This window comes from Gordoniibacillus kamchatkensis (genome assembly GCF_000829455.1).
Lineage (GTDB): Bacteria > Bacillota > Bacilli > Paenibacillales > NBRC-103111 > Gordoniibacillus > Gordoniibacillus kamchatkensis.
Genome location: NZ_JXAK01000056.1, coordinates 1 through 45,851, shown reverse-complemented (window position 1 = coordinate 45,851; position 45,851 = coordinate 1). Strand labels below are relative to the sequence as shown.

The 45,851-nt window shown below is 57.5% G+C and carries 44 protein-coding genes, 1 rRNA gene, 1 other RNA gene and 2 pseudogenes; 39 read left to right on the top strand and 9 right to left on the bottom strand.

All coding sequences use genetic code 11. The features are described from left to right. The first annotated feature begins 221 nt into the window (after positions 1 to 221). The 4 genes from SD70_RS33965 to SD70_RS25405 all read left to right on the top strand — a co-directional run bounded on the left by SD70_RS33965 (position 222) and on the right by SD70_RS25405 (position 3,733). Positions 222 to 1,001 (top strand): GNAT family N-acetyltransferase, encoded by a 780-nt coding sequence (locus tag SD70_RS33965; RefSeq protein WP_052487872.1) that lies wholly within the window; start codon positions 222 to 224, stop codon positions 999 to 1,001. Between the two features lie 423 nt (positions 1,002 to 1,424). Beyond that, positions 1,425 to 2,657, top strand: coding sequence for a DUF2157 domain-containing protein (locus tag SD70_RS25415; protein WP_041050844.1), 1,233 nt, complete (start codon positions 1,425 to 1,427; stop codon positions 2,655 to 2,657). Beyond that, positions 2,647 to 3,174: a GDYXXLXY domain-containing protein gene (locus SD70_RS25410; RefSeq protein ID WP_052487871.1), complete on the top strand. Its 528-nt coding sequence runs from the start codon at positions 2,647 to 2,649 to the stop codon at positions 3,172 to 3,174. Before SD70_RS25415 ends, SD70_RS25410 begins: the two co-directional genes overlap by 11 nt. 64 nt (positions 3,175 to 3,238) lie before the next feature. After that, positions 3,239 to 3,733, top strand: a complete 495-nt coding sequence (locus SD70_RS25405) for a YwhD family protein (protein ID WP_041050840.1) — start codon at positions 3,239 to 3,241, stop codon at positions 3,731 to 3,733. Positions 3,734 to 3,913: 180 nt separating this feature from the next. Here SD70_RS25405 and SD70_RS25400 read toward each other — a convergent pair whose 3' ends face one another. The 3 genes from SD70_RS25400 to SD70_RS25390 form a co-directional block, all read right to left on the bottom strand. After that, positions 3,914 to 4,411, bottom strand: coding sequence for a DinB family protein (locus SD70_RS25400; RefSeq protein ID WP_041050838.1), 498 nt, complete (start codon positions 4,409 to 4,411; stop codon positions 3,914 to 3,916). Positions 4,412 to 4,434: 23 nt separating this feature from the next. Continuing rightward, complete coding sequence (locus SD70_RS25395) at positions 4,435 to 5,256, bottom strand: dienelactone hydrolase family protein (protein WP_231571528.1); 822 nt, start codon at positions 5,254 to 5,256, stop codon at positions 4,435 to 4,437. Between the two features lie 137 nt (positions 5,257 to 5,393). After that, on the bottom strand, positions 5,394 to 7,481 hold the full coding sequence (locus SD70_RS25390) for a transglycosylase domain-containing protein (protein ID WP_082053654.1): 2,088 nt from the start codon (positions 7,479 to 7,481) through the stop codon (positions 5,394 to 5,396). 261 nt (positions 7,482 to 7,742) lie between these two features. Between SD70_RS25390 and speE the strand changes: the two genes are divergently transcribed. From speE to SD70_RS33955, 16 genes are all read left to right on the top strand, one after another. Continuing rightward, entirely contained in the window at positions 7,743 to 8,570 is an 828-nt protein-coding gene (gene speE / locus SD70_RS25385; protein ID WP_041050834.1) for a polyamine aminopropyltransferase, read from the top strand. A 232-nt stretch (positions 8,571 to 8,802) separates the two neighbouring features. After that, positions 8,803 to 9,657, top strand: coding sequence for a class II fructose-bisphosphate aldolase (locus SD70_RS25380; RefSeq protein ID WP_041050832.1), 855 nt, complete (start codon positions 8,803 to 8,805; stop codon positions 9,655 to 9,657). A gap of 37 nt (positions 9,658 to 9,694) precedes the next feature. Beyond that, positions 9,695 to 11,014 (top strand): ABC transporter substrate-binding protein, encoded by a 1,320-nt coding sequence (locus tag SD70_RS33960; RefSeq protein ID WP_052487870.1) that lies wholly within the window; start codon positions 9,695 to 9,697, stop codon positions 11,012 to 11,014. 100 nt (positions 11,015 to 11,114) lie between these two features. Next, positions 11,115 to 11,879 (top strand): carbohydrate ABC transporter permease, encoded by a 765-nt coding sequence (locus SD70_RS25370; RefSeq protein WP_197081175.1) that lies wholly within the window; start codon positions 11,115 to 11,117, stop codon positions 11,877 to 11,879. Position 11,880: 1 nt separating this feature from the next. Then, positions 11,881 to 12,711: a carbohydrate ABC transporter permease gene (locus SD70_RS25365; protein WP_041050830.1), complete on the top strand. Its 831-nt coding sequence runs from the start codon at positions 11,881 to 11,883 to the stop codon at positions 12,709 to 12,711. Between the two features lie 9 nt (positions 12,712 to 12,720). Then, on the top strand, positions 12,721 to 13,632 hold the full coding sequence (locus tag SD70_RS25360) for a carbohydrate kinase family protein (protein ID WP_197081174.1): 912 nt from the start codon (positions 12,721 to 12,723) through the stop codon (positions 13,630 to 13,632). Between the two features lie 18 nt (positions 13,633 to 13,650). After that, positions 13,651 to 14,862 carry an ROK family transcriptional regulator gene (locus tag SD70_RS25355; RefSeq protein WP_041050826.1) on the top strand — a complete coding sequence of 404 codons (1,212 nt, stop codon included), beginning with the start codon at positions 13,651 to 13,653 and terminating at the stop codon, positions 14,860 to 14,862. Between the two features lie 5 nt (positions 14,863 to 14,867). Next, positions 14,868 to 15,977 (top strand): M24 family metallopeptidase, encoded by a 1,110-nt coding sequence (locus SD70_RS25350; RefSeq protein WP_156158185.1) that lies wholly within the window; start codon positions 14,868 to 14,870, stop codon positions 15,975 to 15,977. Positions 15,978 to 15,993: 16 nt separating this feature from the next. Beyond that, complete coding sequence (locus SD70_RS25345; RefSeq protein WP_156158184.1) at positions 15,994 to 16,707, top strand: hypothetical protein; 714 nt, start codon at positions 15,994 to 15,996, stop codon at positions 16,705 to 16,707. A gap of 92 nt (positions 16,708 to 16,799) precedes the next feature. Then, positions 16,800 to 17,318, top strand: a complete 519-nt coding sequence (locus SD70_RS25340; protein WP_041050824.1) for a hypothetical protein — start codon at positions 16,800 to 16,802, stop codon at positions 17,316 to 17,318. 25 nt (positions 17,319 to 17,343) lie between these two features. Continuing rightward, positions 17,344 to 18,882 carry a TIM-barrel domain-containing protein gene (locus tag SD70_RS25335; RefSeq protein ID WP_041050822.1) on the top strand — a complete coding sequence of 513 codons (1,539 nt, stop codon included), beginning with the start codon at positions 17,344 to 17,346 and terminating at the stop codon, positions 18,880 to 18,882. Next, positions 18,879 to 19,601: a hypothetical protein gene (locus tag SD70_RS25330; RefSeq protein WP_331436837.1), complete on the top strand. Its 723-nt coding sequence runs from the start codon at positions 18,879 to 18,881 to the stop codon at positions 19,599 to 19,601. Before SD70_RS25335 ends, SD70_RS25330 begins: the two co-directional genes overlap by 4 nt. A gap of 3 nt (positions 19,602 to 19,604) precedes the next feature. Next, on the top strand, positions 19,605 to 20,765 hold the full coding sequence (locus SD70_RS25325) for a mandelate racemase/muconate lactonizing enzyme family protein (protein WP_041050818.1): 1,161 nt from the start codon (positions 19,605 to 19,607) through the stop codon (positions 20,763 to 20,765). After that, positions 20,750 to 21,667, top strand: coding sequence for a DMT family transporter (locus SD70_RS25320; protein WP_041050816.1), 918 nt, complete (start codon positions 20,750 to 20,752; stop codon positions 21,665 to 21,667). Before SD70_RS25325 ends, SD70_RS25320 begins: the two co-directional genes overlap by 16 nt. Positions 21,668 to 21,683: 16 nt before the next feature. Continuing rightward, positions 21,684 to 23,108 carry an aldehyde dehydrogenase family protein gene (locus SD70_RS25315; RefSeq protein ID WP_041050814.1) on the top strand — a complete coding sequence of 475 codons (1,425 nt, stop codon included), beginning with the start codon at positions 21,684 to 21,686 and terminating at the stop codon, positions 23,106 to 23,108. Between the two features lie 697 nt (positions 23,109 to 23,805). Beyond that, on the top strand, positions 23,806 to 24,228 hold the full coding sequence (locus SD70_RS33955) for a hypothetical protein (RefSeq protein ID WP_052487867.1): 423 nt from the start codon (positions 23,806 to 23,808) through the stop codon (positions 24,226 to 24,228). Between the two features lie 38 nt (positions 24,229 to 24,266). Here SD70_RS33955 and SD70_RS38640 read toward each other — a convergent pair whose 3' ends face one another. Genes SD70_RS38640 through SD70_RS38625 form a run of 5 tightly spaced genes read right to left on the bottom strand, consistent with a single transcriptional unit; the run spans position 24,267 to position 26,701 of the window. After that, positions 24,267 to 24,755 (bottom strand): DNA-3-methyladenine glycosylase family protein, encoded by a 489-nt coding sequence (locus SD70_RS38640; RefSeq protein WP_052487866.1) that lies wholly within the window; start codon positions 24,753 to 24,755, stop codon positions 24,267 to 24,269. Next, positions 24,752 to 25,552, bottom strand: a complete 801-nt coding sequence (locus SD70_RS38635; RefSeq protein WP_052487865.1) for a hypothetical protein — start codon at positions 25,550 to 25,552, stop codon at positions 24,752 to 24,754. The genes SD70_RS38640 and SD70_RS38635 overlap by 4 nt, the downstream gene beginning before the upstream one ends. Continuing rightward, complete coding sequence (locus tag SD70_RS25300) at positions 25,533 to 26,084, bottom strand: methylated-DNA--[protein]-cysteine S-methyltransferase (RefSeq protein WP_041050813.1); 552 nt, start codon at positions 26,082 to 26,084, stop codon at positions 25,533 to 25,535. Before SD70_RS25300 ends, SD70_RS38635 begins: the two co-directional genes overlap by 20 nt. 36 nt (positions 26,085 to 26,120) lie before the next feature. Then, positions 26,121 to 26,330 (bottom strand): helix-turn-helix domain-containing protein, encoded by a 210-nt coding sequence (locus tag SD70_RS38630; protein ID WP_231571530.1) that lies wholly within the window; start codon positions 26,328 to 26,330, stop codon positions 26,121 to 26,123. Between the two features lie 5 nt (positions 26,331 to 26,335). Further along, positions 26,336 to 26,701, bottom strand: coding sequence for an Ada metal-binding domain-containing protein (locus SD70_RS38625; RefSeq protein ID WP_231571524.1), 366 nt, complete (start codon positions 26,699 to 26,701; stop codon positions 26,336 to 26,338). A gap of 791 nt (positions 26,702 to 27,492) precedes the next feature. Here SD70_RS38625 and SD70_RS25290 point away from each other — a divergent pair. Both SD70_RS25290 and argS read left to right on the top strand, forming a co-directional pair. After that, a complete protein-coding gene (locus SD70_RS25290) occupies positions 27,493 to 27,930 on the top strand; it encodes a DUF1934 domain-containing protein (RefSeq protein ID WP_041050811.1) in 438 nt (145 codons plus the stop codon). 2 nt (positions 27,931 to 27,932) lie between these two features. Continuing rightward, positions 27,933 to 29,606, top strand: a pseudogene (argS, locus tag SD70_RS25285) (arginine--tRNA ligase). On the opposite strand, the gene SD70_RS25280 reads toward argS, so the two are convergent. Next, positions 29,607 to 30,785 (bottom strand): S8 family peptidase, encoded by a 1,179-nt coding sequence (locus SD70_RS25280; RefSeq protein WP_041050809.1) that lies wholly within the window; start codon positions 30,783 to 30,785, stop codon positions 29,607 to 29,609. It lies immediately after the preceding pseudogene. Between the two features lie 396 nt (positions 30,786 to 31,181). Between SD70_RS25280 and rpoE the strand changes: the two genes are divergently transcribed. The 17 genes and pseudogenes from rpoE to SD70_RS37170 form a co-directional block, all read left to right on the top strand. Then, positions 31,182 to 31,754 (top strand): DNA-directed RNA polymerase subunit delta, encoded by a 573-nt coding sequence (rpoE, locus tag SD70_RS25275; RefSeq protein ID WP_041050807.1) that lies wholly within the window; start codon positions 31,182 to 31,184, stop codon positions 31,752 to 31,754. 237 nt (positions 31,755 to 31,991) lie between these two features. Further along, the gene (locus SD70_RS25270; protein ID WP_041050805.1) at positions 31,992 to 33,593 is read left to right on the top strand and encodes a CTP synthase; all 1,602 of its coding nucleotides are present in this window, start codon (positions 31,992 to 31,994) and stop codon (positions 33,591 to 33,593) included. A 185-nt stretch (positions 33,594 to 33,778) separates the two neighbouring features. Then, positions 33,779 to 34,117: a response regulator gene (locus SD70_RS25265; protein WP_269432531.1), complete on the top strand. Its 339-nt coding sequence runs from the start codon at positions 33,779 to 33,781 to the stop codon at positions 34,115 to 34,117. Between the two features lie 145 nt (positions 34,118 to 34,262). Beyond that, positions 34,263 to 35,116 (top strand): annotated as a pseudogene (gene fba / locus SD70_RS25260) (class II fructose-1,6-bisphosphate aldolase). Between the two features lie 149 nt (positions 35,117 to 35,265). Beyond that, the gene (locus SD70_RS25255; RefSeq protein ID WP_041050801.1) at positions 35,266 to 36,525 is read left to right on the top strand and encodes a UDP-N-acetylglucosamine 1-carboxyvinyltransferase; all 1,260 of its coding nucleotides are present in this window, start codon (positions 35,266 to 35,268) and stop codon (positions 36,523 to 36,525) included. Between the two features lie 92 nt (positions 36,526 to 36,617). Further along, positions 36,618 to 37,910, top strand: a complete 1,293-nt coding sequence (gene rho / locus SD70_RS25250) for a transcription termination factor Rho (RefSeq protein ID WP_041050798.1) — start codon at positions 36,618 to 36,620, stop codon at positions 37,908 to 37,910. A 100-nt stretch (positions 37,911 to 38,010) separates the two neighbouring features. Beyond that, positions 38,011 to 39,288, top strand: coding sequence for a radical SAM protein (locus SD70_RS25245; RefSeq protein ID WP_041050797.1), 1,278 nt, complete (start codon positions 38,011 to 38,013; stop codon positions 39,286 to 39,288). A 108-nt stretch (positions 39,289 to 39,396) separates the two neighbouring features. Beyond that, entirely contained in the window at positions 39,397 to 39,594 is a 198-nt protein-coding gene (gene rpmE, locus SD70_RS25240; protein ID WP_041050796.1) for a 50S ribosomal protein L31, read from the top strand. Between the two features lie 116 nt (positions 39,595 to 39,710). Continuing rightward, on the top strand, positions 39,711 to 40,112 hold the full coding sequence (locus tag SD70_RS25235) for a hypothetical protein (protein WP_052487864.1): 402 nt from the start codon (positions 39,711 to 39,713) through the stop codon (positions 40,110 to 40,112). Positions 40,113 to 40,266: 154 nt separating this feature from the next. Beyond that, positions 40,267 to 40,365: signal recognition particle sRNA small type (ffs, locus tag SD70_RS35305), an RNA gene on the top strand. Between the two features lie 189 nt (positions 40,366 to 40,554). Next, a complete protein-coding gene (locus tag SD70_RS25225; protein ID WP_156158183.1) occupies positions 40,555 to 42,012 on the top strand; it encodes an ATP-binding protein in 1,458 nt (485 codons plus the stop codon). 51 nt (positions 42,013 to 42,063) lie between these two features. Continuing rightward, positions 42,064 to 43,830, top strand: a complete 1,767-nt coding sequence (gene dnaX / locus SD70_RS25220; protein ID WP_041050793.1) for a DNA polymerase III subunit gamma/tau — start codon at positions 42,064 to 42,066, stop codon at positions 43,828 to 43,830. 35 nt (positions 43,831 to 43,865) lie between these two features. Then, entirely contained in the window at positions 43,866 to 44,174 is a 309-nt protein-coding gene (locus SD70_RS25215) for a YbaB/EbfC family nucleoid-associated protein (RefSeq protein WP_041050791.1), read from the top strand. Between the two features lie 25 nt (positions 44,175 to 44,199). Beyond that, complete coding sequence (gene recR, locus SD70_RS25210; RefSeq protein ID WP_041050789.1) at positions 44,200 to 44,796, top strand: recombination mediator RecR; 597 nt, start codon at positions 44,200 to 44,202, stop codon at positions 44,794 to 44,796. Positions 44,797 to 44,928: 132 nt separating this feature from the next. Continuing rightward, entirely contained in the window at positions 44,929 to 45,213 is a 285-nt protein-coding gene (locus SD70_RS25205; RefSeq protein ID WP_041050787.1) for a DUF2508 family protein, read from the top strand. After that, positions 45,210 to 45,473, top strand: a complete 264-nt coding sequence (locus tag SD70_RS25200; protein WP_041050785.1) for a pro-sigmaK processing inhibitor BofA family protein — start codon at positions 45,210 to 45,212, stop codon at positions 45,471 to 45,473. The genes SD70_RS25205 and SD70_RS25200 overlap by 4 nt, the downstream gene beginning before the upstream one ends. A gap of 281 nt (positions 45,474 to 45,754) precedes the next feature. Further along, positions 45,755 to 45,851: ribosomal RNA gene (locus SD70_RS37170) — 16S ribosomal RNA — on the top strand; the annotation flags it as partial.

Below are 45,851 nucleotides of genomic sequence, written 5' to 3'. Positions count from 1 at the left end.
CAGCCCCTGCAATTCTTGAGGAGAGAGTCGTAAATTAAAGGTGAGCTGCGGAAACCAATATTTTTACGGGCCGGACTCCGGATTAAGGGGGCCTAGCCGCTTTTCCCGCTAATTTCGCCCTCCCGTTGTACTCCACTTATTTGACGGCTACTTTTTCCAGTTGCTTTAGGAGCGGCGGTTTAACGAAAGCCACACGCTCGAAAATATAAGGGAGGAACCGTATGACCGCCGCCCGCAAAAGATCCGCCATCCAAACCGTTATGACCGTGTTGTCAGCCGATCTTGCTTGCAAGGAGGCCGATCTGCTCGCAGACGGGGTTTCCGTGCATGCCGCCGAAATACGAGAGGGTCGGTTTCGTTTTCCCATTCGCGAACAATCGCTAAGTATCGTAACGATGGGCAGAGGCGCAGTTGTCACGTGCAGCTTCGAGCGATTGGAGTGGGCGAGACAAAATCTGGGGCTACTTTCGCGGGGGCAAATGTTTTCCGCACAAACTATTGCCAAAGTCGACGATTACTTGCGCAAGGACAACCAGTTTCTCGCCGGGCCCGATCAAAAATACGTTTGCACAACGGACGATCTGAAACCCTTCCATATCCCGCAAGGTATACGCGTGTCGACTGTCGAACGCCGCAACATTCCCGATTTGTACGAGCATACGTATTTCAAGCACGCTTTGTCGTACCGGCCGGATTCCCCGCGCCGCGATATGCTGGCGTCAATTGCGGAGTGCAACGGGCAAATTGTCGGGATTGCCGGTGCCTCCGAAGATTGCGAACTGATGTGGCAGACCGGTGTTGACGTTTTGCCGGAATATCAGGGGCTTGGCATCGGGAAAGCGATAGTCGGCTCGTTAACCAAGGCGATACTCGATGAGGGGATTACCCCGTATTATTCGACTGCGCTCGGAAATCTCCAGTCGAGCCGGCTGGCTATCAGCTTAGGCTACTGGCCTGCTTGGGTGCAGCTATACGCGCGTGACCTGCCATCGTCCGTCTAACGCAGGTCAGGTTCCTCGTCACGTCAAACGTTGTAAGCTTTGGCTTTGCCTGTAACGTGACTCCGCAGTTCCGCGATGAGCTCAGGCGGATCTGCAACCGTGACGTTGATCCTGTAGCCCAATATGTTTTGAACGGCTCGTTCCACGGAAGAATAGTACGCTGCGCGAAGCGCTTTATGGACTGGAAATCGTAAGCGAAAACGGCTGCGCCGGGGAAGAAGGGGCGGAAGTGATTATGGGAAGTGCCTCCTTTAACTAGGTCGAGATTCTGTTCTTCTGTACACGTCCGAAGTAACCCGTGTACCTCGACAATATTATGTCAGGGTTATCGGGGCCTTCACCCCGGTACTAAAAAAAGATAGCACTATGCGTCGGCACCGCCATATCCTACACTGAACTTACCAACATAAAGAGGTGAGCGCAGTGAGCCGGCATTTCGTACAGACGGAAGGACGCCGCTGGGTCGAGCAAGGGATCATTACCCCTGAGCAGCATCAGCAAATAATGGAGCTATATGGAGAAAAAAAGCGCGCCGCAGGCTTGTTGCCGCTGCTTGGCGGCCTGCTGGTCGGGCTCGGCATATTGAGCTTCACGGCTGCGAACTGGCAAGGCATGCCGCAGCTGATGCGGCTCCTGCTCCTTATTGCCGTAATGGCAGGATGTTACGGAGCTGGCGAAGCGTTAAGCAAGAAAGGGCATAGCAAGACAGGCATCGCTTTTATCGGGCTCGGACTTCTCAGCTTCGGCGCCGGAATCGTGCTGACGGCTCAGATGTTCCATCTGGAGGCGTACGACGCTACGTCCTGGATCGTGTGGGGCTGCGCTGGACTGCTGTCGACCTTTTTGTACCGCAGCCGCTTTTTGTTTACGATCAGCGCTGCGCTGTTTACGGCGGCGCAGCTGTACAGCGTCACGGAGTTCCATCAATTCAGCTACGCCGCGTTCGCCATCGGCTTGGTCGGGCTCGGCGGATACGTCTGGAGGCGCCAAGACAGCTATCAGGTCTGGCAGTTCAGCCTCAGCTTCATCGCCCAATCGGTCATGCTCGTTGCCGTTCACGACTGGAAGTTCCTATGGACGGCAGTGCCCGTAATGGCCTTGTATACGCTTGGGGACGCGCTGCCCAATCGAAAAGCGTTCCACCCGCTGCAAACGGCCGTTCTTGCCGCGGTCTTCCTATTCGACTGGTTCGTCGTTCTGTTCATGGGCAAGGGAGATTTTTTGGCCGTGCGCCACGATTGGCTGCCTGCAGCGGCGCCGTTCCTCGCCGTCATGGCCTTGCTCCTGCTTGCATCCGTCGTCCTGAAGCTTCGTTCGGGCCGGGGCATTACCGCTATCGAGTGGCTGCTCGTTCCCGTTCTTCTGTACGTAGGCCACGCGGTAGACGCCATCTATGTGATCGTACTGTTCGTCTTCTCGCTGTACGTGCTGTGGCGCGGATACGCGGAGGAATGGCGGCTCAAAATCAATCTCGGCACCGTACTGTTTCTCATCGGCACGATGACCGCCTACGGCAAGCTGACGTGGGATTTTATGGACAAGTCGCTGTTTTTCGTTGTCGGCGGTGCGCTGCTCCTGGCGGTCGGCTGGTTGCTGAACCGGCGGAAGCGGGAGTTTTTCCGGAATGGGAAGGAGGGGACGGATCATGCCCGGTAAGTATCGCTTGAAGCTGCTGATCGCTCTGATTGCGGCACAGGCTCTGTTTCTCGTCGGCATCGCGAGCTCTTCCTATGCGGCGGGACGGCTCGGTCAAGAGATACGCATCCGCACGGCGCCGGTAGATCCGCGGGATGTGATGTATGGCGATTACATCGTGCTGAGTTACGACATCAGCCGGCTCGACAAGTCGCTCTGGAGAGAGGGCGGCGATATTCCGAAGCGGGGCGAGACTGTCTATGTGCTGCTGAAGCAATCGGCGGCAAACGGCGGCATATACGAAGCGGCGGGCGCATTCCGCTCGAAGCCTGCCGCCGGCAGCGGCGAGGCGGTGCTGAAGGGGCGCGTCGATTACAGCTTCGACAACCGCATCCGCGTACGATACGGCCTGGAAAAATACTACGTTGCAGAGCATCAAGGCAAGGAGCTGGAGAAAAAGGCCGGCGCTATGATCGCCGTCGTCGCCGTCGCTCCGTGGGGACAAACCGTGCTGGAGCGGTTGGAAGAAGGCCGCTGAATCGGGTACAATGGGGATAGTTCGGATACCGGATCATCCTGAAGCAGAAGGTAGGTATGCACGTATGGAAGCGGACAAATCCAAGAAGCTTTCCCTCAACATTGTAAGCTCGAAAGTGAACCATAAAGGGTTCGGCGCCGGCGCGATCGATCTCAGCAACGTGTCCGGCATCGTTATCGATGGCGACGAGGCGTATGTTGACGCCGGTACGCTGCACGCTAAGAGCAAGGTGGAGAAGGGCATCAAATTTTCGACCAACAGGGACGACGTGCCGAACGGACGCCGCTGCTGGGTCGTCTGGGTCGCCGTCGACCGCGCGCCTGAAGGCGCTTATTACGCCGGAATGTCGGCTTGCGAAATGCTCATCGATACGGAAGCGAGACGCGGCTGGAAAATCCTTGCCGATCACGTCAACAAAATGGACGCCGCCATGAAGCGGAAATTTGTGCTCGAAGGCTTGAACGACACGGAGAAGGCGGCGCTGAAGCGGCAGCTGATCGAGCATAATCCGGAGATGTGGGAACGTTCGCCGGAGCGGTTGAAGGAGCTGCTCGCCTAGCGGAGGTATGCCCGTTTGCCAGGGAACTGCCATTTGTGTACAATCTGTGTCAAGGATTGTCCCGTTCGAACGAACGGGGTATACTAAGCTTCAGTGTATGTTACACTCATATACTAGGACAGCAAAGAGGCAGACGCTCGCGTCTGCCTCTTTGTGTTGCCGGATTTAGCGCCATTCCGATCAGTGGGAGGCGCTCATGGCTTCCATTTCCTCTTTGCTTGGACCGTACACGCCCGGAACGACGAGGCCCGCCTGGCGCATCAGTACTGTCAGCTGGCCGCGGTGATGGGCTTGGTGGCGAATAAAGATGTTGATGGTATCCGATACGGACCAATCCATCATGCCCCACAGCAGGCGCCGTTCCGGCAGCGATGCGTCCGTCCATTGGGCCTGAATGGCCGCTGCGGCCGCTTCGCTCGCCGTGCGGTACCCATCCGCGACACCTTTGGCGGTCGCAGGAACCGGATCATTGTGCTTCGGCGCGTCGAGCTGCAGACCGGCAGCAGCGAGGAAGCTGTGATACGCCGTCGCCAAATGCCAAGCCAGCTCGCCGAGCGTGCGGTGTCCTTCCACGATCGGCTGCGCAAGCGATGCGTCCGTCAGCGCATCCAGCACCTTTTGCGTCGTAGCACTTTCAAATTGCAAATCCTGCACTGCTTCGTTCAAGCTTGTGTACATCGTTCTCATCTCTCCTTTGAAGGTTAAGATAATTGCTCATTCAGGAACGCGAGCGTGCGCGAAAACGCATCGCGCGCGGCGTCCGCGCGATAGCTGGGCCGGGTGTCGTTGAAGAAGGCGTGAGGCGCTTCCGGGTACACGCGGGCGGCGAACGTCTTGCCGGCGGCTTTCATCGCTTCGGCAAAGGCCGGCATGGCATCGGTGATGCGCGCGTCCTTGCCGCCGTAGAAGCCGGCCACCGGACACTGAATGCCGCCGAGCTGGTCCGCTTGGGGTGCGTTGCCGTAATAAATGACGGCTGCGCTCAGCTGCGGATCGAGGCAAGCGAGCTGAGCGGACAACGCGCCGCCCAGACAGTAGCCGACGGAACCGACCTTCCGGCCCTTCGACGCGGGCTCCTCGTCGCGGAGATAAGCGGCGGCAGCCTTAACCCGCTGCAAATAGCCGGGGATATCCATGCCGAATATGGCCGCGTGCGTCTCTTCCAGCTCTTTGCGTTCGTGCCCGGGCTTCGCCGCCAGCGCCTCTTCCCGCGCTTCCTGATTGCCCCAGCCGCCGACAGGCAGCGTGTCCATGAACCCTTTCAACGACGCTACCCGTTCGGGCTCGAGAGGGGCCGGATGTTTCCCGTCCAGCGCGTACAAATCAGGGGCGAAGGCGGCGTAACCGGCCATGGCGAACCGGTTCGTCACGTCCTGAATATGGGGATCGACGCCCCATATTTCCTGAATGACGATGACGGCAGGCAGAGGCCCGGCACTTGCGGACGGCTTCGCCAAATAACCCGTATACCGGCCGCCCGGCCCGTATGAGATCCAAGAAGCTTGCAGTGCCAACAGTTCCACTCTCCTTGACTTCACTTAGATTGCTGCTTACTTCAGCATAACCCCGGCCACAGCAGCTTGGCAAACGCCCTATAACAAATATTACCATTTAAAATGGCGCAAAGGCAACTTGGCCTTTGCGCCACAATGCTAACGCTCTAGCTGTTCCACCAGCGCTTCAGATCGTTCCACCACGAGCTGTTTTCGCCGCGCTTCAGCTTGTCGTTCGCCTTGCTGTCGCCGCTTCGATTCGTGCAGGCGACGGTCGGCTCCGTGCCTTTGACGAACGCCTCCAGCCGGGCGTTTTTCATGCAGTCCGCGTTAGCCAGCTTGCCGCTCTCCGGATCGATATAGACGGTGGCGACGCCGTCCGGAATCGTGAACAGCTTCGGCGGAACGGCATCCAGCACGCCTTCCGTAAATTCGGCGAATATCGGGGCCGCCATATGCGATTCAATCGCGTCCACCGTTTTGCCTTTGTCATAGCCGACCCAGACGGCCGTCGCCAGCTCGGGCGTGTAGCCGACCATCCATGCGTCCGTGTCGGTCGTACCCGTCTTGCCGGCGACCGGGCGTTTCATCAGCGAGGAGACGCGGCTGCCCGTCCCGCCTTCCTCAAATACGCTCTCCATCATATTCGTGAGTACGTACGCGTAGGACGGCTCGATGATTTTCGCGGCCGATGGGGAAGCCTGGTACAGCACTTTGCCTGCGGCGTCTTCGATGCGGACGATAGCCGTCGGCTCGGCCCGCACGCCCTGATTGGCAATAATAGCGAACGCCGACGCCATCTCCAGCGGCGTAACCGGGGATGCGCCGAGCGCCAGCGACGGCACCGGGTTCAGCGGGCTAGTGAAGCCCATCTTTTTCGCCATATCGACGACCGTCTGCGGACCGATATCGAGGATCGTATGCACGGCGTAAATGTTGTTGGACTCGGCGATCGCCCGCCGCATATCGAGCCACTCGCCGCTGTACTTGTCGCCGAAATTGTTCGGCGCATACGTATCTTTGCCGTCATTGTAAGTAAAGACGGTCGGCACGTCCTGATAGCGGGTTGCGGGGGTGAGCCCCTTCTGCAACGCGGCGAGGTACATGATCGGCTTGAACGAGGAACCGGGCTGGCGCTTGCCGGTGGTGGCCCGGTTGAACTGGTTGTCGTCGTAATTGCGCCCGCCGACCATCGCTTTTATGTAGCCGGTGCGCGGATCGATGGCCACAAGCGCCGCCTGCAGCTCTTCCGACTTGGACAGCTGTTTCTGCACGGCCTCCTCGGCGAGCTTCTGCGCTTTCAGATCGAGGGTCGTATAGATGCGAATGCCGCCTTCGTCGAGCAGTTCCTCCGGAATGCCCAGCTTTTCCACGGCGACCGAGCGGACGTAATCCCGAAAATACGGCGCAACCGCCTGCTTCTTCCCGGTCAGAGGGCGGAACGTCAGCTTATCGGCGGCAGCCTGGTCGGCTTCCGCCTGCGTGATGAAGCCGCAGTTCACCATCGTCTGCAGGACGAGCTTTTGCCGCTCGAGAGCGTTGTCCATATTATAATAGGGCGAATAATAACGGGGGCCCTTCGGTACGCCGGCCAGCAGCGCGCTTTCCGCCAGCGTCAAATCTTTGGCGTCTTTGCCGAAAAACAGCTGCGCCGCAGCCTGAATGCCGTAAGTGGAATGGCCGTAATAAATTTGGTTGAGATATTGGTCGAGGATGTCGTCCTTGCTCAGCTGCATTTCCATCTGGACGGCGTACATCGTCTCCTTCAGCTTCCGGGCCCACGTCCGTTCGTGGCTCAAATACAAGTTGCGCGCGAGCTGCTGCGTAATCGTTCCGGCGCCCTGCACCTTGGACATATGCTCCAGATTGACGAGCGCGGCCCGTGCTACTGCCTTGAAATCGATGCCGATATGATCGTAGAAGTGCTGATCCTCTATCGCCAGCGTCGCCTTGACGACGTACGGCGAAATGTCTTTCAGCGCCACGAGCTGGCGGTTTTGCCCGCTGTAGAACGAATCGATCAGGTCGCCGCGGGCGTCGAACATTTGCGACGTTTGCATCACCTTCGTCGCCGGCAGCTCTTGCGAGCGCAAATACAGAGCCGCGACAAAAAGGCCCGCGGCGAGCAGCAGCATACCGGCCACCGACAAGGAAAACAGCCGCTTGATGCGCCGCAGCCAGCGCAGTGCCGGAATATCGTCGTCGCTCTGCCCTCGCCGCGAACGGGCTTCAGGCGGCGGTATTTGGCGAGCCATGGATCTTCCGCTCCTTTGCTGGGGGGATTGGTTCTCTTATCCAGTATGGGGTTGACGGCGGAGCGGTATTCAGCAGGGGGACGGGCAAATGTAAAATTTTTCGTAACATTGGCTGCGGGCGCCTTCCGCTTATTGCAATTCGGGGTCAATCCTCTATAATACAATTTATGCAAAAGGGTACAATGGAAAGGAATCCAGAACCTCCCTAAAGCAAACAAACTTGTTAAGATACATTATGGACAGGAAATGAGGCTGCGACAGATGGAACTGTGGTATACGGAAAAACAGACCGAGAACTTCGGCATTACGGCGAAAATTACCCGAACTTTCGTCTCGGAGAAGACCGACTTCCAAGACCTGGCGATGATCGACACGATCGAATTCGGGCGCATGCTCGTGCTGGACGGCATGGTCATGACGACGATCAAGGACGAATTCGTATACCATGAAATGGTGGCTCACCCGGCCTTGTTCACGCACCCGAACCCGGAGAAGGTGCTCGTTGTCGGCGGCGGCGACGGCGGCGTCATCCGCGAGGTGCTCAAGCACCCGAAGGTGAAAAAAGCCGTGCTCGTGGAGATCGACGGCAAAGTCATCGAGTATTCGAAAAAGTATTTGCCGGAAATCGCCGGCGAGCTCGACAATCCGCGCGTGGAAGTGATCGTGAATGACGGGTACATGCACATCCACGACCATAAAGCGACGTATGATGTCATCATGGTCGACTCCACCGAGCCGGTCGGTCCGGCCGTCGAGCTGTTCACCAAGGGCTTCTATCAAGGCATTTACGACGCTTTGAAGGATGACGGCATGTTTGTCGCGCAAACCGACAACCCATGGTTCAAGGCCGATCTCATCAAGACGGTAAACCGCGACGTGAAGGAGATTTTCCCGATCGTGCGCGTGTACTGCGCCAACATCCCGACGTATCCGAGCGGTCTGTGGACGTTCACGCTGGGCTCGAAAAAATACGATCCGCTGCAAGTGGACGAGGCGGCGCTGCCGGAAATCAGCACGAAGTATTACACGCCGCGCCTGCATAAGGCCGCGTTCGTGCTGCCGCGCTTCGTGGAAGATTTGGTGAAGTAAAAAGCTTTAAAGCCCTTCACGGTTTACAGCCGCGAAGGGCTCTTTACTTGGCAGTATATTCCATGTTACAATGGTAGCGCTACCAACTATGAACATACATACAATTTGTAATTAAGTATCGATTTATAAAGGGGGAAACGCTATATAACCTAGAGAAGTGCGGAAAAATTTTTTGCTAACTTAATTACACATTGTAAGAAAGTAAGTAACGCAAAGAAAGAAGGTCCTGTACTTGCCACTCGTTTCCAGCAAAGATGTGTTGCAGCAAGCCAGAGCGGAAGGCTATGCAGTAGGCGCTTTCAACGTGTTCAACATGGAAAGCGTAAAGGCGGTCATCGCCGCGGCCGAAAGAGAGCGCTCCCCGGTTTTGATCCAGGTGTGGAGCGGTCTCGATTCGTTCGTAGGATTGGACGTGCTGGCGGCGATAGTACGATGTGAGGCAGAGAAAGCGTCGGTTCCGGTCGTGCTTCATCTCGATCACGGCATGAACGCGGAGCACGCCGCCAAAGGCATCAAAAACGGGTTTACCTCGATCATGATCGACGGCTCCTCGCTGCCGCTCGAGGAAAACATTTCGGTAACGAAAGAGGTGGCGCGCATCGCGCATGCCGTGGGCATCCCGGTCGAAGGAGAAATCGGCCATGTCGGCGGGGAAGAGGGCGGCGACCACCAGGAAGCGGACGATATGGTGGAGACGAGCGTCGAGGAAGCCGTAGCCTTTTACGAGCGTTCGGGAGTGGATACGCTCGCGGTTTCCATCGGGACCTCGCACGGCAAATACAAGCAGGAGCCCAAGCTGAATATCGGCCTGCTCCGGGACATTGCCGCCCGCATCCCGATTCCGCTCGTGCTCCACGGTTCGTCGTACACGCCGGATGAGATGATCCGCGAGGTGATCCGCTACGGCATTGCCAAAATCAATGTGGCGACGGAAATGAACGACGCCGTCATCGCGCAAACGACCAAAGATATCACCCAAGGGCTGCAAGCGAAATATGCGAGCGATTTGACTTACGGCGCCTACGCTCTCATGGCCGATAAGGTCGGGCAAAAGATGAGGCTGTTCGGCTCTTCAGGGAAGGCATAACGAAGATTCCATCAAAACACAAAATCGAGGTGTTAGAATGAGAAAAATCGTTGCTTTACTTGCAATTACGACAATGACGATGAGTATTGCCGCATGCGGAACCGACAGCAAAAGTACCGACAGCAAAGGCACCGGCAAGGATACGGCGGCACCGGCCAACAAGCCCGCCGCCTCTACGGGCGGAAACGCCAAACAGGAGCTGACGATTTGGGTTTACGACTATTTGGCCAAGGACAACAACTCTTCGTTAGTGAAAGCGAAGGAGAAGTTCGAGCAAGCCAATCCGAACATTAAAGTGACGTTCCAGCCCACAGTATACGGAACGACGAGTTACCGCGACAAATTCGTCGCTCAAACCGCCGGGGGACAAGGCCCCGATGTAATGATTTCCGACGTGGTGTGGGTTCCGCAGCTTGCCGCGATGGGCTCGATTCTTCCGCTCGGCGATCAGGCGAAGGCGGTAGTGGATCAATTTTACGAAGGGCCTCTGCAGACGGTTACTTATAACGGCAAGCTGTACGGTTTGCCGTGGGAAGCGAGCCCGATGGCCATTTATTACAACAAGAATGCGTTTAAAGCGGCGGGCCTCGACCCGGACAAGCCGCCGAAGACGTGGGACGAGCTGCACGATGCGGCGAAGAAGCTTACAACCGGCGGAAAATTCGGCTTCGCGTATATGGGCGGCTGGGGAGGTTCGTTCGACTGGCTTCCGTTCCTGTGGCAGTCCGGCGGCGAGCTGATCGACAAAGACGGCAAGAAAGCTTTGTTCAACAGCCCGGAGGCGATCTCCAGCATCAATTATTTGTTCGGCATAGTCAAGGAGAAGCTGATTCCGCCGGCAGCATTAACATGGAAAAGCTGGGACGAGCTGAACGCGGCGTTCGGCGCCGGGCTCGTCGGCATGTACCAATCCGGAGCCTGGAGCCTGGACAGCTTGAAGAAAGCGAATCTCAATTTCGACTGGGGCGTATTCCCTTCTCCCGCAGGCAAACAGCAAGCGACTGTGCTGGGCGGCATGGACTGGGTCATCGGCAAAAATACCAAATACCCGGACGCCGCTTACAAGTGGATCGAATTTATTACGAACAAGGAAAATATGAGCGTTCTTTCCGATTTCAGCCGCATCTCCGCGCGCAAGGACAATAAGGAGCAGGCGATTTTCAAAGATCCGCAAATGAAAGTGTTCGTGGAGTCCATCGCTTTTGCCAAAGCCCGTCCGGCTCTTACCGCATGGAGCGACATCGACTACAAAGTGCTGCAGCCCGCTTTCCTCAAAATCGTGCTGAAAGATGCCGACGTTAAACAAACTATGGACGAGGCAGTGACACAAGCGAATGAGATATTATCCAAGAATTGATCGCCATTTAGGCAAGATCTTGGTAGCGCCATCCATACTTGGCTTGTCTTTTGTCATCGTTTATCCGCTTGTCATGAATATCACAATGAGCTTCCAAAATGTGAAGCTGACCCAGCCCGATATGCGCGGCTGGGTCGGCTTGGCCAACTATAGCCACTTGTTTGCCGATCCCGTCTTCCGGACGGCGATTGCCAACACGCTGATCTGGACGCTGCTCGGCGTTGTATTGCAGCTGGCGGTCGCGCTGCCAATTGCGTTTCTCCTCAATGCGGAATTTGCGGGGAGAGGCTTTTACCGGGGCGCTCTGCTCATTCCCTGGGTGATGCCTTCGGTCGTAGCCGCTTTTACCTGGGTATGGATGTATGACGGCAGCTTCGGCATTTTGAATTACATTTTAACGAAACTTCATCTCATCCGCGATCCGGTCGTTTGGCTGGGCAATCCCAACACGTCGCTATATGCCGTGCTGGTCGAGCAGGTTTGGAAAGGGTTCCCCTTCCCGATGGTGATGCTGCTCGCCGCTTTGCAAGCGGTCCCCAAAGATATGTACGAGGCCGCCGAAGTCGACGGCGCGAACAAAATGCAACGAATCATGCGGATCACAATCCCGCAAATATTGCCTGCATTGGCGCTATGCACCGTTTTTATTACTATCTGGACGTTCAACAGCTTCGAGAACATATGGCTGATGACGGAAGGCGGACCGCTGAACTCGAGCGAAACAATGACGACCTTCGTGTATCACAATGCGTTCCAAAGCTTCGATCTCGGCATGGGGTCGAGCAGCGCCATGGTCATGTTCGCCATGCTGCTCGTTGTCATTATTTGCTACGCGCGTTACGTATCGAAGCAGGAGGAACGGTAACATGCAAAGACGCCGGGTGCGAAAGTCGCTTGTCATGAACTTGGTCATGCTTGCCATCGTTTTTGTTATCGACTTTCCGTTCTTGTGGATGCTGTTTACTTCCTTGAAGGGAACGGGCGAGACGATGACGATTCCTCCCACTTTCTTGCCTGCCAAAGTATCTTGGGACGGGTTTCGCAAAGTGATGGATTTGAACTTCCTGAAATATTTCGCGAATAGTTTCTACATTGCGGTAATCACTACCGGCGCTTCGCTGCTTTTCGGCATCATGGCGGGAATCGGGTTTTCCAGGTACAAGTTTCGCGGCAGCAAAGGGTTTAAAATAGGCATTTTGGTGACGCAGCTGTTTCCGCTCATTTTGCTCGTGTCGCCTTATTATTTGCTGATGAGCAAATTGGGTTTGCTCAATTCCCACGCTTCTTTAATGTTGACGTATTGCGCCTTTACGCTGCCGTTCTGCGTATGGATGCTGACTACGTATTTTGCCACCGTGCCGGTCGATATGGAGGAGTCGGCGATGATCGACGGGAGCACCAAGCTCGGGGCGTACATTCGCATAACGGTGCCGATGGCGGCGCCCGGGATCGCAGCGACGGCTATTTTCGCTTTCGTGCTGGCGTGGAACGAGTTTGTATTCGCCAACACGTTTATCGATACGCCCAATCTGCGCACCTTGCCGATCGGGTTGCGGACGTTTATGGGGCAATATTCGACGGAGTGGAACGTGCTCATGGCGGCATCGGTGATGACGACCCTTCCCGTCGTGCTGATGTTTATCTTTTTGCAAAAATATTTTATCCGCGGCATGACCTCGGGGTCTATCAAAGGGTAGGTGACGGGCGTGAAACATTCCTATGATATTGTCGGGGTTGGCGTCCCTTATCTCGATATTGTCGTGCAAGTTGCCGAGATTCCCGAGCGGAATCAGTCCGCCCCGATCGCCGGCTACAAACTGTCCGGGGGCGGCAAAGTTCCGACCGCACTCGTGGCGGCTTCGCGGCTCGGGCTGTCCACGACGCTCGTTGCCGGCGTGGCGAACGACATGTTCGGAGAGACGATTCGCCGCGAATTGGAGCGGGAAGGCGTTTCGCTGCAGTATTTGACGGAGGCGGAGCATTCGGCGGTGTCCGTCGTGCTTGTCGACGATGCGACAAGAAGCAGAACGATTTTGTACAGCGAGAGCGAAGCGCCGGTCGCGTCGATATTCGAATCGGATCGAATGCTGGATGCCAGGCTGCTGCAAATCAGTGCATCGGGCAATGCTGAGCGGGCGGCCATCGGCTGGGCCAAGGCGAAGCGAATCCCGATTATGCTGGACGCGGATTACTATGACCCGGCATTTGCACGGATGGCCCAGGACGTCACTTTGTTTATCGGCTCGGAGCATTATTTCGACGCTTGGATGCCGGGGCACGATTTGATGCAAAAGATGGACCGGATTCGTCAAGCGGGATCGCCGGTCGTCGTCGTTACGCAGGGAGAAAAAGGCTGCATGCTGCTTGACGATAACGGACTGCAGCATGTGCCGGCTTTTGCGGTCGATGTAGTCGATACAACGGGAGCGGGAGACGTGTTTCACGGAGCTTTCGCGGTCGGTTTCCTGAAAGGCTGGAGCGCTCACGACAGCTGCGTGTTTGCCAGCGCGGTCAGCGCGATGAAGTGCCGCAGCGTCGGCGGAAGGGCAGGCATTCCGAACATAGAGGAGGTCAAGCTGTTTTTGCGGGACCATTACGGCCAAACTCTTCTATTTTGACAAAAAGGATAATGGGATATGAAAAAAATAACGTTACAGCACAGCGACCTGAGCAAAGTGAATCGCGCCACGATTTTAAACTTTATCAAGACGCATAAACAAATGTCCAGAGCCGATCTGGTGAAGAAAACGAAGCTGACCGGCCCTTCCGTGTCTCGGATTGTGCAAAGCCTGATCAACGAAGGGCTCGTCAGCGAGAGCGGCGTCGGCGAATCGATCGGCGGCCGAAAGCCGATTTTGCTCACCTTTCGTCCGGAGGGGCGCATGGTGATGGGACTGGACATTCGTCCGCAAAGCATTTACGGCATCATTTGCAATTTGGACGGCGACATCGCGTATGAAGGCGATTTGCCGCTGAACATGCGGATGACGGCGGATGAAGTGATCGAGAGCATCATCGATCTTGCGGAATCGATGCTGCGCAAAAGCAAAACGTCCAGGCGCCGGCTTGCCGGCATCGGTCTGTCCGTCCCGGGACTTATCGACCATCAAACGCAGAAGGTTCGTTTCTCGCCTCCGATGGGCTGGCGCAATTTGTCCATTCAACAGCCGATCAGCGAGTATTTTGGCGTACCGGTCGTGGTGGACAATACGGTGGAAGTGATGACGCTTGCCGAGAAGTATATGGGCAGCGACGTTTCCCAGGGTACCAACAATTTGGTGTATTTGTACTTCGGACCCGGAATCGGAGCGGGCATCATCAACAACGGCACGCTGTTCCGCGGGTCCCGCTACACCGGAATGGAATTCGGCCATATGACGATCGATCTGCACGGGCCCAAATGCAGGTGCGGGAACTCCGGCTGTCTGGAAGCAATGGCCTCCGAGAAGGTTTTAATCGATAAGGTCAACCGGGCGCTGGCCGACCAGGATTTGCCTAAAGTGCAAACCATCGAAGAAGTCGCATTGCTGATCAAGGAGCAGAAGGTAGATCTGCGGCCGGTTTTAACGGAAATGGCCACCTATTTGGGAGTCGGCATTGCCAATATGATCAATTTGTTCAACCCCGATGTTGTCGTTCTTGGCGGCTGGCCTAGCGCGCTAAGCGCGCACATCATGGAGGAAACGCGGCGGGTCGCTTTAAACCGGAGCTTGGAAGGCATGAGCGAAGGCGTCCAGATGCTGACTTCGCAGATCGGCGAGCGCAGCGTTGTATTGGGGGCGGCATCGCTCATTATTCAGCTGTTCTTTAAAGGCGAACTGGCATTGAACGTACAAGAGAGGATGTAGCCGGCATGACGATACGACAGTCGCAAGAAGTAGAAGAGAAGCTAAAGAGGCTGCGATCCTTCATGGCAGCCGAGCAGTATGACGTGATCCGCATCCAGACGCCGAACTTGTTCGCCTGGCTAACCGGCGGCGGCCGCAACCATATTGACATTACTTCGGATTGGACAGGCGCCGCTTTATTTGTAACCCGGGACAAAGTCGTTTGCGTCATGGCGGACAATGAGAAGGACCGCGTGTGGACGGAGGAGCTCAGAGCCAGGCTCGATTGCGAGATCCGTTCGTACCCTTGGTGGGGCTGGGCCGACAACGAAGCGAAAGATCTGTACGCGGACAACATTGTCGCCGGGGATATGGCGTTTCCGAACGTGATTCCGATAGCGGAGCCATTGCGCAGCTTGTTTTATCCGCTTACGCCGCCGGAAACGGACCGGTACGCCAAGCTGGCAAGCGACGTTTCGGATGCGTTTTACGAGCTGCTGGCTCATATTCGCCAAGGCATGACGGAGCTGGAGATCGACGGCGTGCTATCCGGCTTGTTCCGCGCCCGCGGCATCAATCCCAACGTGCTGATGGTAGCGGCGGACGAGCGGGCGGCGCTTTATATGCACCCGTTGGCGACGGGAAAAAAGCTGGACCGGTACGCCGTCATTTCCGTCTGCGCAGCCCGGGGCGGCCTCGTCGTGTCGCAAACCAGGTCCGTTCATCTGGGCCGGCCCGATCCGGAGCTCGTTCAGAGGCACCATGACGCCTCCTTCATTGCCGCTCAATTGATCGCGCATACGGTTCCGGGCGCCGAACTGAAGCAGCTGTTCGAGCTCGGGCTAACGGCATACCGGCAACTGGGTTGGCCGGAGGAATGGCGGAAACATACGATAGGCGGCAAAACCGGATACCGCACGCGGGAGTTCTCGGTCGGACCGGACACGGTTGGGCAAGTAAACATCGGCACGGCCTGGGGCTGGAATCCGACCGTTGCCGGAACGAAATCCGAAGATACGGTCTTGGTTGGCGATAATGGCCCCGTCGTGCTCGGCGAAGATGCGCGCTGGCCGCAGCTCGCTTTCGACATTGACGGAAAAACGTGGAACAGACCTGCCATATATACAATTTTATAAAGGGAGAGAGATGTCCGTGCTGCAACTAGGTTTTGTTTCCTTGCGCGCGCAATTCGGGTTCAACCCGGACGAAGCCGGCCGGTTGTTTGAAGTAAGCAAGAAAGTGCTTGCTGACATAGGGAACGTTGTCCCCTTCGATCCGATGATCATGCTGAAGCAAGATGCGATTGCCGCCAACGAACGGATGAAATCGAGCCGTATCGACCTCTTGATCATGCAAATCGGCACGTTCCCTTCGGGCGAGTTGCTGCCGCTGCTTGTTAAAGATTTGCCTGTGCCCGTCCTCCTGTGGGCGTTGCCCGAGCCGCCGTTTGACGGGGGAGCTCTGCAGTTCAACTCCTTGTGCGGCGTACATTTGATGGCCAGCTTGCTGAAGCGCAGCCATCGTCCGTTCGATTATGTGCATCTGAGCCCGGAAGGGGATACAACCGAATTATCCCGTTATCTGAAGGCGTTCGAGGTGGCGCGGGATTTGAAAAAAATGCGCGTAGGCCTCGTCGGCTCGCATACTCCCGGATTCGACGCGATGGCTGTCGACGCCTTGTCGCTGAAAGAAAAAATCGGCCCCGAGGTCGTTTATATCGGGTTAAACGAAGTGTTCCAAGGCGCCGAAACGGTATCCAAATCGCACCGCGAAACGCTGATGCAGCAAATCGGCCGGCAGTTTCACAACGCAGGCGAGCTTCCGACAGAGAAGATCGACAAGTTTGCCAAAACGTACGCTCCTTAGCGAAAGAAGCCGAAGAGAAAAAAGTTTCTTCTTTATCCGTAAGATGCTGGCCGGAGTTCATCGAAAGCTACGGCCAGGCCGCCTGCTGCTCGGTGTCGAAGCTGACGGACGACGGTATCGTGACCGGCTGCGAAGGCGATGTTCTGGGCACGATCACGTCGTCGATCATGCGCGAATTCGCCGGTTCCCCGCCGTTCCTGGCCGACATTGTGCATGCGGATTACGGAAGCAACGAAGTGACGCTGTGGCACTGCGGAGCGGCGCCGTTCTCCCTGGCTGCCCCCGGGGAAAAAGTAATTCTCGGCGAAGAATTCGGCATCGGCGGATTGAACGTCGAGTTTCCGTTAAAATCCGGCGTAGTGACGATGGCTCGGCTCGGCTATATCGACGGGGAATACCGCATGCTGGTGACGACCGGCGAAGCGCTGAAGATCGGTCCGATCGTGCGCGGCACCGTAGCTCAGGTGAAATGCGACGCAAGCGCGAAAACGTTAATGGACAAGCTCATTTACGACGGCTGGGAGCACCATTTGGCGATGATTTACGGCGATGTGGCGGCAGAGCTCGAGCAGCTTTGCAAAATTTTGAAAATCGAGTGCGTCCGGTTGTAGCATGGGCCGAGGGGAGGGGACGAAATTGACTTTTGCGTCTGTGGCGGCTTTTCGTTACGCCAAATCGGTTCAGGGCGAGCTTGTTTGGCATCAAGCGCTGGAAGCGGAGAGCAAGATTCGCAAAGATGGGCGCACGGAGCAGATTACTTATGCTTCCTCCGCTGCGGAGGACCGCATTGTCCTCACCGTCAGCGAACTGGCGCCCGGTACGACGAATCTGCAATGGCGCATTGCAACTGCGGACACGGTGGAGTGGGTAATGTGCGACTATCCTGTCGGCGCAGGCGAACATTTCTACGGGTTCGGCGAAACGTACGGGGAATTGGATCAGCGCGGCAAGGAGCTTCGCCTATGGGTTGAGAACGGCTGCGTCCGCGACTTGAGCTATAAGCCGATTCCCTTTTACATCTCATCTGCGGGTTACGGTGTTTATTTGGAGCATTGCGAGCTGATTTACGCCAGAATGGCGACGCCGGATATCGGCAATCGCGTGCAGCTGAAAGTAAGCAGCGGAGAACTGAACCTGTACCGGTTCGAGTCGGCGGATATCGCGGGAATTATCGACCGCTATACGGCCGTAGTCGGCAAGCCGACGCTGCCTCCGCCGTGGTTTTTCGGGGCGTGGAAATCGCGCGACTGGCGGACGGAAAACCAGCAGACGGTTATGCTCGATTTACAGCGGCAACGGGAACTCGCCATCCCGTGCACCGTCAAGCTGATCGACGCCGCATGGGAGCAGGAGTTGAACGACTTCCGGTTTCATGCGGAGAAGTTTCCGGACTTTGCCTCGGTGATGGAAGAGGCGCAGCGGCTCGAATACCAGGTCGTAATCTGGATCTCCCCGTGGGTCGCCCATTGGACCAACATTTACAAGGAGCTCGACGCCAAAGGCTATTTCCCGAAAACGCCGGATGGCCAAACGTACGTTCACCGGCTCGGCAACAGCCCGAATTTGCTCGGCTCGATGATCGATTTTACCCATCCCGGCGCCGTCCGCTGGTGGCAGGAGCAGGTGGAGAGGCTGATGCAGCTCGGCGTGCGCGGCATCAAAACCGATTTCGGCGAGCAGGTGCCGGCTGACGCGGTATTTGCCGACGGCAGCACCGGACGCACGATGCACAACTATTACCCGGTTCTATACAATCGCGTAACGCACGAGGTTGTGAACAAGTACAACGGCATTTTGCTCGGACGCTCTGCCTGGGCCGGATCGCAAGCTTTCACCGGCATTTGGGCGGGCGACCAGACGGCCGACTTTGCGCCGAGAAGCGGGATGCTCGCGACGATTTATGCGGGGCAGAACATCGGCGTTTGCGGATTTCCTTTCTGGGGAAGCGATATCGGCGGCTATTTCGGCAAGCCGGACCGCGAATGCTTCATTCGCTGGACGCAATATGCGGCTTTCACTCCGTGTATGGAGCTGCACGGACTGGGCGAGCGCGATCCGTGGGATATGGACAGCGAAGCTTTCGGCAATTACGTGATGTACACGTCGCTGCACACACGCTGCTCCCTTATATGTATCCGCTTGCAATCGAGGCGGCGGAACGGGGATTGCCGATGATGCGCGCGATGATGCTTCATTATAACGACGATCCGAACGTTCACAATCTGCCTTGCGTTTCCGTCCAATATATGTTCGGAAGGGATATGCTGGTGGCGCCGATCTTTTACGAAGGCTCCGATCGCGAAGTGTATTTGCCTGCCGGCGGATGGGTTCACCTGTGGACCGGGCAGCGGACGGAAGGCCCTTGGAACGGCAGAGTCAGGGCGCCGCTCTTGCAGACACCGGTATGGCTGCGGTCGGGCGCGGTCATTCCGCTGCTGCCGGAAGGCGCGCAAACGATCGGCCGTTACGACGACCCGAGCCGCTGGCTGGAAGCATTGGGCACGGAGCGCTGGGAGTTTATGCTGGCGCCGGGCGAGGGAGCCTGCAATCAAGGCGGCGTCGACATTACGCAGTCGGACGGCGGACAAGGCGGGGACGGAGCCTATACGGTACGCGTTAGCTTCAGCCGCGAGCGGGGAGTCGTGCCCGGGAACATCGCGCTGAAAATCCGGCTGCCGGAGGAAGACGAAGCGAGCTGCACCGTTGCCGCCGTCTCGGGCTGGCCTGAGGCTGGGACCGCGGGGTTATCATGGGAATGGAATCATTCCGCGTGGGAATCCGGGCTGTGGATCGAGCTTCGGCTCCCGGAGACGAGCGCGGGCGCAGGTGCGGCCAACGCCCTAGCGGATGCGGACATCGTGCTGCATATTCATAAGAACGGGCACGGGAGGTAAACCATGCGCATTACAGACGTTAAAGTCGATTTGGTCAAATGCCCGCTGCCCGCCCCATTTTACCCGACCTGGGGCAGCGGCCTGCAAGTGGATGCCGTCAAAATGACGATCGTGCAAATCGTTAGCGACGAAGGCATCGTCGGAATCGGCGCGGGCCCTGCTACCGGCTGGGAAAACGTAGTCGGCATTCATACGTTCCTGCGAAAACAATTGATCGGCCGCGATCCGTTCATGATCGAGCGCATCCGACCGGCGATCAGCAACGCCAAGCTGCGGATGGGCTGGCCGTGGATGGTGGAAGCGGCGCTGTGGGATTTGGCCGGGAAAGCTTGCGGCCAGCCGGTGTACCGCCTGTGGGGCGGCTTCGCCGAAAAAATTCCGGTCTATGCCAGCACAGGCGAGCTTTGCAGCCTGGAGAAACGATTGCAATACGTCCAGCATTGCCTCGATCGCGGAATTAAGGCCGTCAAGCTGCGGATGCACGACCCGCACCCAGAGAACGACCTGGAGGTAATACGCGAAATCCGCAAAGCGTTCGGATCGGGCATCACGCTGATGGTCGACGCCAACCAGGCCGATCATTTGCCGGGCGCGAGCGATATGGCCGCCTCATGGGATTTGCCGGTCGCGTTGCGTGTCGCGCGGGCTTTGGAGGCGCTTGATGTGGCGTGGCTGGAAGAGCCGCTGGCCCGCCACAACTACGACGGTTTGACTGCGCTCGCGCGCAAAGTCGACATTCCGATCGCCGGCGGAGAGAAAAATACGGGGCTGGAAGAATTCCGGATATTGGCCGAGCGGGAAGGCTACCACATTTTGCAGGGCGACTGCGTCTTCAGCGAAGGAATGTTCCAGCTGCGCAAAGCCGCCGCTTTGGCGGAAGCGCACCACAAGCAGTTTATTCCGCATACGTGGTCGAATCCGATCGGGCTCATGACGAACTTGCAGCTAGCCGCATCTTTGCCTAACTGTCCGTGGTTCGAGCTGCCCTATGAACCTCCGGCTTGGAATTTGGACATTTATAACGTCATCTTTGCCGAAGGCTTGACGCTCGAGGAGGGGGCCATTGTCGTTCCGGAGCGGCCGGGCCTGGGCTTTACGCTGCGGGAAGGCTTTTTGGAAACGTACCGGGTTCCTTACGATGCCGAACAATGGACCGTACGATGAAGCATAAAGGCTGGTATTGGGCCATCGCTGCGCTGATCTTGTTTCAATCGTCCGACGTGTCGCTGCGGCTGGCCTCGGTGCAAACGCAATTCGCCGTCGGCACCGTGCTGCAGGCGACTCCGCTTATGCTCGTTGCTCTGGCGGCGGCAGTCAGGCATCGGATCAAGTTTCGAGCCGGGCTGCCCGGGCGCGCTTGGTCGATCAATGCCGCCTATGGCTTGCTGCAATTTTGCATCGGGAATTTGCTGTTTTACGCTGCCGTACAGCAAGGCGGATTGAGCATTGCCTCGCCTGCGGTGCAGAGCCAGGCCATCTGGGCGGTTGTGCTCGGAGGCCTGTTCCTGCGCGAAAGGATAAGCCGCATGATGATCGGCGGAATCACCTTGTTCGTCGCCGGGCTCATTCTCTTGTCCTGGTTCAAATCGAGCGGTGCGTCCGTGTCCGGCACCCATTTGTGGGGGCTCATCACCGGCATTTTGGGAGGCCTGGCATGGGCCGGCGCATCCGCCGTGCAAAGCTCGCAATTGCGGCAAAAGGTGCCGCTCTCTTACATTTTGGCGGCGGGTTCGGCAGCCGGAGTCATGTGTCTGCATGTGTTCATTTTGTTCTGTTACGGGCCTTCGGTGTGGGCGACTGTCGGTGCGGATGGCGCGCTAAAAGTATTGGCGGCGGGGTGCTTCAACGGACTGGCCGTCTGGTGCATTTCGCAAGCGCTCAGATTCGTGGAAATTTCCAAAATCATTCCGGTCATCTCGCTGAGCATCGTGCTCAACACGCTGATCGGAGGGTTTTGGTTCGGGGAATACGTGAATTTCGGGTCGATCGCCGGCATGCTGATTGTGTTTTGCGGCGTTATTCTTGTGCAGGAGCCCAAGCCCAGGGGCGAATTCAAGCAAATTTGACGCGAGGAGTGAGACTATGAACAGCGCGATTCCGAGCTACCCCGCGCTCATATCGGGGAAACGGGTGGAAACGAACCAATTGCTGCTCGTATCGGATAAATTTACGGGGCAGCCTTATGCGCACATCCATCAGCCGCGCAAGGAGGATGTGGAGCGTGCCGTCGCCGAAGCGAAGCAGGCCCAGGCTGCCGTGCCATTCCCGGTTGCGCAGCGTTACGATGTGCTGATGAAGGCAGCGGCGGCGTTGAGGAGCAGGGCGGAAGAGCTGGCCGACGTCATGGTGGCCGAAGCAGGCAAATTGAGGCGCGATGCGCTGAACGAAGTATGGTGGTCGATCGACCTTTTCGTCGAATCCGCCGAGGAAGCGAAGCGGCTGCATGGGGAAACGTTCGTGCTGCCGATTCCGGGGCTTGATCAAAAAACGTGCTATACGATGCGCGTGCCGGTCGGCGTTGTCGGGGCGATTACCCCGTACAATTTTCCGCTCAATCTGGTCGCTCACAAAGTGGCTCCGGCGCTGGCTGCAGGGAACGCCGTCGTGTTGAAGCCGGCCGCGCAGACGCCGGTTATCGCTTTTAAGCTGTGCGAAATTTTGCTGGAAGCGGGCGTTCCGGACGGGTATTTGCATTGCTTGGCCGGGGAAGGGCCGACCGTAGGGGAATGGCTGGTGGACGACAGCCGGATCGACTTCTACAGCTTTACCGGCAGCGTAGCCGTCGGCAAAAGGATCAAAGAGCGAACGGGCTTGCGCCGTGTCGCGCTGGAGCTCGGATCGAACTCGGCTACCATCGTCCACTCCGACATCGATCCGGTGGAAGCGGCCAATACGTGCGCACAAGCGGCATTTTCCAATGCGGGCCAAGTATGCATTTCGCTGCAAAGAGCCTATGTGCACGAATCGATTTACGACGCCTTCGTCGCCGAATTGGCAAAGCAGGCATCGCTGCTGATAGTAGGCGATCCGCGCGAAGACGCCACCGGGGTCGGTCCGATGATATCGGCCAAGGAAGCGGAGCGGGTGCAGAGCTGGATCGAGGAGGCCGTCGCCCAGGGAGCCGTGGCCCATACCGGAAATAAGCGCGAGGGCGCACTCGTGTGGCCGACGGTATTGACCGGCGTGAAGCCGGATATGAAGGTGATGAGAAGCGAGGTTTTCGGCCCTGTTGTCAGTGTAGTGCCTTACCGGACGCTAGACGAAGCGATCGAGCTTGTCAACGATTCCGATTACGGTCTGCAGGCGGGCGTCCTGACCCGCGACCTGCAAGTTGCGATGGAAGCCACCCGGCGGATTCGCACGGGAGGCGTCATTGTCGGCGGCACCTGCGCATTCCGCATCGGCTGCATGCCTTACGGCGGCGTCAAGCAAAGCGGCATCGGCAGGGAAGGCCCGCGCTACGCGATGGAAGAGATGACGGATGTCAAGACGGTGGTTATATTGTAGTAGTTCATGCGGGCCGTTGCAGGAACGGTGATTTGAGGCACCTCTGGAACGATCCGGTGATTGCGTTGCTATGCGTTAGGCCGACAACGGTCGGACTTTGGTGTGGAGTGTCTGTCACATGTGGGGGGGACGGGTCGGGGGCTTCAACAGGAAGCACCGCTGATGGTTAAACCGTTGCGGCCTTAAAGGAACATAGTTCCGTTAATTCACGGATCGAGGGCAGCGGCGCAATTTTAACGGAACATAGTTCCGTTATCGGTGCGGTATTAGAGCGAATTCCACCCAAAGTGTGGAAATAACGTACTCCCGTTCCGCTATTTTCGGGAAATACCCGGGAAATAAGCTGATAACGGAACAGATTTCCGCTAACCGTGGCGGAGGGACTATGGTATGCGGACCATGAACCGAAACGATGCAGTTAGCAGGATAAAAATGAGTAAAACTACGCGGGCGGTCATAATTGACCGTCTTTTTTCATCGCAAAAATGGTAAGAATGAGATCGGCGGAGGGAGTTCTGCTACGCATCGACATGGCACTCGATTCTCCGACTGTTGTAACCGAGCTAATATTGATGATGGGCAAGTCATATGTCGTCAATTCGTAAAAGGCAATCGGCAAAGCGATGGATAGCGCAAGATTCTAGGTATTCAAGCTGGCAAGAAATAAGAGAATTGACAGTAATGGGAGAGTGATCGCGTGAACGGCCGGCAAGCGGCGGAAATGCTTCATTTGCTTCGGGAAATGAACGCAGAAATCAAAGCGATACGCGGCGATATGTCGGGGCAGGATGCGAAGATCGACGGAGTCGAGCAGAGGGTGGATGCTAAGTTTGATGGCGTGGAACAACGACTGGATGCTAAGATCGATGGCGCGGAGCAATGGTTGAGTAGCAGGATCGATGGAGTCGAGCAGAGGGTGGATGCATTAGACGCCAAAATCGTCGGCGTTGAGCAGGAGCTGGATGCCAAAATCGACAGAGTGGAATGCAGTTTAGGTACGGGGATCAGCTCGCCGAGGGATTCGATTGCGTCTTGCGGACGCATGATCGGCAACATGCGGAACTGGAAGAACGAGCGAGGAAAATCGAAAAAAACATTCGACAGTTGGGCGGCTCAATAGCGAGCCGCCCTTGTCATTGCGTTAAGCCGTATTACCCTTCAATACAAACTATGCCACAAATAAAATGTAGCGTAAGCCTCCCAGCCCGCCCAATTCGCAAACAGCTCTTGCAGCTCTTGCGCGGTCGGCTTGCGGTCCATGCCGAGCTGCTCCCGGACGGCGTTCTGCAGTCCTACATCGCCGATGGGAAAAGCGCGCGGATCGCGCAGACAGCGCATCCGCACATAGTGCGCAGTCCACGGCCCGATGCCGCGGACGCGCACCAGCTCCCGCTCGGCGGCGTCGAAGTCGCCGAGCGCCAGCAGCCCGGCGCGCGACAGCTCGCCGCGGCTCATGAGGGCGGCCGTCTCGAGCACGGCCGCCGCCTTGGCGCGCGTGAGCTGCAGCGACTGCAGCTCGGCGGCGTCCGCGCCGGCGAGTGCGGCAGGCTCCGGGAAGCGCCGGTACGTCCGGCCTTCCCAGAGCACGCTTTCGCCGTAAGCCTCGGTCAGCCTGGCCTTAAGCTTGTAGGCGAAGGCCAGGTTCACCTGCTGGCCGACGATCGCCCAGCAGAGCGCCTCGAACAGGTCCGGGATGCCGACGATCCGCAGCCCGTAAACCGCTCGGCGAGCTCGCCGAGTACAGGATCGCCCGAAGCTAGCCGATGCCAAGGCTCCAGATCGCGGTCCAGATCAAACCACTCGCGGATATAGCGTTGTATGGCTGCCAGCTCATGCTCGTTTTGCGGCTCACCCTGCAGGAAACGAACGCGCAGCACCCGGTCGTCCGGGCAGGATAGCTCCAGCAAAATGCTGCGGCCTGCAGCGCTTCCATCGGCGCCTATTATGGGCGACGTTTCATCCTTGGCGGCTTTACCCGACGGACCGCCGCCTAACGCATCGCCGCTCGACTGTACTCCGTCCCGCGCGGTTTTACCCAAAGTGCCGCAGCCTGCCGCAGCTTCATTCAACGTACCGCCGTCTGACTGTGTCCAACCCGCTGCAATCCCGCCGGCTTGCGCACCGACCGACGCAGCCTCGCCTGATGGACCGCCGCCTGACGCAGCTCCGCTCGCCCGCACTCCATCCGTCGCGGCTCTACCCAAAGCACCGCCGCTAACTACAGCACCGCCAATCCCAGCCCCGCCCAACGGACCGCCGCCCTCCGTAGCGATGCCGCTCGGCGCAGCCTCGTCAGCCGCCGTCGTTGGAATCTTCACCAGCCTTATAACCCGCCCCTCGCGCACCTCGTACAAGCATTCGAGCGGCGACCTCGTCATATACTCAAGGCATTGCTCGAAGCGGAAAGGCTGGCGCACTTCCAGCTCAAAACCGGAATCGCGCATGGCCGCCGTCCTCCACGCCTTCGATGCGCTCGAGCTCGAGCAGTTTGCGCTTCATGGCGAGGCCGCCGCGAAAGCCCGTCAGCTTGCGGTCGGCCCCGACGATCCGGTGGCAAGGCAGCAGCACAGGCACCGGATTGGCGCCGTTCGCCGCGCCGACGGCACGCACCGCCTGCGGCCGCCCGACGGCAACGGCGATGTCGCGGTACGTGCGGGTTTCACCGTACGGCACGCGTCCGAGTGCAGTCCATACTTCTTGCTGAAACGGCGTTCCGATCAGATCGAGGGGCACTTCCGAAAACGACACTTTCTCCCCGGCAAAATACGCCTGCAGCCGCTCGGTCACGCCAGTTCTCCGCAGCCCCGCCGCATCTTCCTGCGGTTCGATTCCCGGTGCAACCCGTTCGATCCAGCCGCGCCAATCCTCAAGTCCCTCATGCGGGAACACAACCCGGCATACGCCTCGTTCCGTCGCCATGAGAAGCCAGCTCTGGCCGCCAAGCTCCAACCTCGTCCACATGAATTGCTGCCTCATCCAATATCTCCCTTTCCTTAATATCAATATCCGGCCTTAGTGTTCCTTGCTTTCGGCGATTTCGCCGCTTGCTTCGCGATAGGCTGTCGGCGACATGCCCGTCTGCTCCCGAAACCACACGGCAAAATGCGATGCGCTCCGAAACCCGACCGCACCCGCAACTTCTAGCACCGGCATCGCTCCTTCCGCCAGCAGCCGTCTTGCTGCCGCCAGCCGCGTCTCATGCAGCCGCTCCATCGGCGTCATCCCGGTTACGCGCTTATACGTCCGCTGCAAATGATACGGCTGATCGCCAGTTGCTGCGCAATCGTCTGCAGCGTGACCCGCTCGCCGTAGCCGGCGGCGATGACGGCATCGGTCTGCGCCGCCAGCATCGCGTCGGGACCGAGTGCGCCCGGCGTTTCCGGCTTGCATCGCTTGCAAGGGCGGAAGCCGTCCCGGATGGCTGCCCGTACGCTGGAGTAAAGCGTTATATTTTCCGGCTTCGGGGTTTTTGCGCGACAGGAAGGCCGGCAGACGATCCGCGTCGTTTTAACGCCCGTGTAATAAATTCCGTCGTAAGTCGACTCTTTCTTCACGATCGAGTCGTATACTTTCTCGAACAGCTCCGTATCCACACTTAGCCCTCCTCGCAGCAAGGCGATTCCTTACATTGCACAGTATACCCCCGACGCCTTGCCGTTCCAAGCTTTTCGGGATACGACAGCAACATTTCGACAGTCCTCTTCATTCGTGGAACTAGCAATCGGCACCGTTTTTCTACCCGGGGCTATAGCATTAACAGGAAAAAGTACCGCTGAATGAGAGGAGAAAAGCGACATGGAGAGATTAGCTGGAAAAGCTCCATCTATGATTGTGACTGCGCACGAAAATTCGGAAAAATGGTAAAATTAGCGGGAGGTTTTCCTGCAAAGGGACCATAATCAGGTGGCGCGAAGAAAAGAACGGGAGGTTTTCCAGCTAAACCGAAATAGCTCGTCCCCAGTTTCTCTGGGGTGCACGATATCGTCCGAAACGTTCACTAGAGACGATGAACCCGACGAGAAGGAGTTCACAATGTCTATGCCTCGCAAATTAAGCTTACAATGGCACCCGCCATCGCCAAACCGCATTCGCCTTCCGAACAACTAACGCCGCCTCTGCCGAGCATCTGCTCCTTGCCCCGCGCTATCACTCCACTCCCCCTCCCAAACCATCGCCGCCTCTGGCAGGCGACCGCTCCTTGCCCACGCTATCGCCTTGCTCCCCCTCCTAAGCCAACGCCGCCTCTGCCGAGCATTCGCTGCTTGTCCCGCCCCGAACCGCCCCCCGCCTCCCGAACCGTCAACGCCGCCTTGCGGACATTGAATTTGACGCGTTTATGCTATACACTATAGCTAACTTATTTCGCGCTGGGAGTGTCGCCATCATGATGACGGAACAAGCGCGGCCCGGACCGGTACGCGTCCGCATCGCCGTCGAAAGCCGCAGCGGCGGGCAGCGGATCGGGCAAGAGGCGGTCGGCGACTGGTACGCGAAGGGCGGACACGCCTACGTACGCTACCCCGAGCCTGCGGCCGAGCTGGGCCGTACGACGACCGTCATCAAGCTGGAGACGAACGCGGTCAAAATTATACGCCAAGGGGAAGTGCGCTCCGAACAAACGTTCATCCCCGGGAAGCGCACAATCGGCTACTACGAAACAGCGCAAGGCAAGCTGGAGCTCGCGGTGAACACCCGCAGCGTGCGCAGCTCCATGCGCGGACCGAACGGCACCGCCCTGCTGCGCTACGACCTGGAAATAGCCGGGGAGCCGGCCGGCACGTACACCGTCAAGCTGACGATTCAGGAGGAACGATCGATATGAGCATGAACGTGCTCGATAGTGTCAAACAAACGTTAAAAGAAGAAATCGCGAGAAGCATCATTGCCGCCGGCATCGTGAGCGAGGGCGAGCTGCCCGAGTTCGTGCTGGAGGTGCCGAAGGAGAAGGCGCACGGCGACTTCGCCACCAACGTAGCCATGCAGCTCACCCGCATCGCGAAGAAGAGTCCGCGCGAAATCGCGCAGGCGATCGCCGACAACCTGCAGCGGGACAAGGCCCATGTCGCGCAGATCGAAATCGCCGGACCGGGCTTCATCAACTTCCGTATGAACAAAAGCTATCTGCATCCGATCGTGCGGCAAGTGGTGGAGGCCGGCGACAAGTACGGCTCGGTCAATGTCGGCGGCGGCCAAAAATTCAGGTCGAATTCGTCAGTGCCAATCCGACCGGCTCCCTCCATCTCGGCCACGCCCGCGGAGCGGCTGTCGGAGATGCGCTGTGCAACTTGCTGCAGCTGGCGGGATACGACGTACGCGCGAATACTATATCAACGATGCCGGCAACAGGTGCTGAACCTGGCCAAATCGCTCGAAGCCCGCTACCGGCAAGCGTTAGGCCTCGAGGCTGAGATGCCGGAGGACGGTTATTACGGCGAGGACATTAAGCAATTTGCCGCCGAACTGGCGCAGGAGCAGGGGGATAAGCTGCTCAGCCTGCCGGAAGAAGAGCGTTTGAGCTTTTTCCGCTCGTACGGCTTGTCCAAGGAACTGGACAAAATCAAACGCGACCTGGCCCGCTTTCGCGTTCATTTCGACGAATGGTTTTCCGAGACGTCGATCTACGAGAGCGGCGCGATTGGCGAGGTGCTGGCCGAAATCCGCGCTCAGGGCCACATTTTCGAGCAGGACGGAGCGACGTGGCTGCGTACGACGACGTACGGCGACGACAAAGACCGGGTGCTCATCAAGAATGACGGCACGTATACCTATTTGACCCCGGATATCGCTTACCACCGCAACAAGTACCGCCGGGGCTACGACCGGATGATCAACATATGGGGCGCCGACCATCACGGCTACATTCCGCGCATGAAAGCGGCGATGTCGGCTCTCGGCTACGATGCCGAGAAGCTGACGGTGCTGATCGCGCAGATGGTGTCGCTGTTCCAGAACGGCGAGAAGGTGAAAATGTCCAAAAGAACCGGCAAGGCGGTCACGATGGAAGATTTGATGGACGAAGTCGGCGTCGATCCGATGCGCTACTTTTTCACGATGCGCAGCATGGATTCGCACCTCGATTTCGACATGGACCTGGCGGTCTCCAAATCGAACGACAACCCGGTGTTCTATGTACAATATGCGCATGCGCGCATATGCAGCATTTTCCGGCAAGCGGAAGAGCAGGGAATTGCCGTGCTGCCCGTAGAGCAGGTCGACTTGTCCCGTTTGACGACGGAAGAAGAGTTCGATCTTTTGCGGAAAATGGGCGAGCTTCCTGAAGAGGTGGAAGTCGCCGCTGCGCAATATGCGCCGCACCGCCTCATCCGTTACGTCTACGAGCTGGCCAGCCAATTCCACAGCTACTACAAGGCGGAGCGGGTCATCATCCACGAGGACGAGACGCTGACGCAAGCGCGGCTTGCCCTTCTGACCGCGCTGCGCATCGTCATCGCGGGCGTGCTCCGCGTCGTCGGAGTTTCGGCGCCGGAACGGATGTAATTACCCTTTCTTTTTCAATAAAAGCGTTAATGCCCGTCTTGCATGGGCCCGGCCGGCAGTAATGCCGGTCTTTTTGGTTGGGAATGGCGTCGCCGCCCGCTTCAGCAATTCTTTGATCTGCAGCGGCTTCAAATTCGGCTGCGCGGACAACAGCAGCGCGATAATGCCGCTAACGTGCGAGGTTGCCATCGACGTGCCGCTCAGCTGGTGATATTTGCCGTTCAGCCATGCGGAATAAATGGCTTCGCCGGGAGCGAACACGTCGATGCGCCGCCCGCGGTTCGTGAACGGGGCAATTTTGCCGGCCATCGTCGTTGCTCCGACGGAGATGACTTGCGGGAAACGGGCCGGATAGTCGACGAAAGCCCGCTTGCCGTCATTGCCGGACGAGGCTACGATCACTTTGCCGGCGCGGTAGGCGTTCTCCACCGCAAGCTCCAGCGACTTGTTGTATGTCTTCATGCCGAAGCTCATGTTGATAATGTCGAGATCGTTTTGCACGCACCAATCGATGCCGGCGATAATGTCCGAGACGTAAGCGCTCCCGGCGTGATCGAACGCCTTGACGGCGTGAATCGTCGCTCTCGGCGCGACGCCGACGACGCCGTTCGGCGTTATACCCGAGCCGGCGATCGTGCCGGCGATATGCGTCCCGTGTCCGTTGTCGTCGATCGGCAGCAGCGAGCGGTTGACAAGATTGATGCCGCGTCCGATGCAATGCCTCAGATCCGGGTGCGTCGGATCGATGCCGGTGTCGATGACGCCAATCCGGACGCCCCCGCCTGTCGCTTTGTGCCAGGCTTGCGGCGCTCGCACCTGATTGACGCCCCAAGGAATATATGGAAGCGACGCCAGCCTGCGCGCTGCGGCGACCCCCGCCGCTTTGGCCCGCGGCGGCCGGGGGGCGTGAACGGTAGTGACCCGATCCGCTTCGGCGCAAGTGATGAAGGGGAAGGCGAGCAGACTGGCTGTAGGTCGAACGGGGCAAGAGATGGCATTGATGATAGGCAGCGGCTTGATGCCGCGCAAGTTCGGAAACGAGCCGGCCCGGCGCTTCCACTGAGTGATGCAGGCGCGGTACGCCGCCCGGCTCTTGAAGCGGATGATAAGCCTGCGGGACGATGCTGCCGTTTTGCCGATTTCGTCATCCAGACGCTCCAGGAATCGAACGGAATCCACTAGCGATGCCTCCACTCGCGAGAGAGTATGATGCTATTGGCATCGTATGTCCGAACGTGGGAGCCCGTCTCCGCAGGTTCCCTTTTTGCCGAAAATAGGCCGTATTCCGTGTCACCCCGCGGATTCCCACATACGATGGAAATAGGGACGCGGTTCACGGACCTCGCTGCCGGAAAAGGCAAGGCCACCCGTTCCAAGGATACAGTCATAAGCGGAGGGGTTTCTCGCGTCCCCGTTCGGGTGCGGAGAGGGCCTCTCCGCTTATTTTGCCGTGCGGCCGGGGTGTACGCAGTTGCATTTTTGAACGAAATAAGGTTTACTTAATGAAGATAATGGCGAGGCTCTACTTAGCGGCTGGACAATTTATCGAAGCTCGAAGGGATGGATGTGCTTCATATGAGTCAATATGCACTCAAATTCAGCGAAGAACAGGCGAAAGAAATGCCGATGGTGGATTTGGCGTTCGAAGTGTTGAAGGCGGCCAATACCCCGTTCTATTACCGCGATCTGATGGCCGAAATCGCCAAGATCAAAGGCTTGTCGGACGACCAAGTGATGCAGGTTATCGCCCAACTATATACGGAAATCAACATTGACGGCCGGTTCGCCTGCGTCGGCACCAACCTGTGGGGACTGAAGCGCTGGTACCCGGTGGAGAAGTCCGAGGATACGGTGGGCAGCGGCAAACGTCCGCGCATCATCAACGACGACGACGACGATCTCGACGACGAGGAGCTGTACGCGGAAGAGGAAGAAGAAGCATATGTCGCCGAGGAAGACGAGTTCGACGCCTTCAACGCCGACCGCGACGAATTCGACACGGCGGAAGAAGCCGAAGAGGATAGCGAATTTTTCGAAGAGGAAGAAGTCGCCGAGGAAGAAGTCGAGGGCGACGAAGAGACCGAGGACGGGGACGACGCGTTCGACGAAGAGGAGTATGATGCGGACGACGAGGAAGAAGACAAATAAAGAGCCGCAGCTTGCAAAAGCGCACGTCCGCAGACGGCGCAGACCGGTTCGACGGGCATAGGCTGTTTATCCTTGACACGGTCGTCCGCACCATGTAAACTATTGCATGGGCTTTAAAAGAAACTTAACAATTTTGTAAATAATAAAAGTGCCCCGTGAGGAGCGGGTGTCACTTTTTTTGTTTTTTCCGCGGTTACGACCGACCCCCAAACAAGCCAACATTGAGGAGGTTACATAATGACGAAGTATATTTTTGTGACGGGTGGTGTCGTATCCTCCTTAGGCAAAGGGATTACGGCGGCTTCGCTCGGACGGCTGCTCAAGAACCGCGGGCTGAAGGTCACGATCCAGAAGTTCGATCCTTACATCAATGTCGATCCGGGTACGATGAGCCCCTATCAGCACGGCGAAGTGTTCGTTACCGACGACGGCGCCGAAACCGACCTCGACCTCGGCCACTATGAGCGGTTCATCGACATCAACTTGACGAAAAACAGCAACGTGACGACAGGCAAAGTATATTCGTCCGTCATTTCGAAGGAGCGCCGCGGCGAATATCTCGGCGGCACGGTGCAGGTTATCCCGCACATTACGAACGAGATCAAGGACCGCATTCTCCGCGCCGGCCGCGAAGCGCAGTCGGACGTCGTCATTACCGAAATCGGCGGTACGGTCGGCGATATCGAGAGCTTGCCGTTCCTCGAAGCGATCCGCCAAATGAAAAACGATATCGGGCGGAACAACGTGATGTACATTCACGTCACGCTTATCCCTTATATTAAAGCGGCCGGGGAAGTGAAGACGAAGCCGACGCAGCACAGCGTCAAAGAGCTGCGCGGGCTCGGCATTCAGCCGCACGTCATCGTGTGCCGCACCGAATATCCGCTGGCCGACGATCTGAAGCGGAAAATCGCCCAGTTCTGCGACGTCGAGCCGGAAGCCGTCATCGAATGCATCGACGCCGAAACGCTGTACGAGGTGCCGATGCTGCTGCGCGAGGAGGGGTTGGACGACATCGTCGTGAAGCACCTCGGCCTGAAGGCCGGCGCGCCGGACATGACGGAATGGGAAAGCCTCGTCGGCCGCATGAAAAACTTGAAGCATACGACGGAGATCGCCATCGTCGGCAAATACGTGGCGCTGCACGACGCTTACCTCAGTATCGTCGAAGCGCTTGACCACGCCGGCATCGAGAGCAATACCGAAGTCAATATCCGCTGGGTAAACGCCGAGGAAGTGTACGACGATAACGTCGACAGCCTGCTTTCCGGCGTGCATGGCATTCTCGTCCCGGGCGGCTTCGGCGACCGCGGCATCGAGGGCAAAGTGACGGCGATCCGCTATGCGCGCGAGAACAAGATTCCGTTCTTCGGCATCTGCCTCGGCATGCAGGTGGCTGTCGTCGAATACGCGCGCAGCGTAGTCAGGCTCGAAGGCGCCAACTCGTCCGAAATCAACCCGGCGACCCCGTACCCGGTCATCGATCTGCTGCCGGAGCAGAAAGATATCGAGAATCTCGGCGGCACGATGCGGCTCGGCTTATATCCGTGCAAAATCGTTCCCGGCTCGCTGGCGATGGACTGCTATCAGGACGAGCTCGTCTACGAGCGCCATCGCCACCGGTACGAATTCAACAACGAATTCCGCGATTTGATCGAAACCGCCGGCCTCAAAGTATCCGGAACTTCGCCGGACGGAAGGCTTGTGGAGATGATCGAGCTCCCGGATCATCCGTGGTTCCTGGCGGTGCAATTCCATCCGGAGTTCACCTCGCGCCCGAACCGGCCGCAGCCGCTGTTCCGCGAGTTCGTCAAGGCCGCCTTCCAGCTCGCGCACTAACGCCGGCTTGAACGAGCGGTGGAGCGAACTGGGGCAAAAGGGAAAGTCTTCAACTTTTGTTTGATCCGAGCAGGAATCTCTCTTTGGATAGCGAACTATGTTTACTAACGGCTCCAAAGGAGGGTATCGGGTTGAAAAGAAAAGTGTTGATCGTCGACGACCAGAACGGTATTCGCGTGCTGCTGATGGAAGTGTTTAGCAACGAAGGGTATGACACGTATCAAGCCTCGAATGGAAAGCTGGCGCTGGAAATCGTCCGCAACGTCACACCGGACCTTGTGCTGCTAGATATGAAAATTCCCGGGATGGACGGACTTGACATCCTGAAGCATATTAAAAGCATGAACCCCGCCATCAAAGTCATTATGATGACCGCTTACGGCGAGCTGGACATGATCAAGGAGGCGACCGACCTCGGCGCGATCATGCATTTCACGAAGCCGTTCGACATCGACGAGCTGCGGATGGCCGTCAACAACCAGCTTCGCAATCAACCGAACAGCGGTTTTGCCGTCGGATCCTGATTTCAGGATCCTTTTTTCTTTTGCGCCGTTCCGGGTCCGCCTCGGTTACAATTGCACCGGATTGTGATATAATAGGGCAGTATGACAACGAGCGGTCCCTAATAGAGACGCAGACAATTACAAACTAGGCGTAGGAGGAAGAGTCATGCCATTAGTTTCAATGAACGAGTTTTTGCCTAAAGCCAAGGCGGGCAAGTTTGCGGTAGGACAATTCAACATGAACAACCTGGAATTCGCGCAAGCATCATGGAAGCGGCTATGGAGCTGAAATCGCCGTTCATCTACGGCGTCAGCGAAGGCGCTCTGAAGTATATGGGCATCGAATTTACGGTAGCGATGGCCGAAGCGGCGGCGAAGAAGTCCGGTTTGCCGATCGCTCTGCACCTCGACCACGGCTCGAGCTTCGACGTCGCGATGAAATGTATCCGCGCCGGCTTCAGCTCCGTCATGTTTGACGGCTCGCACCATCCGTACGAAGAGAACATCCGCCTGACCAAAGAGATCGTGAAAGCGGCGCATGCGATGGGCGTATCCGTCGAGGGCGAACTCGGCACGATCGGCGGCGTGGAAGACGATATTTCCGTTGAAGAAGAGAACGCCAACCTGGCGAAGCCGGAAGAGGCGATCCGTTTCTACGAAGAGACCGGCGTCGACGCGCTGGCGATTGCCGTAGGCACGGCGCACGGCATGTATGCCGGCGAGCCGAACATCCATTATGACATCATCGAGAAGGTAGCTGCCGCGATTCCGGCTCCGATCGTACTGCACGGCGGTTCCGGCGTACCGGACGAAATGATCAAGAAATCGATCCAGGCCGGCGTAGGCAAAATCAACGTCAACACCGAAAACCAAGTGGCAATGACGGAAACGATCCGCGAGGTGCTGGCGAAGGACGCGAAAGTGTACGACCCGCGCAAATATTTGACCCCGGCTCGCAAAGCGATGATCGAAGTCGTCAAATCCAAAATTTTGCTGTTCGGCAGCAACAACCAAGCGTAATTTCCACCCCGCACGCCATACCGGAAAACGCCGCGCCCCGCCCGGGCGCAGCGTTTTCCGCTCACCTTTTTTTCGCCAACTCCAATGTTCCTCGTCATCACGACACACACCACGGCTTGTAAGCAGCTTGTAGGGGGAAGAAACGTTCTATGGAAAAACTGATGATTGCCGGAGGCCGGCCGCTGCGCGGTACGGTGCAGATCAGCGGAGCGAAGAACAGCGCCGTTGCGCTGGTTCCCGCGGCGATTTTGGCGGAGACTGCCGTAACGCTCGACAATTTGCCGCATCTGAGCGATGTGAGCACGTATGTGGAACTGCTTAGCGAGCTTGGCGGCAACGTGGATTGGAACGGCGATTCGATGGTGATCGATCCGAGCCGGATGAAATCACTGCCGATGCCGAACGGCAAAGTCAAAAAGCTGCGCGCTTCGTATTACTTGATGGGCGCTCTGCTTGGACGGTTCGGCGAAGCGACTATCGGCCTTCCCGGCGGCTGCAATTTCGAGCCGAGACCGATCGATTTGCACATTAAAGGCTTCGAGGCGCTCGGCGCCGAAGTCAGCAATGAGAACGGCGCACTGCACATCAAAGCGAAAGAGCTGCGCGGCGCCAAAATTTACCTTGATATGGCAAGCGTCGGAGCGACGATTAACATTATGCTCGCGGCTTCGCGCGCCAAAGGTTCCACAACGATCGAAAATGCGGCCAAAGAGCCTGAAATTATAGATGTTGCTACGCTTCTCAATTCGATGGGCGCCAAGATCAAGGGCGCCGGAACCGAGACGATTCGCATCGAAGGCGTCGATTCGCTGCACGGCTGCCGGCATTCCATTATTCCCGACCGCATTCAAGCCGGCACTTATATGATCGCAGCCGCAGCAACCCGCGGCGACGTTACCGTCGACGGCGTCATTCCGAAGCATATGGAGGCTTTGACGGCCAAGCTGCAAGAGATGGGCGTACATATTTACGAGATGGACGAATCGATTCGCGTCGTCGGCCAGCCGGAATATCATAGCGTCGACGTGAAAGCGCTCGTCTATCCGGGCTTCGCGACCGATTTGCAATCGCCGATGACCAGCCTGCTCTGCCATGCAAACGGGGTCAGCATATTGACCGATCACGTATACAGCAACCGCTTCAAGCACGTGCCCGAGCTCGTGCGCATGGGGGCGAAAATAAAAGTCGAAGGCCGCTCCGCCGTCATCGAGAAATCGATGCTGAGCGCGGCCAAAGTGAAAGCGACCGATTTGCGCGCCGGCGCGGCGCTTGTCATTGCGGCGCTCAGCGTGCCGGGCGGAGGGGTATCCGAAATTACCGGCGTGGAATACATTGATCGCGGCTACGAAAATTTGGTGTACAATTTGGCCGCGCTCGGCGCTGAAATATGGAGGACGGACGAACCGTAAAGCGAGAGGAATAATTTCTCTCGCTTTCGGCAATGCTAAAAGCATTTGGTAGAAACTGATGACATTTTAATAGTTTGGTGGTTGATTACGTAATGGATATGCATTTGGCGCAACTGGAAGCGTTGAAACTGACTGAGTTATACAAGCTCGCCAAAAACTATCAAATCCCGGCTTACGGGCAAATGAAGAAGAAGGAACTGATTTTTGCCATCCTTCGGGCGCAAGCGGAGCAAGGCGGCCTCATGTTCATGGAAGGCGTGCTCGAAGTGCTGCAGGAAGGCTTCGGGTTTCTAAGGCCGATCAACTATTTGCCGAGTTCCGAAGACATCTATATTTCCGCTTCGCAAATCCGCAAATTCGATTTGCGCTCCGGCGATCTCGTATCCGGCAAATGCCGGCCGCCGAAAGAGAACGAGCGGTATTTCGGGTTGCTGCAGGTCGAGGCCGTGAACGGCGAGAGCCCATCCTCGGCGGCAGAACGGCTTCATTTTCCCGCCCTCACCCCTCTTTATCCTCAGCAGAAAATCACGATGGAGACTACCCCCGAGAAGCTGTCGACTCGCATTATGGACCTGCTCGCTCCCGTAGGACTCGGACAACGCGGCCTGATCGTCGCCCCGCCTAAAGCCGGCAAGACGCTTCTGCTGAAGGAAATCGCGAACAGCATTTCCACCAACTATCCGGATATCGAGCTGTTCGTGCTGCTGATCGATGAGCGGCCGGAGGAAGTGACGGATATGCAGCGCTCGGTGAAAGGGGAGGTTGTCGCTTCCACGTTCGACGAGCTGCCGGAGAACCATATCAAGGTGGCTGAGCTCGTCATGGAGAGGGCGCAGCGTCTCGTCGAGCATAAGAAGGACGTCGTCATTTTGCTGGACAGCATTACCAGGCTTGCCCGCGCCTACAACCTCGTCGTTCCGCCTACCGGCCGGACGCTGTCGGGGGGCATCGATCCGGGCGCGTTCCACAGGCCGAAGCGGTTTTTCGGAGCGGCGCGCAACATCGAGGAGGGCGGCTCGCTCACTATTCTGGCGACGGCGCTTGTCGAGACCGGATCGCGTATGGACGACGTCATTTATGAAGAATTTAAAGGCACGGGCAACCTGGAGCTGCACCTCGACCGGAAGCTGGCCGAGCGCCGCGTGTTCCCGGCCATCGACATTCGCCGCTCGGGTACGCGCCGCGAAGAGATGCTGCTGTCCAAAGAAGAGCTGGAGAAAATTTGGGCGATCCGCAAAAGCATGAACGACTCTCACGAATATACGGAAGCGTTCCTCAAGAAGCTGGCCGAGACGAAAACGAACCAGGAGTTTCTCGATTCGATCGAGAAGCCGCAGACATCGGCGTCGGGCGGCGGCAAGCGGGTGAAAAGCCCGGCTTCGTAACCTCGCGCAGCTCCCTGATTCGGCATGAAAAGCCGCCTCTTACATCGTGGACAGGGCTCTGAATGGAGCTTTCCTAAAGCAGAAAGCAAGGTGCAAGACTATGAATTTAGTGTACGCAGACGCACAAGGCAACGTATTCGACCATCCCGGCTACACCGCTCTTGGGCGAAACGGCGATATGATCACGGAAATTATGGAGGAGGAGCTCATTCCGCTTCCGGAAGGGGCGACTCTCGTCAGTTTGCCGAATACGCGGCCTGTCGCCATCGACGCCGAATCCGGCGACATGGTGCCGGTGCCGGGGGACGTTACGGCGGTCGGAGCGCTGCTGCCGCAAGGGTTCACCCGGCTGCTGCTGCCGAGCTACGTGAAAACGGACAAAACGGCGCTGCTGCCGCTGTTCGGCTATACGGCCGTCGTCTGGAAAGACGGGCAATTTTATGTCGCCGCCGACCCGACGGACGAACCGGAGCCGTGGAATCCGCGCAATTGCGATCCGGACGAGCTGGAGGTGCAGGTCGACCGCTTGCTGAAGCAGTATCCTGACAACCGGCTGTACCAGCATTTGTCGCATTGCGCCCTCGGCTACGAATGCCTTACGGCATCCAATACGTTCCTGCACCGTCTTGAAGGCGCCGTACCGGTTTCTTATACGTGCAACGCCGGCTGCCACGGCTGCATTTCCGAGCAGCCCGACGACAGCGGCTTTCCGGCGCCGCAGACGAGGATGAACTTCAAGCCGACGGCGGAAGAGATCGTTCAAGTGATGCTGGAGCATCTGCGCGAGCCGGACAGCATCATCTCGTTCGGCCAAGGGTGCGAAGGCGAACCGGCAACGATGGCGGCGCTCATCATTCCGGCTATTCGCGAGGTGCGCGAGAAGACGAAGCTCGGTTACATCAACATCAACACGAACGCGGGGCTGACCGACCATATCCGCGGCATCGTCGATGCCGGGCTCGATTTAATGCGGGTAAGCACCATAAGCGCTTTGGACGACCATTATAACGCCTACTACAAGCCGCGCGGCTACACGCTCAAAAACGTGGAGAAGTCGCTTCGTTACGCCGCCGATAAAGGTGTCATCACATCGATTAACTACCTCGTGTTCCCGGGCGTGACCGACCGCGAGGAAGAGATCGAGGCTATGCTCGATTTTGCCCGCCGCACCGGACTCAAGCTGATCCAGATGCGCAACCTGAACCTCGACCCCGAGAGCTACTTCGGCATTATTCCGAAGCCGCGCGGCGAGGTGCTCGGGATGAAGCAGATGCTGGACATTTTCCGGGAGGAGCTGCCGGACGTCGTGATCGGCTCCTACACGCATGTGCCCTCGTTCTACGAGCGGCGGCACGGAGGGACGGTTCCAACTCGCTAAGGTGCAGGCTATGCTATTGCGCCAGGCGACGCGTTCGTGTTATAATCGAACTCGTGTCCATTGAACTCTGGATTCGCAAAGAGTCCAGGGCGGAAAGAGGTGAACGAAATGAAAGAAGCGATTCAACCGAAATATCACGTCACTACCGTAACTTGCGCTTGCGGCAACACGTTCGAGACGGGTTCCGTGAAGCCGAACCTGCGCGTCGAGATTTGCTCGAACTGCCATCCGTTCTTTACGGGCAAGCAGAAGTTCATCGATGCCGGCGGCCGCGTAGATAAATTCAAGAAAAAATACGGAATGTAAAATGCCGCTCTTTCCCTCGCGGGAAGTCGGCATAACGGCACCTCCCTCGGGTACTCTATCCGGTAGACGGAAGCTCGCGCTTTCGCGAACGGGTAACTACCGAGGGAGGTGTTTTTGTGTTTCGTTCCAAACCGCTTCTCCTGCTGACGATATGCTCCCTGATCGCCGCCGGGGGCTGCAGCACGAGCCGCTATCATAATGCCGACGGCTCCGTCAAAGCGCAAAATTATCCGACGGACGGGTATATGGGCCTGACCAGCGCCAATCCGAACGATCCGATGAACCCGACGCACCATCATTATCGGGACGATTTTCGGATGATGCACCAAGTGATCGCGCGCATTCCGGGAGTCCAGGATTCGGCGATCAACGTGAACGGGCCGCACGCCCGCATCGACCTTGAGCTGAAAAAGGGGACCTCGCAAGCCGAGGCGACCCGCATCCGCGATCAAGCTTACCATGCTTTGAGCCAGAGCATGCCGCGCTATATCATCGAAGTAACGACAAGCATCCATTGATGGCTTTGGGGAATCTCACAACGACATTGGCTTGGCGCAAAGGCGCGAAGCAGGCGGCCAACCGCGCCATGGGAGCGGATGCCGATCGGCTCTGCGGCTTCCCGGCAGCAACCTCCAGTTGCAGTTTTCATGCCGATCGGCTATACTTAAGTTCGGCCGGGTCCTCCGCAATGGATGCCCGTGAAATTGGTCAGGTCCGGAAGGAAGCAGCCATAAGCGGGATGTTTCATGTGCCGGAGAGTGCCTGGCTTTTATTTTTTTAAAATCGATAACTTTTGCACTGAACAGGTCTTTCGCTCAGCGGCAGCTGAGGCGGAAGACCTTATTTGCGTTTTGACGCTTTTGCCGGCAGGGAAAATAAGGGAGAATGCAGAATTTTTAGAGAATCGAGCTTGTACAAGCTTCAGAACATATCCTTTCTTATCCTTTCGGAGGTGAGTTCATGAAACCGGCTGATTCGCTTGTCGGAATTTGCTCCGACTTGGATAGTATGATCCGCCGCGTAGCTTCGTTCCGCCACCACGAAGCTGTCCTGCTCGCCCCTTCCGGCCAGGTTATTGCCGCTAGCCGCAAGTTCGCGGCTCGCCTCGGTTATACGATGGAGGAAATGCGCGGCGTCCCCATTGACCGATACGTGCAGACCGATCTTCCTTTACGGCAAGCGCTCTCCGACCCAGGCCACGATCCGGCTCAAGACGATAGGAATGGCGACTGCCTCGTGACCATCCGGACAAAAAACAACCTTACGTACCAGGCGCCATGCGCACTTTTTCCGCTGGCGGGCCAAGACATTGAAGCATACTTGATGCTGCTTTCGGGCAGCGGGAGCGAAGGCTGTTCGGGCGGGGAGTCCGGATTGCTGCAGCGATTTACCGATACGTTTATGAAGGACGTCAATTTAGGCGTCATGCTGATCGGCCTCGATTACACCGTCATCAGCGTCAACGAAAAAGCTTGCGCCATTCTCGGCTGCGGCCGCGAGCAAATGATACGTCGGCCGGTGGACGACATTTTCGCCGCGGTGCCGGAGCAGCATCGCCTTGTGCAGCGCACGATGCTGGACGGAGTCATCGTCCGCAATCACGCCGTCTCGTGGACGAACCACGACCGGCGCTACGACCTGCTGCTGGATTCCAACGTGCTTCGCGACCCGGGGGGCCGCATCGTCGGGGCTTACGTCATGTTTAAGGACGTCACCAATTTGCGCTCTCTCGAGGCACAGGTGCAGCGCAGCGACCGGCTGGCGATGATCGGCCAGATTGCCGCCGGGACCGCCCACGAAATCCGCAACCCGCTTACCTCGATCAAAGGCTTCCTGCAACTGCTCAGAGCGACGTTCGAGCAGCGCGAGATGGCCAAGGAACGCAGCTTCACCGACGTGATGCTAAGCGAAATCGACCGCATCAACGAGCTGGTCAGCGAATTTCTGCTGCTGAGCAAGCAAAAAGAAGCTCTGCTGGCTGAAGTGGACATTCAGCACGTGTTGCGCGGCATTTTGCCGATCATTGAGAGCGAGGCGCTTCTGCATAACTGCGAAGTACAGTATGAGCCGCTGCCGTCCGTTCCCCCGGTTACCGCCGACCAAGAGATGCTGAAGCAAGTCTTCCTGAACATATGCAAAAACGGCATCGAAGCCATGCCCGACGGCGGCATTTTGACCATTGCCGAGAAACTTGACCAAGGCGACCGCAAGCTGCTCATCGATATCCGTGATACGGGCCCGGGCATCCCCTTATTTCTGGTCGATAAAATTTTCGACCCGTTCTTTACGACGAAAGAGCACGGCACAGGGCTCGGCCTCTCGGTGTGCCAACGCATCATCCACGACATCGGCGGCACGATCCGCGTCTCTTCCAAAGGCTATGGCACGACGTTCACCATAGGTATCCCTTTCTCCTGATTTGGTGTATAATGTTACAATAATTCAAGGTGAATTATTGGAGAGAAAATCATGGCTCACATCGCTTTATACCGGACGTACCGGTCGCAAAGCTTCGCGGAAGTCGTCGGACAGAAGCATATCGTACAGACGCTGCAAAACTCGCTGCGGGAGAAGCGCCTCAACCATGCGTACTTGTTCAGCGGGCCCCGCGGCACCGGGAAGACGAGTGTGGCGAGAATTTTGGCCAAAGCCGTCAACTGCGAGCGCGGTCCGGCGGAGGAGCCGTGCAACGAGTGCGCCGCATGCCGGCGCATTACCGAAGGAGCGGTCATGGACGTCGTCGAGATCGACGCGGCGTCGAACCGCGGCGTCGAAGAGATTCGCGACATTCGCGACAAAGTCAAATACGCGCCGACGGAAGTACGGCAGAAGGTATACATCATCGACGAAGTTCACATGCTGACGACGGAGGCGTTCAACGCCTTGCTGAAGACGCTCGAAGAGCCTCCGGCGCACGTCATGTTCATCCTCGCCACTACCGAGTCGCACCGGCTGCCGGCGACGATCATTTCGCGCTGCCAGCGCTACGATTTTCGCCGGGTGCCGCTTGAGGAGCAGGTCGGCCACATTCGGTTTATCGCCGAAAAGGAAGGCATCCGGATCAGCGACGAGGCGCTGCACCAGATTGCACGTCTGTCGGACGGCGGGATGCGCGACGCTTTGAGCTTGCTTGACCAGATTATCGCCTTTTCCGGCGAGCAGGTGGAGCTTTCCGACGTCCTTTCGATTACGGGCGGGCTCGCCGGGGAGCAGTTCGAACGGCTTGTAACCGCTATGCGGGAGCGGGATATCGGGACATCGATGGAACTTGTCGACGCCTTCATGCAGGAAGGCAAGAGCGCGGATAAGTGCATGGAAAGCCTGATTCAATATTTCCGCGATCTTCTCGTGGTGCGAATGCTGCCCCAGTCGAAACAGCTGACCGAACGGATTTGGAACGCGAAACAGCTGGCCGAGGTCGCCGCCCCGTTCTCGCCGCAAGAGCTGATGCGAATTATCGAAACGCTCAATCATTATTTGAGCGAGATGAAATATTCGGTGCAGCCGCAAACGTTGTTCGAGGTCGCGATCATGAAAGCGTGCACCGCGGATTTGTCCGCTGCCGCCGGAGCGGAGACGGCGGCTGCATTAGCGGCGGCAGGCGCGGGGGCGGATTCCGCCGCAGTGATGGAGCTGACGCGCAAAGTGCAGCGGCTGGAGGAGCAACTGCAGAAGCTGCTGCAATCCGGCGTCGCCGCAGGCGTTGCCGAAGCCGGCGCACCCGCCGGCCGGGCGTCGGCCTCAGGGCGGGCGGGGGCTTCGGCTGCAGCGCCGATACGCAAGTCGAGCGTGAAGCTGCAAGGATTTTTGCCGTCCGTAGGTACTCCGGAGCTGCGCGCCGTGCTCTCTGCGTGGAATAACATCCTCACTGCGGTGAAGGAGCGCAAAATCACCGTTCACGCCTGGCTTGTCGACGGTGAGCCTGTGGGCGTGCAGGACGACACGGTGCTGCTTGCTTTCAAAAGCGCCATGCACCGCGATACGACCGAGAAGCCGGCCAACCGCCAGCTGATCGAGCAGGTAATGAGCGAGATGCTCGGCAAGCCGACGCAATTTGCGACGGTGATGATGAAAGAGTGGAAGGACGCGCAGTCCTCCGCAGCCGACGCGCAGGCCCCGCAGGAGACGATGCGGCTCGAGCATGAAGACGAGATCGCGGCACGTCCGAAGGAAGAGTGGATTTCCGAGGCGATTCAGCTGTTCGGCGACAACCTCGTTTCGATCCAGGACGATTGACGAGGGATATATCATCGATAAGGAGACTTGATCCCATGAACCAAATGCAACAAATGATGAAGCAAGTGAAGAAAATGCAGGAGCAAATGCTCAAAACCCAGGAAGCTCTCGCCGCCAAAACCGTGGAAGGCTCTGCGGGCGGCGTAGTGACCGTAACGGCCAACGGCCAGAAGAAAATTCTCAGCATCGCGATCAAACCGGAGGCCGTAGACCCGGAAGACGTCGAGATGCTGCAGGACTTAGTTCTCACCGCCGTTAACGACGCGCTGGCCAAAGCCGACGAATTGGCCAACAATGACATGGGCAAGCTGACCGGCGGCATGAACATTCCGGGCTTGTTCTAAGCTCGAATCAGAAGGAGACCTTCGTTTGTTTTATCCCGAACCGATATCGCGACTGATCGACGCCTTCTCCCGTCTGCCCGGTGTCGGGCCCAAGACGGCAGGGCGTCTTGCGTTTCATGTGCTGCGGATGAAAGAGGACGACGTCCTCGATTTCGCCAAAGCGCTCGTCAACGTGAAGCGGGGCCTTCATTATTGTTCCGTGTGCTGCAACATCACCGACATCGACCCTTGCCGCATCTGCCAGGACAAAAGCCGCGACCGTTCCGTGATTTGCGTCGTGCAGGAACCGAAAGATCTTGTGGCGATGGAGCGGACCAAAGAGTTTCAAGGCTATTATCATGTGCTGCACGGCGCTATTTCGCCGATGGAAGGGATCGGTCCCGATCAAATTCATATTCCCGAGCTGCTCAAGCGGCTCAGCGACGAAAGTGTGCAGGAGCTCATTCTGGCTACGAACCCGAACGTTGAGGGCGAGGCGACGGCTATGTACTTGTCCAGGCTCGTCAAAGGATTCGGCTTGAAAGTGACGCGCATCGCGCACGGTCTGCCTGTCGGAGGCGACCTCGAGTACGCCGATGAAGTGACGCTGACCAAAGCGCTGGAAGGGCGCAGAGAATTATAAAAGACTGGATCAAAAGCAAAAACTCGCTGCACTCCGGTGCCCGAGTTTTTGCTTTTTTGTTCTAGCAGGGCTCCACTTCTCATATTCATAGTCTAGGTGTTTTTGACGACGAATGTGGAGGAGGTAGGGGACATGCAGGCAGCCTTTCTATTCCAGTGGTTGCAGCCGCGCAGAGGCAAGCATATCGATGAGGAGCGCCTCAGAAAGTATGAACTTTGGCAGGAAATACGCAAAGCGCATGCGGAATGGAGGCTTGCGCAGGACAGGCTGGACTATGTCGTGGAAAATGACCAGATCGATTATGCCATCTATGCGCTGGAGGCGGCCGAGAAACGGTACGAAATGCTGTTGAAAGCCGCCAAAAGGGCCAAGCTGAGCTTGGTCGACAGCGACCGCGTTACGGAGGTGGGCATGTGAGGGTCGCGATGTGGGTTGTGCTGGCCGTATGTGCATTGCTTTTGCTTGTCGTCGTGCTGCGCAACCGGGTTGCCGGGCGATGGCTCACTTACCTTGCGCTAAATGTGGTCGTCGCTGCTTTCTTGCTTTATTTTGTGAATTTGTTAAGCTCCTATACCCATTTCACGCTGCCTATTAATGTAGCGACTTTGTGCACGGTCGGCATTCTTGGCGTTCCCGGCTTGTTCTTGCTCGCGGCGTTGAAGCTGGTGGTTTTATGATGGCGAAGATGGCGAAAATTGTTTGCTGTCCATGGTTGACTTCTAGTTTTGAAATGTGATATTTTATTATTCGCCGCTTCGAAAGCAATAGACGAGGTTAATGAATCTAGAAACTTCCAGTTGCATTGGACACGGCGAATGTGATATATTATAAAAGTCGCCGCTGAAACGGCTGGCGATGAAAAGCAAGACGATTGCTCCTTGAAAACTGAATGACGAGTGAGAGGTTTTCGCAAGAAAACAAACACGCAAGTGTTAAGTAAGAGCTGTAGATTCAAACTTTATTGGAGAGTTTGATCCTGGCTCAGGACGAACGCTGGCGGCGTGCCTAATACATGCAAGTCGAGCGGATCCTCGTGCTTCCTTCGGGAAGCACTG

Coding starts and splice junctions, on each gene's coding strand:
- SD70_RS33965 (WP_052487872.1), top strand. CDS start 222: ATGACCGCCGCCCGCAAAAGATCCGCCATCCAAACCGTTATGACCGTG.
- SD70_RS25410 (WP_052487871.1), top strand. CDS start 2,647: ATGCCCGGTAAGTATCGCTTGAAGCTGCTGATCGCTCTGATTGCGGCA.
- SD70_RS25405 (WP_041050840.1), top strand. CDS start 3,239: ATGGAAGCGGACAAATCCAAGAAGCTTTCCCTCAACATTGTAAGCTCG.
- SD70_RS25400 (WP_041050838.1), bottom strand. CDS start 4,411: ATGTACACAAGCTTGAACGAAGCAGTGCAGGATTTGCAATTTGAAAGT.
- SD70_RS25390 (WP_082053654.1), bottom strand. CDS start 7,481: ATGGCTCGCCAAATACCGCCGCCTGAAGCCCGTTCGCGGCGAGGGCAG.
- speE (WP_041050834.1), top strand. CDS start 7,743: ATGGAACTGTGGTATACGGAAAAACAGACCGAGAACTTCGGCATTACG.
- SD70_RS33960 (WP_052487870.1), top strand. CDS start 9,695: ATGAGAAAAATCGTTGCTTTACTTGCAATTACGACAATGACGATGAGT.
- SD70_RS25365 (WP_041050830.1), top strand. CDS start 11,881: ATGCAAAGACGCCGGGTGCGAAAGTCGCTTGTCATGAACTTGGTCATG.
- SD70_RS25355 (WP_041050826.1), top strand. CDS start 13,651: ATGAAAAAAATAACGTTACAGCACAGCGACCTGAGCAAAGTGAATCGC.
- SD70_RS25350 (WP_156158185.1), top strand. CDS start 14,868: ATGACGATACGACAGTCGCAAGAAGTAGAAGAGAAGCTAAAGAGGCTG.
- SD70_RS25330 (WP_331436837.1), top strand. CDS start 18,879: ATGATGCGCGCGATGATGCTTCATTATAACGACGATCCGAACGTTCAC.
- SD70_RS25325 (WP_041050818.1), top strand. CDS start 19,605: ATGCGCATTACAGACGTTAAAGTCGATTTGGTCAAATGCCCGCTGCCC.
- SD70_RS25320 (WP_041050816.1), top strand. CDS start 20,750: ATGGACCGTACGATGAAGCATAAAGGCTGGTATTGGGCCATCGCTGCG.
- SD70_RS25315 (WP_041050814.1), top strand. CDS start 21,684: ATGAACAGCGCGATTCCGAGCTACCCCGCGCTCATATCGGGGAAACGG.
- SD70_RS38635 (WP_052487865.1), bottom strand. CDS start 25,552: ATGCGCGATTCCGGTTTTGAGCTGGAAGTGCGCCAGCCTTTCCGCTTC.
- SD70_RS25300 (WP_041050813.1), bottom strand. CDS start 26,084: ATGAGGCAGCAATTCATGTGGACGAGGTTGGAGCTTGGCGGCCAGAGC.
- SD70_RS38630 (WP_231571530.1), bottom strand. CDS start 26,330: ATGACGCCGATGGAGCGGCTGCATGAGACGCGGCTGGCGGCAGCAAGA.
- SD70_RS25290 (WP_041050811.1), top strand. CDS start 27,493: ATGATGACGGAACAAGCGCGGCCCGGACCGGTACGCGTCCGCATCGCC.
- rpoE (WP_041050807.1), top strand. CDS start 31,182: ATGAGTCAATATGCACTCAAATTCAGCGAAGAACAGGCGAAAGAAATG.
- SD70_RS25270 (WP_041050805.1), top strand. CDS start 31,992: ATGACGAAGTATATTTTTGTGACGGGTGGTGTCGTATCCTCCTTAGGC.
- SD70_RS25265 (WP_269432531.1), top strand. CDS start 33,779: ATGGAAGTGTTTAGCAACGAAGGGTATGACACGTATCAAGCCTCGAAT.
- SD70_RS25255 (WP_041050801.1), top strand. CDS start 35,266: ATGGAAAAACTGATGATTGCCGGAGGCCGGCCGCTGCGCGGTACGGTG.
- rho (WP_041050798.1), top strand. CDS start 36,618: ATGGATATGCATTTGGCGCAACTGGAAGCGTTGAAACTGACTGAGTTA.
- SD70_RS25245 (WP_041050797.1), top strand. CDS start 38,011: ATGAATTTAGTGTACGCAGACGCACAAGGCAACGTATTCGACCATCCC.
- rpmE (WP_041050796.1), top strand. CDS start 39,397: ATGAAAGAAGCGATTCAACCGAAATATCACGTCACTACCGTAACTTGC.
- SD70_RS25225 (WP_156158183.1), top strand. CDS start 40,555: ATGAAACCGGCTGATTCGCTTGTCGGAATTTGCTCCGACTTGGATAGT.
- dnaX (WP_041050793.1), top strand. CDS start 42,064: ATGGCTCACATCGCTTTATACCGGACGTACCGGTCGCAAAGCTTCGCG.
- SD70_RS25215 (WP_041050791.1), top strand. CDS start 43,866: ATGAACCAAATGCAACAAATGATGAAGCAAGTGAAGAAAATGCAGGAG.
- SD70_RS25205 (WP_041050787.1), top strand. CDS start 44,929: ATGCAGGCAGCCTTTCTATTCCAGTGGTTGCAGCCGCGCAGAGGCAAG.